Annotated in this window: 51 protein-coding genes (2 of these 51 cut by a window edge); 20 read left to right on the plus strand and 31 right to left on the minus strand. The window is 59.2% G+C overall.

Annotated features, from left to right (window positions below; translation table 11 throughout):
* From ACR0IP_RS15780 to ACR0IP_RS15790, 3 genes are all read left to right on the plus strand, one after another.
* Positions 1–1,271: the 3' portion of a peptide ABC transporter substrate-binding protein gene (locus tag ACR0IP_RS15780; RefSeq protein WP_170375081.1), read on the plus strand. Its footprint begins 436 nt before the window's first position; 1,271 of the gene's 1,707 nt are visible here — the last part of the coding sequence; the start codon falls outside the window, past its left edge; the stop codon is at positions 1,269–1,271.
* A gap of 96 nt (positions 1,272–1,367) precedes the next feature.
* A complete protein-coding gene (locus tag ACR0IP_RS15785; RefSeq protein ID WP_170375080.1) occupies positions 1,368–2,375 on the plus strand; it encodes an ABC transporter permease in 1,008 nt (335 codons plus the stop codon).
* A complete protein-coding gene (locus tag ACR0IP_RS15790) occupies positions 2,368–3,348 on the plus strand; it encodes an ABC transporter permease (RefSeq protein WP_170375078.1) in 981 nt (326 codons plus the stop codon). The genes ACR0IP_RS15785 and ACR0IP_RS15790 overlap by 8 nt, the downstream gene beginning before the upstream one ends.
* A gap of 6 nt (positions 3,349–3,354) precedes the next feature.
* Here the strand turns inward: ACR0IP_RS15790 and ACR0IP_RS15795 are convergent, their stop codons facing one another.
* From ACR0IP_RS15795 to ACR0IP_RS15820, 6 genes are all read right to left on the minus strand, one after another.
* Positions 3,355–4,491 carry an MFS transporter gene (locus ACR0IP_RS15795; protein WP_480526601.1) on the minus strand — a complete coding sequence of 379 codons (1,137 nt, stop codon included), beginning with the start codon at positions 4,489–4,491 and terminating at the stop codon, positions 3,355–3,357.
* Between the two features lie 72 nt (positions 4,492–4,563).
* On the minus strand, positions 4,564–5,841 hold the full coding sequence (locus ACR0IP_RS15800; protein ID WP_480526603.1) for a DUF3422 family protein: 1,278 nt from the start codon (positions 5,839–5,841) through the stop codon (positions 4,564–4,566).
* Positions 5,842–5,948: 107 nt separating this feature from the next.
* Complete coding sequence (locus tag ACR0IP_RS15805; RefSeq protein ID WP_419738317.1) at positions 5,949–6,305, minus strand: VOC family protein; 357 nt, start codon at positions 6,303–6,305, stop codon at positions 5,949–5,951.
* A 159-nt stretch (positions 6,306–6,464) separates the two neighbouring features.
* Complete coding sequence (locus tag ACR0IP_RS15810; RefSeq protein WP_170375069.1) at positions 6,465–7,916, minus strand: NAD(P)(+) transhydrogenase (Re/Si-specific) subunit beta; 1,452 nt, start codon at positions 7,914–7,916, stop codon at positions 6,465–6,467.
* A gap of 13 nt (positions 7,917–7,929) precedes the next feature.
* Positions 7,930–9,501, minus strand: coding sequence for a Re/Si-specific NAD(P)(+) transhydrogenase subunit alpha (locus tag ACR0IP_RS15815; protein WP_480526606.1), 1,572 nt, complete (start codon positions 9,499–9,501; stop codon positions 7,930–7,932).
* A gap of 130 nt (positions 9,502–9,631) precedes the next feature.
* Positions 9,632–10,081, minus strand: coding sequence for a methyltransferase family protein (locus tag ACR0IP_RS15820; RefSeq protein ID WP_170375065.1), 450 nt, complete (start codon positions 10,079–10,081; stop codon positions 9,632–9,634).
* Positions 10,082–10,274: 193 nt separating this feature from the next.
* Between ACR0IP_RS15820 and kynU the strand changes: the two genes are divergently transcribed.
* The gene (gene kynU, locus ACR0IP_RS15825) at positions 10,275–11,468 is read left to right on the plus strand and encodes a kynureninase (RefSeq protein ID WP_480526607.1); all 1,194 of its coding nucleotides are present in this window, start codon (positions 10,275–10,277) and stop codon (positions 11,466–11,468) included.
* Here kynU and ACR0IP_RS15830 read toward each other — a convergent pair.
* Positions 11,461–12,039: a TetR/AcrR family transcriptional regulator gene (locus tag ACR0IP_RS15830; RefSeq protein ID WP_480526609.1), complete on the minus strand. Its 579-nt coding sequence runs from the start codon at positions 12,037–12,039 to the stop codon at positions 11,461–11,463. The two genes, kynU and ACR0IP_RS15830, sit on opposite strands and share 8 nt — an antisense overlap.
* A 97-nt stretch (positions 12,040–12,136) precedes the next feature.
* On the opposite strand from ACR0IP_RS15830, the gene ACR0IP_RS15835 reads away from it, so the two are divergent.
* Both ACR0IP_RS15835 and ACR0IP_RS15840 read left to right on the plus strand, forming a co-directional pair.
* Positions 12,137–12,601: a (2Fe-2S)-binding protein gene (locus ACR0IP_RS15835; protein WP_170660676.1), complete on the plus strand. Its 465-nt coding sequence runs from the start codon at positions 12,137–12,139 to the stop codon at positions 12,599–12,601.
* A 3-nt stretch (positions 12,602–12,604) separates the two neighbouring features.
* Complete coding sequence (locus ACR0IP_RS15840; RefSeq protein ID WP_170660675.1) at positions 12,605–14,845, plus strand: molybdopterin cofactor-binding domain-containing protein; 2,241 nt, start codon at positions 12,605–12,607, stop codon at positions 14,843–14,845.
* A 50-nt stretch (positions 14,846–14,895) separates the two neighbouring features.
* On the opposite strand, the gene ACR0IP_RS15845 is transcribed toward ACR0IP_RS15840, so the two are convergent.
* From ACR0IP_RS15845 to ACR0IP_RS15855, 3 genes are all read right to left on the minus strand, one after another.
* The gene (locus ACR0IP_RS15845) at positions 14,896–15,675 is read right to left on the minus strand and encodes a gamma-glutamyl-gamma-aminobutyrate hydrolase family protein (protein ID WP_170375055.1); all 780 of its coding nucleotides are present in this window, start codon (positions 15,673–15,675) and stop codon (positions 14,896–14,898) included.
* 230 nt (positions 15,676–15,905) lie between these two features.
* On the minus strand, positions 15,906–16,331 hold the full coding sequence (locus ACR0IP_RS15850; RefSeq protein ID WP_170375053.1) for a heme-binding protein: 426 nt from the start codon (positions 16,329–16,331) through the stop codon (positions 15,906–15,908).
* Between the two features lie 82 nt (positions 16,332–16,413).
* Complete coding sequence (locus tag ACR0IP_RS15855; protein WP_170375051.1) at positions 16,414–18,549, minus strand: malate synthase G; 2,136 nt, start codon at positions 18,547–18,549, stop codon at positions 16,414–16,416.
* Positions 18,550–18,756: 207 nt separating this feature from the next.
* Between ACR0IP_RS15855 and pepN the strand changes: the two genes are divergently transcribed.
* The 7 genes from pepN to ACR0IP_RS15890 all read left to right on the plus strand — a co-directional run bounded on the left by pepN (position 18,757) and on the right by ACR0IP_RS15890 (position 27,560).
* Positions 18,757–21,309, plus strand: coding sequence for an aminopeptidase N (gene pepN, locus ACR0IP_RS15860; RefSeq protein ID WP_480526613.1), 2,553 nt, complete (start codon positions 18,757–18,759; stop codon positions 21,307–21,309).
* Positions 21,306–21,734: a hypothetical protein gene (locus ACR0IP_RS15865; protein WP_170375047.1), complete on the plus strand. Its 429-nt coding sequence runs from the start codon at positions 21,306–21,308 to the stop codon at positions 21,732–21,734. Before pepN ends, ACR0IP_RS15865 begins: the two co-directional genes overlap by 4 nt.
* 125 nt (positions 21,735–21,859) lie before the next feature.
* Positions 21,860–23,113 carry a hypothetical protein gene (locus tag ACR0IP_RS15870; protein ID WP_480526615.1) on the plus strand — a complete coding sequence of 418 codons (1,254 nt, stop codon included), beginning with the start codon at positions 21,860–21,862 and terminating at the stop codon, positions 23,111–23,113.
* Positions 23,114–23,182: 69 nt separating this feature from the next.
* Positions 23,183–24,694 (plus strand): Asp-tRNA(Asn)/Glu-tRNA(Gln) amidotransferase subunit GatB, encoded by a 1,512-nt coding sequence (gene gatB / locus ACR0IP_RS15875; RefSeq protein WP_170660668.1) that lies wholly within the window; start codon positions 23,183–23,185, stop codon positions 24,692–24,694.
* An 88-nt stretch (positions 24,695–24,782) separates the two neighbouring features.
* Positions 24,783–26,027 (plus strand): peptidase T, encoded by a 1,245-nt coding sequence (gene pepT, locus ACR0IP_RS15880; protein ID WP_480526617.1) that lies wholly within the window; start codon positions 24,783–24,785, stop codon positions 26,025–26,027.
* 80 nt (positions 26,028–26,107) lie between these two features.
* Positions 26,108–26,518, plus strand: a complete 411-nt coding sequence (locus ACR0IP_RS15885; protein WP_170660666.1) for a DUF4177 domain-containing protein — start codon at positions 26,108–26,110, stop codon at positions 26,516–26,518.
* A gap of 142 nt (positions 26,519–26,660) precedes the next feature.
* Positions 26,661–27,560, plus strand: coding sequence for a hypothetical protein (locus ACR0IP_RS15890; protein ID WP_480526619.1), 900 nt, complete (start codon positions 26,661–26,663; stop codon positions 27,558–27,560).
* 6 nt (positions 27,561–27,566) lie between these two features.
* On the opposite strand, the gene ACR0IP_RS15895 is transcribed toward ACR0IP_RS15890, so the two are convergent.
* Complete coding sequence (locus tag ACR0IP_RS15895) at positions 27,567–27,821, minus strand: BolA family protein (protein ID WP_170660665.1); 255 nt, start codon at positions 27,819–27,821, stop codon at positions 27,567–27,569.
* A gap of 107 nt (positions 27,822–27,928) precedes the next feature.
* Here ACR0IP_RS15895 and ACR0IP_RS15900 point away from each other — a divergent pair, with 107 nt between their 5' ends.
* Positions 27,929–28,555, plus strand: a complete 627-nt coding sequence (locus ACR0IP_RS15900; protein WP_170467975.1) for a J domain-containing protein — start codon at positions 27,929–27,931, stop codon at positions 28,553–28,555.
* Between the two features lie 7 nt (positions 28,556–28,562).
* Here ACR0IP_RS15900 and ACR0IP_RS15905 read toward each other — a convergent pair whose 3' ends face one another.
* A complete protein-coding gene (locus tag ACR0IP_RS15905) occupies positions 28,563–29,459 on the minus strand; it encodes a Hint domain-containing protein (RefSeq protein ID WP_480526621.1) in 897 nt (298 codons plus the stop codon).
* Between the two features lie 529 nt (positions 29,460–29,988).
* Between ACR0IP_RS15905 and cobS the strand changes: the two genes are divergently transcribed.
* The 4 genes from cobS to ACR0IP_RS15925 all read left to right on the plus strand — a co-directional run bounded on the left by cobS (position 29,989) and on the right by ACR0IP_RS15925 (position 35,249).
* The gene (gene cobS, locus ACR0IP_RS15910; RefSeq protein WP_170375030.1) at positions 29,989–30,975 is read left to right on the plus strand and encodes a cobaltochelatase subunit CobS; all 987 of its coding nucleotides are present in this window, start codon (positions 29,989–29,991) and stop codon (positions 30,973–30,975) included.
* A gap of 120 nt (positions 30,976–31,095) precedes the next feature.
* Positions 31,096–32,973, plus strand: coding sequence for a cobaltochelatase subunit CobT (cobT, locus tag ACR0IP_RS15915; protein ID WP_170643028.1), 1,878 nt, complete (start codon positions 31,096–31,098; stop codon positions 32,971–32,973).
* Positions 32,974–33,056: 83 nt separating this feature from the next.
* Complete coding sequence (locus ACR0IP_RS15920) at positions 33,057–34,847, plus strand: aminopeptidase P family protein (protein ID WP_480526624.1); 1,791 nt, start codon at positions 33,057–33,059, stop codon at positions 34,845–34,847.
* A gap of 60 nt (positions 34,848–34,907) precedes the next feature.
* Positions 34,908–35,249, plus strand: a complete 342-nt coding sequence (locus ACR0IP_RS15925; protein WP_170375024.1) for a DUF427 domain-containing protein — start codon at positions 34,908–34,910, stop codon at positions 35,247–35,249.
* A gap of 26 nt (positions 35,250–35,275) precedes the next feature.
* Here the strand turns inward: ACR0IP_RS15925 and ACR0IP_RS15930 are convergent, their stop codons facing one another.
* Positions 35,276–35,941, minus strand: a complete 666-nt coding sequence (locus tag ACR0IP_RS15930) for an outer membrane beta-barrel protein (RefSeq protein ID WP_170467984.1) — start codon at positions 35,939–35,941, stop codon at positions 35,276–35,278.
* A gap of 459 nt (positions 35,942–36,400) precedes the next feature.
* On the opposite strand from ACR0IP_RS15930, the gene ACR0IP_RS15935 reads away from it, so the two are divergent.
* The gene (locus tag ACR0IP_RS15935) at positions 36,401–37,768 is read left to right on the plus strand and encodes a DUF3179 domain-containing protein (protein ID WP_480526627.1); all 1,368 of its coding nucleotides are present in this window, start codon (positions 36,401–36,403) and stop codon (positions 37,766–37,768) included.
* On the opposite strand, the gene ACR0IP_RS15940 is transcribed toward ACR0IP_RS15935, so the two are convergent.
* The 16 genes from ACR0IP_RS15940 to ACR0IP_RS16015 form a co-directional block, all read right to left on the minus strand.
* The gene (locus ACR0IP_RS15940; protein WP_480526629.1) at positions 37,765–39,450 is read right to left on the minus strand and encodes a chloride channel protein; all 1,686 of its coding nucleotides are present in this window, start codon (positions 39,448–39,450) and stop codon (positions 37,765–37,767) included. The genes ACR0IP_RS15935 and ACR0IP_RS15940 overlap by 4 nt on opposite strands.
* Positions 39,451–39,550: 100 nt before the next feature.
* A complete protein-coding gene (gene recN, locus ACR0IP_RS15945) occupies positions 39,551–41,200 on the minus strand; it encodes a DNA repair protein RecN (protein ID WP_170691873.1) in 1,650 nt (549 codons plus the stop codon).
* A 36-nt stretch (positions 41,201–41,236) separates the two neighbouring features.
* The gene (locus ACR0IP_RS15950; RefSeq protein ID WP_170375015.1) at positions 41,237–42,100 is read right to left on the minus strand and encodes an outer membrane protein assembly factor BamD; all 864 of its coding nucleotides are present in this window, start codon (positions 42,098–42,100) and stop codon (positions 41,237–41,239) included.
* A gap of 126 nt (positions 42,101–42,226) precedes the next feature.
* Entirely contained in the window at positions 42,227–43,147 is a 921-nt protein-coding gene (gene lpxC / locus ACR0IP_RS15955; protein ID WP_170691871.1) for a UDP-3-O-acyl-N-acetylglucosamine deacetylase, read from the minus strand.
* Positions 43,148–43,360: 213 nt separating this feature from the next.
* A complete protein-coding gene (ftsZ, locus tag ACR0IP_RS15960; protein ID WP_419741327.1) occupies positions 43,361–44,962 on the minus strand; it encodes a cell division protein FtsZ in 1,602 nt (533 codons plus the stop codon).
* 349 nt (positions 44,963–45,311) lie between these two features.
* Positions 45,312–45,728, minus strand: coding sequence for a hypothetical protein (locus ACR0IP_RS15965; protein ID WP_480526631.1), 417 nt, complete (start codon positions 45,726–45,728; stop codon positions 45,312–45,314).
* Positions 45,715–47,049, minus strand: a complete 1,335-nt coding sequence (gene ftsA / locus ACR0IP_RS15970; protein WP_170375007.1) for a cell division protein FtsA — start codon at positions 47,047–47,049, stop codon at positions 45,715–45,717. Before ftsA ends, ACR0IP_RS15965 begins: the two co-directional genes overlap by 14 nt.
* An 8-nt stretch (positions 47,050–47,057) precedes the next feature.
* Complete coding sequence (locus ACR0IP_RS15975) at positions 47,058–48,065, minus strand: cell division protein FtsQ/DivIB (protein ID WP_480526633.1); 1,008 nt, start codon at positions 48,063–48,065, stop codon at positions 47,058–47,060.
* Positions 48,053–48,970: a D-alanine--D-alanine ligase gene (locus tag ACR0IP_RS15980; RefSeq protein WP_480526635.1), complete on the minus strand. Its 918-nt coding sequence runs from the start codon at positions 48,968–48,970 to the stop codon at positions 48,053–48,055. Before ACR0IP_RS15980 ends, ACR0IP_RS15975 begins: the two co-directional genes overlap by 13 nt.
* Before the next feature lie 108 nt (positions 48,971–49,078).
* Complete coding sequence (murB, locus tag ACR0IP_RS15985) at positions 49,079–50,005, minus strand: UDP-N-acetylmuramate dehydrogenase (protein WP_170375001.1); 927 nt, start codon at positions 50,003–50,005, stop codon at positions 49,079–49,081.
* 56 nt (positions 50,006–50,061) lie between these two features.
* Positions 50,062–50,304, minus strand: a complete 243-nt coding sequence (locus tag ACR0IP_RS15990; RefSeq protein ID WP_170374999.1) for a DUF2484 family protein — start codon at positions 50,302–50,304, stop codon at positions 50,062–50,064.
* A complete protein-coding gene (locus ACR0IP_RS15995) occupies positions 50,301–50,549 on the minus strand; it encodes a DUF2484 family protein (protein ID WP_480526638.1) in 249 nt (82 codons plus the stop codon). Before ACR0IP_RS15995 ends, ACR0IP_RS15990 begins: the two co-directional genes overlap by 4 nt.
* Before the next feature lie 72 nt (positions 50,550–50,621).
* On the minus strand, positions 50,622–52,031 hold the full coding sequence (gene murC, locus ACR0IP_RS16000) for a UDP-N-acetylmuramate--L-alanine ligase (protein WP_170374995.1): 1,410 nt from the start codon (positions 52,029–52,031) through the stop codon (positions 50,622–50,624).
* Entirely contained in the window at positions 52,028–53,125 is a 1,098-nt protein-coding gene (locus ACR0IP_RS16005) for a UDP-N-acetylglucosamine--N-acetylmuramyl-(pentapeptide) pyrophosphoryl-undecaprenol N-acetylglucosamine transferase (RefSeq protein ID WP_480526640.1), read from the minus strand. Before ACR0IP_RS16005 ends, murC begins: the two co-directional genes overlap by 4 nt.
* Complete coding sequence (gene ftsW / locus ACR0IP_RS16010; RefSeq protein WP_170374992.1) at positions 53,125–54,288, minus strand: putative lipid II flippase FtsW; 1,164 nt, start codon at positions 54,286–54,288, stop codon at positions 53,125–53,127. Before ftsW ends, ACR0IP_RS16005 begins: the two co-directional genes overlap by 1 nt.
* A 127-nt stretch (positions 54,289–54,415) precedes the next feature.
* Complete coding sequence (locus ACR0IP_RS16015; protein WP_480526642.1) at positions 54,416–55,489, minus strand: Hint domain-containing protein; 1,074 nt, start codon at positions 55,487–55,489, stop codon at positions 54,416–54,418.
* Positions 55,490–55,681: 192 nt separating this feature from the next.
* On the opposite strand from ACR0IP_RS16015, the gene ACR0IP_RS16020 reads away from it, so the two are divergent.
* Entirely contained in the window at positions 55,682–56,860 is a 1,179-nt protein-coding gene (locus ACR0IP_RS16020; protein ID WP_480526645.1) for a BaiN/RdsA family NAD(P)/FAD-dependent oxidoreductase, read from the plus strand.
* A 23-nt stretch (positions 56,861–56,883) separates the two neighbouring features.
* Here the strand turns inward: ACR0IP_RS16020 and ACR0IP_RS16025 are convergent, their stop codons facing one another.
* Both ACR0IP_RS16025 and murD read right to left on the minus strand, forming a co-directional pair.
* Positions 56,884–57,264: a glycine zipper family protein gene (locus ACR0IP_RS16025; protein ID WP_480526647.1), complete on the minus strand. Its 381-nt coding sequence runs from the start codon at positions 57,262–57,264 to the stop codon at positions 56,884–56,886.
* Between the two features lie 99 nt (positions 57,265–57,363).
* Positions 57,364–57,671, minus strand: the 3' portion of a protein-coding gene (murD, locus tag ACR0IP_RS16030) for a UDP-N-acetylmuramoyl-L-alanine--D-glutamate ligase (protein ID WP_480526648.1). The gene runs 1,093 nt beyond the window's last position; the window shows 308 of its 1,401 coding nt (coding positions 1,094–1,401); its start codon lies beyond the right edge, outside the window; the stop codon is at positions 57,364–57,366.

Genomic DNA, 57,671 nt, shown 5'->3' on the forward strand with positions numbered 1-57,671 from the left:
ACCTAACCGTTAAGGTAACGTTCGACGCACCGACCCCCTTCCCCTACGGACCGTTTGTGGGTGGTGAAAGCCCGATCATTCAGGCCGCTCAGTTCGCTGACTGCATGGGCGCAAAAGCCCCTGAATGTACAGATCAGAACTTTAACCCGATCGGCACTGGCCCGTTTGTTGTCACCGAGTTCAAGCCGAACGACGTGATCACGTTTGCCGCCAACGACAACTACCGTGACCCGGCAAAGCCGGCATTTGCCAGCGTGACCTTCAAAGGTGGCGGCGACGCAACTGCTGCTGGCCGTGCGGTTATGGAAACAGGCGAGTTTGACTATGCCTGGAACCTGCAGCTGGCCCCAGAGGTCATCGCGCAGATGCAGGAAGGTGGCAAAGGTACTCCGGTCGCAGGCTTTGGCCCGCTGGTCGAGCGTATCATGCTGAACCAGACCAACCCGTCGCCCGACCTGCCGGAAGGTGAGCGCTCGACAGCCGCGCATCCGCACCCATTCCTGCAGGACCCGGCGGTTTACAAAGCCATGTCCATGGCCATTGACCGCCCGCTACTGGTGGAAATCGGCTATGGCCAAGCTGGTAAGGTGACCTGTAACTGGGTTCCGGCCCCGGCTGCGTTTAGCTCGACCTCGATGAGCTGTGACACACAGGATATCGAAGGTGCTAAGAAGCTGCTGGATGACGCAGGCATCGTTGACACCGATGGCGACGGCATTCGTGAAAAAGACGGTGTGCCGCTGAAAATCGTCTACCAGACCTCGACCAACGCTGTGCGTCAGGACTTCCAGGCGCTGATCAAAGAATGGTGGAGCCAGATCGGAATCGAATCCGAACTGCGCAACATCAACGCATCGGTCTTCTTCGGTGGTGACCCGGGTTCGCCTGACACCTTCCAGAAGTTCTATGCCGACGTTGAGATGTACGCCAACACCTTCAACGGTACTGACCCTCAGTCCTATCTGGGCAACGGTCTGTGCGACAAGGCACCGAAGCCTGAGTCGCAGTGGCAGGGTGAGAACATCAGCCGCTTCTGCAACGAAGAGTTTGACGCCTTGCACGCCAAACTGGCTGAAACCGCAGGTCTGGAAGCCCGTGCGGAGATCGCCAAGCAGTTGAACGACATCATGGTTCAAAACGGCGGTATGATCCCGCTGGTGCACCGTGGCCGTCTGTCGGCGCATGCAAACACCCTGGGTGGTGTTGTCCTGAACGTTTGGGACAGCGAGCTGTGGAACATTGCGGACTGGTACCGCAAGACCGGTTCCTAAGCGTTAATCTTGCAATATCGCGCCCCGATCTTTATCGGGGCGCGGTCATTTGCAGACCACTCCAACAAAAAGACGCATCAACAAAGGCGCCTTTGAATGCTCAACTTTACCATCAGACGACTGGTGCTGGCCGTACCCACGCTGCTGTTCATCAGCCTCGTCATCTTCCTGCTGCTCGAGCTTGCCCCAGGCGACCCGATGGCACAGGTTCCCCTCACCGTCCCCCCCGAAGTCAAAGAGAAGATGCGCGAGGCGCTTGGCCTTGGCCAGCCGATGCATATCCGGTTCTGGAAATGGATCGTGCAGTTCTTCTGGATCGAACCGCAGGTTCTGATCGACCATATGTTTGGCACCACTTTCTCTGAAGGTGACCTGCGTGTGATTTCGTGGCAGACCCGCTCGCCTGTTATGGACATCGTCGTTCAGCGTATCCCGCAGACCTTGTGGGTTGTTGGCACAGCCTACGTGGTCGCCATCTTGATCGCCCTGCCCATCGGCATCTATTCCGCATACCGCCAGTATTCTTGGTTCGACCAGATGGGTACCTTCGTGTCGATGGTCGGCTTCTCGGTCCCGCCCTTCTTCTCGGGCGTGCTGGTGATCGTGATCTTCTCGGTCCAGCTGGGCTGGTTCCCATCGATCTATGACACAACTCACGTGGTGAATAGCTGGGATAGCTTCGTCGTACAGCTGAAGCAGATGATCATGCCGGTCATGGTGCTGGCGCTGCAGATCACGGCACAGTTGAGCCGCTTCATGCGCGCTTCAATGCTGGACAACCTCAACCAAGATTACGTTCGTACCGCCCGCGCCAAAGGGCTGAGCGAATACACGGTTGTGATGGTCCATGTCCTGCGCAACTCGATGATCCCGGTGGTTACCGTTATTGCGCTGGGTATTCCGGCCATCTTCGGCGGCGCAATCATCACCGAGCAGGTTTTCAAAGTGAACGGTATCGGCCAATTGCTGATCGGCGCGATTCAAGCCAACGACCTGCCGATGGTGCAGACGCTGACCTTCATCTTTGCCGTGTTGATCGTTCTGTTCAACCTGATTGCTGACGTGCTCTACGGCATTCTGGACCCGAGGATTCGCTATGACTGATACTGATAAATCAGACACGCTGGTCCCCGACGAAGGATTGGCCCCTGCCTCAACCGCATTGCCGACCGCGGGCGTGATGGACGACCTGGCCACCCCACCCCGCAGCCAATGGCGCGATGTCTGGGATCAGTTCAAAACGCACAAAGGCGCGATGATCGGGGCGATCCTGTTCATCTTCATCGTCGCCGGTGTGTATCTGGGGCCCTACCTCTGGAGCATCGATCCAACCCAGATCGACATCCGGTCGCGCAATCAGGGCCCCAGCTGGGCGCATCCGTTCGGCACCGATCAGCTGGGCCGGGATATTCTGGCGCGGATGATGTCGGGTGGTCAGACCTCGGTCTCGGTTGGCATCACCGCTATGTTGCTGGCGCTGTTTCTGGGATCGTTCATTGGTGTGATCGCAGGCTTCTTCAAACGCCTCGACGGACCGTTGATGCGACTGACCGACCTGTTCCTCGCACTCCCCCTGCTACCGCTGCTGCTGGTCATGATGCTGCTGTTCCGCGAGCCTCTGTCCGCCGCATTCGGGCTGGAGCGTGGGATTTTCATCCTGATCGTCTGCGCCATCGGCATCACCTCATGGATGCCCACGGCCCGGATCGTACGCGGCGACGTGCTGGCCATCAAAGAGCGTGAGTTCGTTCTCGCGGCACGCTCCATTGGCACCAGCAACAGACAGATCATCACGCGTCACATCCTGCCGAACGTCCTGTCTCCGATCATGGTGTCGGCAACGCTGGGGATTGCGACGGCGATCATCACCGAAAGCGCGCTGTCCTTCCTCGGGCTCGGCTTCCCGCCGGATTTCCCGACCTGGGGCCGCCTTCTGTTTGATGGCGTCGACTATCTGCAGCAATACCCCGAGCGTGTGTTCTGGCCCGGCCTTGCGATCTCGCTGACTGTACTCAGCGTGAACTATCTGGGCGATGGCTTGCGAGACGCGCTGGATCCGCGCATTCGCGGCCGGTGATAAACCTCAGTCGGCGCGCTTCAGCGCGCCGGCACAGACCACGATCAGCACCGCCAGCGGCAGCAAGACGCCAAACGCCATCCGCAGCGACAGCAATTCAGCCAGAAACCCGATCAGCGGCGGTCCGATCAACAGTCCCCCATATCCGAGCGTTGCGACACTGGCGATGGCCTGTCCCGGTGGGGTGTTTGGGTCGTTCGCTGCGCGGCTGAACGCCAAGGGCATGATCACCGCATAACCGACCCCCATAAGCGTGAACCCGACCAACGCCAATGGCGCGGCACCGGCGGACACCACGCAGAACACCCCTATCGCAGCAAAGACACCACCGCCCCTAGCTGCTGCGACCGGGCCGACGCGCGCGATGAGGAAGCCGCCAGCCAAACGACACACCACCATCGCGACCGAAAAAACCGCATAACCCAAGGCTGCGACACTCTCAGCGGCCCCAGTAACGTCGCGCAGGAAAAGGGCGCTCCAATCTGCGACCGCACCTTCCCCCAACGCACCACATAGCGCGGTGAAACCAACGAGGATCAACACCCCGGACGGGAATGCAAACACGGCACCTTGAGACTGTTCCGCGCGGCGCGACGTCCATTGTACCCAGGACATCGCCAAGGCCAGTGCCACCACAACGCCTCCCGCAACCAGAAAATGCTGCAGAACAGTCGCATCCCACTGAACAGCTATAAATCCACTGACCGCCCCAAGGCCGGCACCAAGGCTCCACATCGCATGAAACGAGGACATGAGCGGTTTGTCGAAGGCCTGCTCTACCTCGGATGCCCAAGCGTTCATCGCCACGTCCATCGAGCCATGAAAGGCACCGAACAGAAACAGGAACGCCGCAAGCATGGTGAAGCTGTCGGCCAGCGCCAGCAAAACCAGCGAAAAGGTGTACAGCACCGCGATGATCCGCGTGATCGATACGGCCCCAAACCGGTCGGTCAATCGCCCGGTCACCGGGAAGGAGCAGACGGCACCCGCTGCCATGAACAAAAGACCATAGCCAAGCTCTTCATGGCTGAGGTTCAGATGATCGCGCACCGCCGGGATGCGAGAGGCCCAGATTCCGAACAGGGCACCATTCAGCGCGAACATCGCGGTGACGGCGCGCCACGCAGCAACGACACTGATCATATTAAAGCTCCGCTTGTTTGATGCGCTTCGCCGGTTACTAGTACAACGCTACCAAACAGAGGCAAGCGCCGCTCACTCTAGCCGCCGCCGAATTCTGCGGACGCCCACCCAAACGGCCAGAATGACCGGAACAGTGACCAAAGCCGTCAACATTCCCTTGCTGATCCCCGCCGACGTCAGAGGATACAGCAGATAGCTGACCAGCGAGACGGCGTAGTAGCTGATGGCAACCACCGACAGCCCCTCGACCGTGCGCTGCAGCCGCAGGGCCTGATCAGCGCGGCGGTCCATGCTTTCCAGCAAGGCCTGGTTCTGCGCGCTGCGTTCCACGTCCACACGTGTTCGCAGTAGATCTCCGGCGCGGATGGCCCGGTCTGACAGGGCCTGTAGGCGCAATTCAGTCGACTTAACAGTCCGCATCGCAGGGTCATAGCGGCGCATCATGAAATCGGCAAAGCTCTGCCCCCCCATGAACCGCTCTTCCCGCAAAACCTTGACGCGCTGGTTAACGATGGCCTCGTAGGCGCCCGTGGCCCCAAACCGAAAGGTACAGCGTGCCGAGATCGTCTCCAACTCGGTTGAGGTTTTCAGCAGCTGCGGCAGCATGTCATCGGGATGTTTGCCGCCATCGGTCATCTCGCCCATCAGCGCGGTCAGCTTCTGATCCAACTCGCCAATGCGCGTTGTCAGAGATTTGACCCGCGCAAACCCCAGCATGGACATGGCCTTGTAGGTCTCGATTTCGCACAGGCGCTGGATGATCCGTCCAACCCGGCGCTCTCCAGTTCCGTCCGACACGAACAGCGCAAACCGCATGTGCCCTGCGGGGTCGATGCGAAAATCGCTGGCGCAGATCGCGGCATCGTCCAAAACGCGGGACACGGCAAGGCTTTCGGGTTCGAACCAATCCGGTAGCAAGTTCCGGACGACGTCATCCTCTGGGCGCGGAACAACTCGTAGCAAAGCCGACGTGATCCTCTGACCGGGACTGGCCATCATCCAATCTGGGGGGAAGACTTCGAAATCGGCGGGGTTGAACGCCCGCTCACTCACGTTCTGAGAGATCGCAGTAAAGGTTACGAACTCAGTGTGTTGCTCCCACTTGAGCCAATGGCGTCCGATCTGCCCCGCATAGTGGGTCGCGTCGGGTTGAGGGTGCGGCGCGCCGTGACGATCCAGCAGATTTATCAAATGCGCAATGTCGTCCTGCCGGTCCCCACTTTGCGACGTGCCGGGCTTTTTGATCGCCAGAAAGGCAACCGTGCATGGAACCTGCGCCACCGGAAAAGGTCGGGCGTGCAGTTCATTGGCAAGCCGATAGCGTAAAGGGTGGTCATCGATTGGCGTCATGCGGGGCTCCGATTCATCCGACACACTATACGGCACACCCAAAATACATCAATTCCCATTTTATTTCAGATACTTACAAGAATGCGACGGTATACATTCCAGCCAATTCATTGATTTGGCTGCCATAGCTCGATGGGATTGCCTTCGGGATCATGAATACGGGCGAATTTACCCACCTCGCTATCCCAATCCGGATTGGTTTCGACGGTGATCCCTGCGTCCTGTAGCTGGCGTGTCAAAGCGGCCAAATCATCAACCCTGAAATTGATCATCCACTGCTGCTCGCTTCGGCCAAAATACGCGGTATCCTGGGCGAAGGGTGCAAAGACCGTATAGCCTTCGGCCTGCTTCCAAGGGACCGGATCGTAGTGGTTTACCCCCAGGTGCTTTTCATACCATTCGCTCAGGGCCTTGGGGTTCTTCGCACGAAAAAAGACCCCGCCGATTCCGTTTACTTTCTCCATGACCTTGCTCCCACAAAGTACCCTTCAGACCTAAAATAGCATATCAAGCCTGCTTCATCTGGCTGCAATACTCTGGAGGCGCGAAGGCCAAGCCCGCTTCAAAGTAGAAAAGAAAAGGGCGCCCGCAGGCGCCCTTTGCAATTGAATCGTGCGTTTTGATCACTCGATCATCGGCAGTAGCTTGTCCAGCGACTGCTTGGCGTCGCCATAGAACATGCGCGTGTTCTCTTTGAAGAACAGCGGGTTTTCGATGCCCGAATAGCCAGTGCCCTGACCGCGCTTAGACACAAAGACCTGCTTGGCCTTCCAGCACTCCAGAACCGGCATACCGGCGATGGGGCTGTTGGGATCCTCCTGCGCCGCAGGGTTCACGATGTCGTTCGAGCCGATCACGATGGCCACATCCGTGTCCGGGAAATCATCATTGATCTCATCCATCTCCAGCACGATGTCATACGGCACTTTCGCCTCGGCCAGCAGAACGTTCATGTGGCCCGGCAAACGTCCGGCAACGGGGTGGATCGCAAAGCGCACCTCTTTGCCCTTGGCGCGCAGCTTGCGGACCAACTCGGACACCGACTGCTGTGCCTGCGCCACGGCCATGCCGTAGCCAGGGATGATGACAATGCTGTCCGCATCGTTCAGCGCAGCCGCCACACCGTCCGCCTCAATTGCGATCTGTTCGCCTTCGACAGCCATCTGCTCACCCTGCGGGCCACCGAAGCCGCCCAGGATCACGCTGACAAAGTGACGGTTCATCGCCTTACACATGATGTAGGACAGAATCGCACCAGACGATCCGACCAGAGCGCCGACCACAATCAGCAGGTCGTTGCCAAGGCTGAAGCCGATCGCCGCAGCTGCCCAACCTGAATACGAGTTCAGCATCGACACAACCACCGGCATGTCAGCACCACCGATGCCCATGATCAGGTGATAGCCGATGAACAACGCCGCCAGCGTCATCAGGAACAGCGGGAACAACCCACCCGAGCTGGTGTACCAGATCAAACAGATCAGCGAGAGACCCGCAGCCGCTGCGTTCAGCATATGCCCACCAGGCAGTTTGGTCGCCGCCGAGGTCACTTTTCCGGCCAGCTTGCCATAGGCCACGACAGAGCCGGTAAAGGTGATCGCACCGATGAAGATGCCCAGGAACAGCTCAACATGTAGGATCGCCAGTTCCGCCGGGGTCTTCTTGGCGATCAGCTTGGCGAATGCACCAAGGTCAGACAGGTCCGCTTGACCCGCGCTATCCTTGATCGCCATGACCTGAGCCACATTTCCGATCTCGAAATGTGCGTTGAAGCCGACGAACACAGCCGCCAGACCGACCAGCGAGTGCATCGCGGCGACCAGCTGCGGCATCTCGGTCATTTGGACGCGCTGCGCCACGTATTGACCGATCAGACCACCGCCGATGATCAGCAGAATGGACAGCAGCCATAGGCCCGAACCCGGACCGACAAGCGTGGCAAAAACCGCCAGCGCCATACCAACGATACCATACCAGACCGCGCGCTTGGCACTTTCCTGGTTCGAAAGGCCGCCGAGCGACAGGATGAAAAGGACAGCCGCAACAACATAGGCGGCAGAAGTGAAGCCAATCATATGCCCGACCTCCTTAGGATTTCTGGAACATGGCGAGCATGCGCCGGGTTACGAGGAAGCCGCCGAAGATATTGATCCCGGCCATGAAAACGGACAGTGCCGCCAGCAGAATAACCAGGAACGACCCGGACCCAATCTGCATCAAAGCCCCGACGATAATGATCGACGAGATCGCGTTGGTGATCGCCATAAGCGGTGTGTGTAAGCTGTGCGCAACGCCCCAGATCACCTGGAAGCCCACAAAAATCGCCAACACAAAGACGATGAAGTGCTGCATGAAGCTGGCCGGAGCGATCAGCCCCACCAACAGCATCAACGCACCACCGACACCCAGCAAGGTGAACTGCTGCTTGGTCTGCGCCTTGAAGGCTGCGATTTCCTGCGCTTTTTTCTCTTCCGGAGTCAGTTCCTTGACCTCGGGTTTCTTCTGCGCCGCAATCGCCTGCACCTTGGGCGGTGGCGGCGGGAAGGTGATCTCACCCTCATGGGTCACGGTTGCACCGCGGATCACGTCATCTTCCATGTCGTGGTTGATCTGACCGTCCTTGTCGGGCGTCAGGTCAGACATCATGTGACGGATGTTGGTCGCGTAGAGAGACGACGCCTGCGCTGCCATCCGGCTGGGGAAGTCGGTGTAGCCGATGATGGTCACGCCATTGTCGGTCACGATCTTCTCATCCGCGACGGTCAGCTTGCAGTTGCCGCCCTTCTCCGCCGCCAAATCCACGATGACCGAGCCCGGCTTCATCGCTTCGACCATATCCTTGGTCCAAAGCTCGGGCGCTTCGCGGTTCGGGATCAGCGCTGTGGTGATCACGATGTCCATCTCGGGCGCCAACTCACGGAACTTGGCCAACTGCGCCTCGCGGAATTCATCCGACTGGACGCTGGCATAGCCGCCGGTGGCCGCGCCGTCCTGCTGGTCTTCTTCAAAGTCCAGATAGACAAACTCGGCCCCCATCGATTCGACCTGCTCGGCCACTTCGGGGCGCACGTCGAAGGCGTAGGTGATCGCGCCCAGCGACGTGGACGTACCAATCGCAGCAAGACCAGCCACACCGGCCCCCACGATCAGCACCTTGGCAGGCGGCACCTTACCGGCGGCCGTCACCTGACCGGTGAAGAAACGGCCAAAGTTGTTGCCCGCCTCGATTACCGCGCGATACCCAGCGATGTTCGCCATTGAGGACAAGGCGTCCATCTTTTGCGCACGGGAAATACGCGGAACCATCTCCATCGCGATGACATTCGCGCCTTTGGACTTGGCAGCCTCCATCCCTTCTTCGTTCCCCGCCGGATTGAAGAAAGAGATCAGCGTTTTGCCTTTGGTCAGACGCTTGAGCTCGGTGTCATTCGGCTGGCGCACCTTGGCAACGATATCTGCAGCTTTCCAAAGCGACGCCGCGGTTTTCATAACCTCGACACCGGCCTCTTCGTAAGCCGCATCAGAAAAGCCCGCCGCAGCACCGGCACCCTTTTCGATCAGGCAGTCATAGCCCAGTTTTTGCAGCTGGCGCGCCGAGTCCGGCGTCATCGCCACCCGGTTCTCACCGTCAAAAACTTCTTTTGGCGTTCCTATCTTCAACGGAGAGCCTCCTTTACTTTCGATATGTTCGCGCGAGTTCTTTGCATCTTTTGTTCAATCCCCACCTACATTGCGAAAGATTATTTCGCAACTGCAGCATTCGTTACGTTGTGTCATTGGCAGCACACCTTCAAATCCAGCGTCGCGTCTGTTGCGCATAACGGGCGAAGTCAGCGCGAAACTTGCGGCGCAAGCGATCCTCTTCCGGCTCGATAAAACGGCGTTCTAGAATCCAGACGAAAATCGGCACCAGAACCAGCGACAGCACCGCATCGAAACGCAGGATCAAACCGGTCAGGATAAGGACGTCCCCCAGATAGATTGGGTTCCGGCTGCGTTTGAAAATTCCGCTTTGCACCATGCTGGATGGGGTCTGGTGTGGCAACACCGTCGTCTGATGGCGGCGGAATTCGACAACCGCCAGAACAGCCAAAACAATACCGCCCCCGATGAGCACGCCGCTGGCAAGATCAGTCAACCACCCTTGAAGGGACAGCCCAAAGGACAGGTGTTGCGCTTGAAACCACGAGAGGCAAGCCGCCCCCAGCAACCAGATCGGAGGGATGTCGATTTTCTGCATTCGCGCTGATTACCTGTCGATATCTCTCAAAGAAAGTGTCGTTTTCGACAGTTTGTCTACCGCTTTCCGACCTTAAGATCAAAACATCAAAAGGTCGCGGCGATTTATTTCGAAGATATGCATCGGTAGACAGCGCTTAGCGCATCCGATAGCCAACGGATATAACCAAAATAATCAACAGGGCCCAGCCGGAATGACCGACTTCAAAGCAACCAAAGCCATGTTCGAACTGCCCGAAGGCATTCTCTATCTTGACGGCAACTCTCTGGGTCCGTTGCCAAAGGCGGTTGACGCGCGTCTGTACCAGACGGCGACGCAGGAATGGGGACAGATGCTGATCACCGGCTGGAACAAGGCCGGATGGATGGGATTGCCCACGGGCTTGGGGGATCGGATCGGACGTCTGATCGGGGCCGAGGCAGGCAGCGTTGTGGTCGGCGACACTCTGTCGATCAAGGTCTACCAGGCCGTGGCTTCGGCGCTGGAGTTGAACCCGAACCGCAAGGTTGTGCTATCGGACAACGGCAATTTTCCGTCTGACCTGTACATGGCGGACGGGCTGCTGCGCTCGCTGGGCGCGGAGTACGAATTGCGCGTCGTCGCCCCGGAAGAGGTCGCCGAAAACATCACCGAAGAGGTCGCCGTTCTGATGCTGACCGAGGTCGACTTTCGCACCGGCCGTATGCACGACATGAAGGCCCTGACCGAATTGGCCCATGCCAACGGTGTGGTGACGGTTTGGGATCTGGCCCATTCCGCCGGTGCAATTCCGGTCGATCTGGCCGGGTGCAATGCCGATTTCGCGGTCGGGTGCACATACAAATACCTCAACGGCGGCCCAGGTGCGCCCGCGTTCATCTACGTTGCTCCGCGCCTGTCCGACCGCGTCCGCCCGGCGCTTTCGGGATGGCTGGGGCACGAAGCACCCTTTGCCTTCGATCTCGACTATCGTCCCGGTTCGGGGATTGAGAGGATGCGAGTCGGTACCCCTCCGGTCTTGCAAATGGTCGCGCTGTCTGCGGCGATGGATGTCTGGGACATGGCCGAGATGGCCGATGTCCGGGCGAAATCCATCGAACTGACCGAGTTGTTCATCGCAAGAGTCGAGGCCACCTGCCCCGGCCTAACCCTCGCCAGCCCACGCGATCCGGCGCAGCGCGGCAGTCAGGTCTCATTCCACTTTGCCGAAGGATATGCGGCCATGCAGGCGCTGATTGCTCGCGGCGTGATCGGAGATTTCCGCGCACCGGATATCATGCGCTTTGGCTTCACGCCGCTTTATGTTGACGAAAGCGACGTGGAACAGGCCGCAGAGATTCTAGCGCATATCATCACGAACGAACTGTGGGACCAGCCGGAATATAAAGTCCGCCAGCGGGTTACTTGACCTCGAGCCCGGCACCCAACAATTCAGCCAATTGCGAGATGCGCTGCTCGAATTCAGCTGCGTTGGTTGCAGTCATCTTTACGCCCATCAGGGTCGCAGTGATGGTCTTCGCCGTCTCGTCCGGGCCGTTGGGCAGACGAACGCGTCCCGCGCTTTCTTCACAGCGCAACCAGTCGGCATAAAGCGCGGTCATTTCCGCCTCACCCTCGGCCAGAATGTCCGAGGCGGTCGATTTGCTGGTATCCAGCATCTCGCGCCCGTGGGGAGAGGTCAGTATCTCAGCCAACCCCTTGATCTGGCCGTCAATCGCACGCGCCAAACGCTGGGACACGCTACCACTACCCGACAAGGCTCGCGATACGTTTGCGGTCTTCTCGGCGTAGTGCGCGCGCGTCAGGCTGCGCACGATCGCCTCTTTATTCTTGTAGTGCAAATAAACGGCCGGGCGCGACATACCCGCCCCTTTGGCGATATCGTCCATCGAGGTTTTGCGAAACCCATAGGCCGCAAATGCCTCAAGCGCCGACGCAAGAATGGCCTGTTGCCGCGGATCGTCCTGTTTTTCTGTCATGAAACCGATCTGACATTTTTCGTATAATTTGTCAATTGACACACTGACACTTTCAGGCAATTATGTCAGAAACCGCCACAGCTACGAGAGGTGTGCCATGGCAACCGCGCTGAAGATCAACGGCAAGCAACATCAGGTTGACCTGCCCGAAGACGTCCCCCTGCTTTGGGTCCTCCGGGATGAGGTCGGCCTGACCGGAACCAAATTCGGCTGCGGTGTGGCCGCCTGCGGCGCGTGCACCGTGCATATCGATGGTGAGGCCGTGCGATCGTGCCAGGTGTCGCTTTCGGATGTCTGGGGCGATGTGACTACGATCGAAGGCATCGGTTCGCCCGAAGCGATGGCCGTGATCCAGCAGGCCTGGGTGGATCATCAGGTAGCACAATGTGGTTATTGCCAGTCCGGTCAGATCATGCAGGCGGCGGCTTTGTTGGCCGAAAACCCCGCTCCAACGGATGCGGACATAGACGACGCGATGCAGGGCAACCTGTGCCGCTGTGGCACTTATCCCCGCATCCGCGCCGCGATCCAAGACGCCGCTGGCAAGTTGCAGGAGGCTTAAGAGATGGGAAAAGTTGGGAAAATTCTGCGCCGCACCTTCCTGATTGGCTCGGCTGCCATCGTCGGCGGTGTGGCCTTTGGGGGTTACTACGTTACCCGTCCCGCCCCGAACCCGCTGAAACCCGGCGAGGGAGAGGCTGCGCTGAACCCATTCATTCTGATCGACCAGAATGGCGTAACCCTGTTCGCCCCGCGTGCCGAAATGGGACAGGGCGTTAAGACGACCTGGGCTGCTTTGATCGCCGAGGAGTTGGACGTCGATCTTGACCAGATCAACGTGCTGCATGGCCCTGCTGCGGCGGCGTATTACAATTCCGCATTGGTTGGCGAAGGACTGCCGAACAAGGGCTACGACATCTCGAACTTCCAGCACAATCTGGGTGAGGCGCTGGGTGTCCTCGGCAAAGCGCTGAGCCTTCAGGTCACCGGTGGCTCGACCTCGATGAAAGACGGGTTCGAGCGGATGCGGCAGGCCGGCGCGTCGGCCCGCGAGACGCTGAAACGGGCCGCTGCCGACCGTCTGGGGGTTGACCCGTCGCAACTACAGACGGCCTCGGGGCATGTCATCGCACCCAATGGCGACAAGATCGCCTATACTGACCTCGCCATGGATGCGGCGGGTCTTGAGCCGGTCGAGGTACCTCTGCGTGACCCGTCCGAATGGCGGTATCTGGGCCAGACTCAACCGCGTCTGGACATGGTTGGCAAAGCGACAGGCACCGCTGAATTCGGCGTCGATGTCCGCCTGCCCGGTATGAAATTTGCAGCCGTGCGAATGAACCCCAAGCTGGGCGGCGCGATGAACGACTATGACGACAGCGCCGCAAAAGACATGCCGGGGGTCGAACAGATCGTTGATCTGGGCACTGGCGTTGCCGTCATCGCCAACAACACATGGCTTGCCAATCGAGCGGTGGAGGCGATCGACGTTGATTGGGGGGATGCCCCCTACCCGCCGGAAACCGACGGCATCTTCGCCAAGATCGCCGAAGCATTTGACGATGCCCCGAACTCGACCATGCGCGACGACGGCGACGTCAGCGTCACACCCGAGGGCGCAACCGAAATCACAGCCGAATACCGCCTGCCCTATCTGGCCCACGCTACGATGGAGCCGATGAACGCCACCGCGCTATACACCGGCAACGCGCTGGAACTGTGGTGCGGTAATCAGGCCCCCACTCTGATCCAATTCCGCGTGGCCAATACGGCCGGTCTGGATACGGATGCGGTGCAGATCCACACCACCTATCTGGGCGGCGGGTTTGGTCGCCGTGGAGAACTGGATTTCGGCGATATCGCCACCAAGGTCGCCATGGCGATGCCCGGCACTCCGGTCCAGACGACCTGGAGCCGCGAAGAAGACATGCGCCACGACTACTACCGCCCTGGCGCAATCGCTCGACTGCGCGGTGCTGTGAATGATGGCAAAGCGGTGCTGATCGACGGCGCGGTTGCCTCGCAATCCTGTACGCAGCAAGCGGTTGAGCGCTATACCGGAATGCCCGGTGCGGGCCCTGACAAAGTTCTGGTCGAGGGCTTCTTCAACCAACCTTATGCGGTTCCGAACTACCGGATGAACGGCCATATCGCGAAGCTCGACGTGCCTGTTGGCTTCTGGCGCTCGGTCGGCAATAGCCATAACGGCTTTTTCCATGAGACCTTCATGGACGAGATGGCCTACGCCGCAGGCCGCGACCCGCTGGAGTTCCGGCTGGAGTTGATGAAGACCGAGCACGCCCCGTCGGCAGGTTGCCTTGAGGCCGTGAAAGAGATGTCGGGCTGGACGGGTCAAACTCAGGCTGGCGTCGGTCGGGGTGTCGCCTTTACCTACAGCTTCGGCACTCCGGTCGCGCAGGTGATCGAGGTGGTCGACGAAGACGGCACGATCCGCATCAACAAGGCGTGGATCGCTTGTGACATGGGTCTCGCGTTGGATCCAGAAAACGTCAAGGCGCAGATGTTCGGCGGGATGATGTATGGCCTGAGCGCCGCTTGCTACGGCGAGATCACCTTTGCCGAGGGCGAAGTCGAGCAGTTCAACTTCCCCGACTATGACGCACTTCGCATGCACACGGCTCCGCAGGTCGAAGTGCGCGTTCTCGAGACCAACCGCCATATGGGCGGCGCAGGTGAGCCCGGTACACCCCCCTCGATGCCGGCCTTAGGTAATGCGCTGTTTGATCTGACCGGAGAACGCGCGCGAACCCTGCCGCTGATCAATCAGTTCGACCTACTGATTTGATCGCGACGCACCGGTCCGGCATCCCCTCCCGGCCGGACCGGTGCCAAAACTTAAGCTGTCTGTTGCAGGAACCGCGTGCTTGATCCAGCGGACCAGGCTTTGACGGCTGCGCCAAACGCCTCAAACAACGGGCGCGAGACCGGGTCATTTGCAGCATCCCACTCCGGGTGCCATTGGACTGAGAGGGTAAAGCCCGGCGCATCTTTGACATAAATCGCCTCGGGCGTGCCATCCGGTGCATGACCGTCGATCACAACATTCTGGCCTACGGCCTTGATCCCTTGACCGTGCAACGTATTGGTCATCACTTCGCGCGCACCAAACAGCCGATGGAACACGCCGCCGTCGTTCAGAGTTACGACATGGCGAAGAGCAAACTTCTCCTCAAGCGTTCCATCCGGTGGCATCCGGTGGTTCTGCCGCCCCGGAAGATCGCGGATCTCTGGATAGAGCGTCCCGCCCATCGCAACATTAACTTCTTGAAAACCTCTGCAAATTCCAAAGAACGGCTGGCCGCGCTCAACACAGGCGCGCACCAGCGGCAAGGTGATCGCATCGCGCGCCCGGTCGAAATCGCCATGCGCTTCAGTCGGCGGCTCACCGTATTCCTCGGGGTGAACATTGGGTCGACCGCCCGTAAGAAGAAACCCGTCGCACGCGTCCAGCAATTCCTCGACCGAGACGTAACGTGGATCAGCCGGGATCAGCAGCGGCAAACACCCTGAAACATTCGCAACGGCATCCGAGTTCATCGTGCCACCGGCATGCGTCGGGTAATTGTCATTCATCAAGTAAGAGTTGCCGATGATACCGACGACGGGTCGAGACATTCTGCTTTCCCAATTTGTTTCCTAAACGTGTGGAAAAGCTATCGGCAGGGACAACAGCGCGCAATAGCACAGGCCCTGTGTGTCAGCGCAAGTACGTGTTCAATGCCGCACATCTAATCAACCGACGGGACATTGTCACAATCGGACTACCATTGCCCGCTAAACGTGCAATGCAAAAAGTCCAATTTGGGCGAGAGAGCCCGCGCAGGCTCTCCCCTTCTTCAAGGAAATCAGCTTTCACCAACAAGGTTCGCGGCTTCGATCCCTGCCATCGCAGCAAGCACGTCATTGTCCGAGGTGTCGCCCGTCACGCCGACAGCACCGATCACGGCACCTTTCTTGTCGCGCAACAGCACACCGCCCGGCACCGGAACCACCTGCCCGCCATAGACGCCGTTCACCGCAGCCATAAAATAGGCCTGCGCTTCGGCCCGCTGCATCTGCGCCGTCCCGGCCATACCCAACATGACCGAGCCATAGGCCTTGCCCCGCGCAATTCCAAAACGTCCCGGGGCCGCGCCATCTTCGCGCTCGAACGCAATGACATGACCGCCCGCATCCAGCACAACGACCGAAAGCGGTTTCAATTCCAACCGGTGCCCCTCTTCCAGAGCTTTACGAATGATGGTACGCGCCTTGCGCAAGGAAATTGCCATCCCTGATCCCTTTCATCTGGCTAAAAATATCCTCGGGGAAGCGCGAGTGGGCAGACAGCCCCCTCGTTCCCACCCTATCCACTTAACCCAAGCTGGCTTTCAACTCCAAACGGCGGGCATGCAGAACCGGCTCGGTATAGCCCGACGGTTGAACGCGCCCCTTGAACACCAGATCGCATGCCGCCTGAAATGCGATGCCATCAAAGCCGGGCGCCATCGGATGATAGGAAGCGTCACCTTCGTTCTGACGGTCCACAACGGCCGCCATCTTCTGCATCGCCTCCATCACCTGTTCTTCGCTGACAACACCGTGGTGCAGCCAGTTGGCCAGCGCTTGGCTGGAAATCCGACAGGTCGCACGGTCTTCCATCAAACCAATGTCGTTCAGGTCCGGCACTTTCGAGCATCCAACACCCTGATCAACCCAACGCACGACGTATCCGAGAATACCCTGCGCGTTGTTCTCGACCTCACGAGTGATTTCATCATCACTGAGGTTGCGTCCACCCAGCAGCGGAACGGTCAGCAAATCCTCCAACGTGCCGCGTGCCCCACCTGCGGCCAGTTCATCCTGACGGGCCAGAACGTCGACCTTTTGATAGTGCGTGGCATGCAAAGTCGCAGCGGTTGGCGAGGGAACCCACGCGCAAGTGGCGCCTGATTGCGGATGGCCTATCTTGGCCTCCAGCATATCGCCCATGCGATCGGGCATGGCCCACATACCTTTGCCGATCTGCGCCTTGCCTTTCAGGCCGCAGGCCAGACCGATATCGACGTTGCGATCCTCGTAGGACGCAATCCACGGCGTGTTTTTGATGTCGCCCTTGGGCAGCATCGGGCCTGCCTCCATAGAAGTGTGGATCTCATCCCCAGTCCGATCAAGGAAGCCAGTGTTGATGAAGGCCACGCGCGATTTCGCGGCCCGGATACATTCCTTGAGGTTGGCCGAGGTGCGCCGTTCCTCATCCATGATACCCAGCTTCACGGTGTTGCGCGGCAGGCCGAGGATGTCTTCGACCATGTCGAAAATCTCGACCGAGAAGGCGACCTCTTCGGGTCCATGCATCTTTGGCTTCACCACATAGACCGACCCGGTGACTGAGTTGCCGCCGTCGCGCGCCAGATCATGCATGGCGATCAACGTCGTGCAGAGCGCATCCATGAGGCCCTCGCCGATCTCGTTGCCCTCGGCATCCAGAACGGCCGGGTTGGTCATCAGATGGCCCACATTGCGCACCAGCATCAGCGAGCGGCCTTTGAGGCGCCCCTCAGCGCCGTTCACGTCTGTGAAGTCAAGATCAGCCGCTAACCGGCGGGTAAATGTCTTGCCGGACTTGCTGACCTCTTCGGTCAGGTCACCCTTCATCAGACCCAGCCAGTTACCGTAGGCAACAACCTTGTCGGCTGCATCCACACAGGCCACGGAGTCCTCGCAATCCATGATCGTCGACAACGCGGACTCGAGCCGAAGGTCCGAGATGTTGGCCGGATCAGCAGCGCCGATCGCGCTGATTGGGTCGATCATGATCTGAATGTGAAGACCGTTGTTTTTCAACAGAACGAACTCGGGCTTGTCAGCCGCGCCGCCATGGCCCACAAAGCTCGAAGCATCCGCCAGAGCAGGAACCAAAGCACCTGCCTCAATGCTCAGCTTTGTGACGTCCGCCCAGGATCCACTGGCCAGTGGCACGGCATCGTCGAGAAACGCCTTGGCCCATGCAATGACACGCGCGCCGCGGGCAGCATCGTAGCCTCCACCCGCAGGCAAATCACCCATCGCATCCGTGCCATAGAGCGCGTCATACAAGCTGCCCCATCGGGCATTGGCGGCGTTCAGAGCAAAGCGCGCATTGGTGATTGGCACAACCAACTGAGGGCCGGGCGTTGCGGCGATCTCGGGGTCGACATTGGCGGTTTCGATCTGGAAGTCTTCGCCTTCTTCCACCAGATACCCGATCTCGTGCAGGAACGCTTGATAAGCCTCGGCGTCGTGGTCCTGGCCTTTGTGCTCCAGTTGCCACGCATCCAATTGGTCCTGAATCTCTTTTCGTTTGACAAGGAAGGCGCGGTTCTTGGGACCCAATTCGGATACCATGCGCGACAGGCCATTCCAGAAGGTCTCGGCGGTGGCACCGGTTCCGGGCAAAGCCTGACCTTCGATGAATGCGACCAGAACCGGATCGACCTGAAGTCCGCTGCGTGTCTGTCTGCTGGCCATTTTCTTCCTCTCCCACGAATGTACGCCACTGTATGCCGTCAGCATTTAGAGCGAAAGTTTCCGATAGGCAACGTATGCCGCTACGTTCTGGTAAGAAAATCTTACCAAAATGCGAAATCAACGCCGCAAACAGCGGATACAGGCGGCTTGCAGCCCTGCCGCGATGCCCCTAACGTCGCCCTCGACCCAACCTTTGCGAGGCCCCCGATGCGCGACGCCGCCCCCACCACAATCTATCTGAAAGACTACACCCCGTTCGGGTATCTGGTGGACAACGTGCATCTGACATTTGATCTGGCAGCAAATGCCACCCGCGTCACATCCCGCATCGCCTTTCGTCCGAATCCAGAGGCCAGCGATCGCACCTTTTTCCTGCATGGAGAGCAACTGAAGCTGATCCGCGCCTCCATCGACAGTGCCGACGTATCCCCCTCCCTCACGCCTGAGGGGCTGACGGTTGCCGCCCCCGACGCCCCCTTTGTCTGGGAGGCGGAGGTTGAGATCGACCCCGGCAATAACACAGCGCTTGAAGGGCTCTATATGTCGAACGGCATGTATTGCACCCAGTGCGAGGCCGAGGGATTCCGCAAGATAACCTACTACCCGGACCGCCCCGACGTGATGTCGACCTTCACGGTGCGTATCAATGGCGACCTTCCGGTGCTGCTGTCCAACGGCAACCCGTCCGGCAAGGGCGAAGGCTGGGCCGAGTGGACGGACCCATGGCCCAAACCCGCCTATCTGTTTGCTCTGGTCGCTGGAGACCTCATCGCTCATCCGGGCCAGTTCACTACCATGTCCGGTCGCGATGTCGAACTGAACCTATGGGTTCGCCCCGGCGATGAAGGCAAATGTGCCTTCGGGATGGAGGCGCTCAAGAAGTCCATGAAATGGGATGAGGACGTCTACGGCCGTGAATACGATCTGGACGTGTTCAACATCGTCGCCGTGGATGATTTCAACATGGGCGCGATGGAGAACAAGGGGCTGAACATCTTCAACTCTTCAGCCGTTCTGGCCAGCCCGGAAACCTCGACCGATGTGAATTTCGAACGGATCGAGGCGATCATTGCGCATGAATATTTCCACAACTGGACAGGCAACCGCATAACCTGCCGCGACTGGTTCCAGCTGTGCCTCAAAGAGGGGCTGACCGTTTTCCGCGATGCGCAGTTCACCTCGGATATGCGCTCGGCACCGGTCAAGCGCATCCACGACGCCATCGACCTGCGCGCACGGCAGTTCCCCGAGGACAATGGTCCGCTGTCACACCCCGTCCGGCCCGAGAGTTTTCAGGAAATCAACAACTTCTACACCTCAACCGTCTATGAGAAAGGTGCCGAGGTCATCGGCATGCTGAAACGCTTGGTCGGGGATGAGGCCTATGGAAAGGCGCTGGATCTGTATTTCGATCGCCATGACGGGCAAGCCTGTACGATCGAGGATTGGCTTCAAGTCTTTGAGGACACAACAGGCCGCGACCTGAGCCAGTTCAAACGCTGGTACAGCCAGTCCGGCACCCCGCGCGTATCCGTGGCGGAGGAATGGGCGGATGGTACCTACACGCTGACGCTGAGCCAACGCACCGACCCGACTCCGGGACAAGAGGATAAGCAGCCTCAGGTCATTCCCGTCGCAGTCGGCTTGCTGGGCCCGAACGGCGACGAGGTTCACGCAACCCAAGTGCTGGAGCTGACCGAGGCCGAGCAGAGCTTTTCCTTCGCCGGACTGGCGGCCAAACCCGTGCCCTCAATCCTACGCGATTTCTCGGCCCCTGTGATCCTTGAACATGACACTTCGAATGCTGAGCGCGCCTTTCTGCTGGCCCATGACACCGATCCGTTCAACCGCTGGCAGGCCGGGCGCTCGCTGGCCGAGGACAGTCTGCTGCGCATGATCACCGAAGAGGCGACGCCGGATTCCGACTATCTGGATGGCCTGCTGGCTGTGCTGCGCGATGAAACACTGGACCCGGCCTATCGGGCCTTGATGCTGGGCCTTCCGACCCAATCCGAACTGGCCGCCGCCCTGCATGACAAGGGCGTCACACCCGACCCGATGGCCATCTGGACCGCTGTCGAGACTCTCCGTCAAGCCACTGCGCAACACGTACAGGATCTTCTGCCCAAGCTGCACAGCGAAACACTTGTGGACGCGCAATACCAACCGGATGCGGCGCAATCCGGCAAACGTGCACTGGGCGGAGCGGCGCTGGCTCTTACCTCTCGTCTCGACGGCGGCAGCAAGGCAGCAGACGCGTACCAAACTGCCGACAATATGACACTGCAACTGACCGCCCTGTCCTGCGTGCTGCGCGCGGGCAAAGGTGAGGCGGAACTGAGCGCGTTCTATGACCAGTGGAAACATGACCGGCTGGTGGTCGACAAATGGTTTGGTCTGCAGGTCTCGATGGCCGCCCCTCAGAGAACAGTAGAGGCCGCGCGGACCCTGACAGAGCATCCCGATTTCAATTGGAAAAACCCCAACCGATTCCGCGCCTTGATGGGATCGCTGGCCATGAATCACGCGGGTTTCCATCAGGCAGACGGAGCGGGCTATGCCCTGCTTGCCGACTGGCTGATCCGGTTGGACCCGGTGAACCCGCAGACCACGGCGCGTATGTGTTCAGCGTTCCAGACGTGGAAACGATATGACGCCGACCGTCAGGCGCTGATGCGCGCGCAGCTGCAACGGATCGCCGACACGCCCGACCTGTCACGCGACACGACCGAGATGGTCTCGCGCATCCTCGGCGCATGACCTCGTTCAGCTTTACACGGCAAAACCGGAACCCACGTGTGGTGATCTTGCTGATCTGCATCTACGCGGTGCTGATCGGCCTGATCATTTTCCTGAACGCGGCCTGGTGGTTGATGGCGTTGCTCGCGCTGGCAACACTCCCGGCCGTCTGGGATATCGTAAAAGACACCAGCGCCGGGGTCGAACTGACCGGCGAGAAACTGCGCTGGTTCACCGGTCAACGCAGCGGCGGACTGGACCTGTCCGAGGTTGACCGGTTCCGATTTGACACCCGCTGGGATTTCTCGGTCCGCGTCTCGGCAGTGCTGAAATCAGACAAGCGCCTCCGCCTGCCGGATGAGTCGCTGCCCCCACACAAAGAGTTCGAAGACGTGTTGCAGCAGGCGGGATTTACCGTTGAGCGTCATCATTTTAGGGTTTTTTGAAACAATCCCAGGACCATAGGCTAATTGACCACACCTCGGACTAACGTGCGCAACGACTCCTTGAAATAGACACAGTTTTTGGCAAACTGAACGCGTTACACGTTTGTTACAGTTCGAGTTTTGCCATGTTTCGGTCTTTCAGGGCGGCTGCCGCCCGTATTTTCGGCTCTTCCAGTCCCACCTCTACGCCTTTGCCCGCGTCTGTTGCGGATGCAACCGCGTGGCTTGTCGCCTCGGGGCAGTTGAACATCCCTATCGCGGAAACAGATGACACCGCCGGTCATCAGGTTATTGAACGCGGACGCCATCTGGCGCGTCAGGATATGTGGGTCGAACTCTCAAAAGACATGCGGGCCGCGGATGACGCACGCGAAACAACACCCTGCGGCCAACCGGTTGCCGACCTGTTGGGGTTCGGGGCCCGGGCAGATGTTGTGCTGGCTGCGGAACATGCCCTGTCGGATGGCAGAACTCAGTCGGACTATGATTTTCTGGCGGGCATCTCTGAACTGGAGGGTGAAATTCAGAACCACCCCGATGATCCTATGATCGCCCTTGTGGTGGCATTGGCTCATATTGATTTGGCTTGGGCATGGCGTGGGACAGCAGACCCCAAAGACCTGCCTGCCCTGCATCAATCCCGGTGCGCCGCGCATTTCGACCGCGCTGCGGATTTGCTGAAGGACTGCCGCTCTGCCATGCCGAACAGCCCAGCAATTGCCGCTGCGGATTGTGCCCTTTTGTCGGGCCACATCAGCCCGCGCACCCGTGTAGCGGACAAATACGAAGCGCTGATCACTCTTGACCCGCAAAACCATCGCCACATGCGCGCAATGGGCAGCCATCTTTTGCCACGCAGGTTCGGGACCTACGACCAGCTAGAAGTTCAGGCCCTACGCAACGCCGCGCGCACTCAAAAAACATGGGGCGCAGGTGGCTATACCTGGGTTCAGTTCGATGCAATTGCACTGGATGACGAAGCCTGCGCGCGTGTGGATGTCGAGTATTTTCTGGAAGGTCTGCACGACATCGTTGAACGCCGCCCCGACCAGCAGACAATCAACCTGTTGGCGGCCTATTGTTCGGTCACGCTGCAAAACGGGATGGGCCGCAACCCTCAGGCCGACATCGCCCGCAAACAGATTTGCGAGGCTGCAAACTGGTTGATCCGCGATCACCTGACCGAGCTGCATCCCCTGATCTGGGCCCATGCGGCGAACGGGTTCAGCAACAGCCTGCGCGTCAACTCGACCGAGCGCTTCGCCGCACGTGGCCGCCGGGATGCGCTGCGCGCGATCGCCAATCAACTGCGCGAGGAACTGCGCAGTGGTCAAAGCGTGACCTTTACGCCGACGGGGTTGCAAGTCTCAGGGAACTAACCCCTTGCCCCTTTGGCGCGCCGGGCCTAATACGCAAGCCTAGACTTCTGCGGAAATTAGAGGCGCGCCATGCTCGACCTGACATACGAAATGCCGAAAATCAAAACCATTGCCGGGGCCAAGCACGATTGGGAGCTGGTGATCGGGATGGAGGTTCACGCTCAGGTCTCGTCCAATGCCAAGCTGTTTTCCGGCGCGTCGACCCAATTCGGAGCCGAGCCGAACTCGAACGTGGCTTTCGTTGACGCGGCGATGCCGGGCATGCTGCCGGTGATCAACGAATATTGCGTGGAACAGGCCGTGCGCACGGGTCTGGGCCTGAAGGCGGATATCAACCTGAAATCGGCTTTTGACCGCAAGAACTATTTCTACCCTGACCTGCCGCAGGGCTACCAGATTTCGCAGCTGTACCACCCCATCGTGGGCGAAGGTGAAGTGCTGGTTGAGATGGGCGACGGCACCGCGCGCATGGTTCGCATTGAACGCATCCACATGGAGCAGGACGCGGGCAAATCGATCCACGACATGGACCCGCATATGTCCTTCGTCGATCTGAACCGGACGGGCGTTTGCTTGATGGAGATCGTCTCGCGCCCCGACATCCGCGGCCCCGAAGAAGCCGCCGCCTATATCGCCAAGCTGCGTCAGATCATGCGCTATCTGGGCACCTGTGATGGCAACATGCAAAACGGCAACCTGCGCGCGGACGTGAACGTCTCGATCTGTTTGCCGGGTGCTTATGAGAAGTACCAGGAAACGCAGGACTTCTCGCATCTGGGCACCCGCTGCGAGATCAAGAACATGAACTCGATGCGCTTTATCCAGCAGGCGATTGAAGTCGAAGCCCGCCGTCAGATCGCCATCGTTGAAAGTGGTGGTGAGGTCGAGCAGGAAACCCGACTGTACGATCCGGACAAGGGCGAGACGCGGTCCATGCGGTCCAAGGAAGAAGCACATGATTACCGTTACTTCCCCGATCCCGATCTGCTGCCGCTGGAGATTGAACAGGCATGGGTCGATGACATTGCATCCAAACTGCCCGAACTGCCCGACGCTAAAAAGGCCCGGTTCATCGAAGCGTTCAGCCTGACCGACTATGACGCCTCGGTCCTGACCGCCGAGGTGGAATCGGCTGCGTATTTCGAAGAGGTCGCGCAAGGCCGCAACGGCAAACTGGCCGCGAACTGGGTAATCAACGAGCTGTTTGGCCGCCTCAAGAAAGAAGACCACGACATCACCGACTCGCCCGTATCTCCGGCGCAGTTGGGAGGGATCATCGACCTGATTTCCTCGGATGCCATCTCGGGCAAAATCGCCAAGGATCTGTTCGAGATCGTCTATACCGAAGGTGGTGACCCTGCGCAGATCGTCGAAGAGCGCGGCATGAAGCAGGTCACAGACACGGGCGCGATCGAGGCCGCTTTGGACGAGATCATTGCCACCAACCCGGCGCAAGTTGAAAAGGCCAAGGTAAACCCGAAGCTGGCAGGCTGGTTTGTCGGTCAGGTAATGAAAGCCACCGGCGGCAAAGCCAACCCCAAGGCCGTTAACGAGCTGGTTGCCCAAAAGCTGGGTTCGTAAGCCCGTTTTCACTGTTATGCGACGGAGTCAGGCCACCCGCTTGACTCCGTTTTCTTTTACGCCCTTTCTTCCGCGCAGGAGAGGTGCCATGACCAGAAAATTCGATCAGGAACTTGAAGACCGTCTGATGCGCTACGCGGCCATCGACAGCCAAAGCGATGAGACATCGCCTTCGACCCCGAGTACGCCCATTCAGTTCGACATGCTGAACCTGTTGCAGCAAGAGCTGACGGAAATAGGCGCGCAGGATGTCGAGATGACCGGCGACAGCGTCGTTGTGGCAACCATTCCTGGCACCGCCGAAGGGCCGACCGTGGGGTTCCTGGCCCATGTCGACACCGCCCCGCAATTCAACGCAACCGGTGTCAAACCACGCGTCATCAAAGGCTATAACGGCGGTGAGATCACCTTTCCTGACGATCCCGATCTGGTTCTGTCGCCAGGCGAGCACCGTTATCTGGCCGAAAAGATTGGACATGATCTGATCACCGCTTCTGGCACCACTCTGTTGGGCGCTGATGACAAGGCCGGCGTGTCCATCCTGATGACCATGGCGCGGCACCTGATCGAAAATCCAGACATTCCACACGGGCCCATCCGCATTGCTTTCACCCCGGACGAAGAAATCGGGCGCGGTGTGACCGAGCAACTACCCAAAGACCTCAAGGCCGATTTCGCTTATACACTAGACGGGCAAGAGGTGGGGGAGATCGAATATGAAAGCTTCTCGGCCGACCGCGCGGTGATTAAGATCACCGGCGTGTCGATCCATCCCGGTCTGGCCAAAGAAAAGATGGTCAATGCCACCCATCTGGCCGCAAAGATCGTACAGACCCTGCCGCAGGCCACACTGACCCCCGAGGTCACCGACGGGCGCGAAGGGTTCATCCATGTTACCGACATGAATGGCGGCTCGTCCGAGATGGAAATCAAGCTGATCCTTCGGGATTTCGAGATGGAAGGTCTTGAGGCCCAGCGCGACCTGGTGCGCAAGGTCTGCGACGCCGTTCAGGCCTCCGAGCCTCGCGCGACCATCACCTGCGACATCAGCCATCAATACCGCAACATGCGCTATTGGCTCGAGAATGACATGACCCCCGTCGATCTGGCGCGCGAAGCCTGTCAGGAACTGGGGATCGAACCTCTTTCGGTTCCGATCCGCGGCGGCACCGATGGCTCCCGCCTCACCGAATTCGGCACACCCTGCCCCAACCTGTTCACTGGAATGCAGTGCATTCATGGACCGTTGGAGTGGATTTCGGTCCAGGACATGGCGCTGGCGACCGAACTCTGCCTCTCGGTTGTGGTCAAGGCGGCGCAGAAGACCGGCTGATTTGCGCCACTTGCGCAACGTCTCTTTCACCCGGCGACCTGCGTGATAAGTTGTCGGCCAAAGGTACAAGGGAACAGTCGATGCCGCGCTACGAATACAAAGTCATTCCGGCCCCGCAAAAGGGCGCGAAGGCCAAAGGCGTCAAAACGCCAGAGGGCCGCTTTGCCACCTCGGTCGAGCAGGTGCTGAACGAAATGGGCCAACAGGGATGGGAATACCAGCGTGCCGAGTTGCTACCCAGCGAGGAACGCTCGGGCCTGACCGGATCAACCACAAATTGGCGCAACGTGCTGGTTTTTCGTCGGGTGATTGAGGCCGAGTCCACCGAGGTAGTGGCCCCTGTGGCCACACCATCGCCAACCGAAACGCCCGAAGGTGTGCCCTTGGCTCAGCCCGTTCCCGGGCCAGATGCGGTTCAAGCCCCGGAACCAATTTCAGCCGAAGTAGATGAGCCGCCGTTGACGTTGAAACCGAGCGAAGAGGCCAAGTAAAACGCATCCAGACCGCACGGACTAGAGGGTGTGGTTTAGATAACACGGATTGAGCCAACGAGACTCAGGCGGTCATCCGTTCCTGAGTTTTGCTCGTATCGTTCCAAAACATCCTTCGTCACAGAACAGGACCACGGTCGCGATGAAACCTTGCACCGCTCTTCTTTGTTTCCTCTCCGCATTCGCCTGCCAGATCGCGCTGCCTGCCGCCGCACAACAACGTCTGGGTTGGGTCAGCCAGATCGACGGGCTCGCCGCATATCAGGGCAGCGCCGATCTGGATCAGGGTGGAGACTTCAGCGCGACGCGATCGTTCCTGCGGGCCACCGGGCTGTACCGATTTGATAGCGAAACGTCACTTGGCATCTCGGTCAGCTACGGGCAGCTAGACTATGACTTCAGCGCGGCAGACAACCAGCCTTGGAACGACATTCGTGACATCCGAATATCAGCTCCTCTGCGGTTTCAGGCTGGACAGCGGGCCAGCGTGTTCGTGTCGCCTCAGGTCAGGTGGGACTATCAGAAAGGCGCCGCATCTTCAGATGGTCGTACCTATGGTGTTTTTGCGGGCGTTGCGTGGCAGATCAGCGAAAGCCTGACCATAGGACCGGCCTTTGGCGCCTTCACGCAATTGGAAGATAGTGGTGTCGATCTCTTTCCGGCGCTTTTGGTGGATTGGGACATCAATGATCGCTGGAACCTGAACACCGGTTCCGGAATCGGTGCGACTCGCGGGCCGGGTCTCACCCTCAGCTACGCGTTGAATGACGATTTCAGCCTCTCGCTGTCGGCCCGATCCGAAAAAATTCGCTTCCGGCTAGACGACGCGGGGTTGGCTCCGAGCGGGATCGGCGAAGACAAGAGCCTCCCCGTGGTTGCGTCGCTCAGCTATGCTCCGAATCCGGGCGTGTCTTTAACCGTCTTTGCTGGGGCCGAATTCGATGGCCGACTGACACTGGAGGACGAAAACGGCAACGAAATCAGCCGCCAGAGCTATGACACAGCGCCTTTGGTCGGCCTCGCTTTTCGACTCCGGTTTTAGACGAAATTAAACGCCAATATCCAACGCCAAAGCATGGATACGCGGTACAATGTCGCCCAGCGCTTTGTGAACGGCGCGATGCCGGGCCACGCGAGATTGGCCTTCGAATGCGGCGGCACGGATGCGAACGTTGAAATGGCTCTCGCCACCTTCCTGAAACCCTGCATGACCCCGGTGGCTTTCGCTGTCATCCACCACCTCAAGCTCACGCGGATCAAAGGCGGCCTGCAGTCGGGTTCGGATTTCGTCAGTCACAGTCATTTTTACGCTCAACGGCAAAAAACTTGCCGCCCCCCTCTTCTACTTTCGGCTGCTTAGACTAAACTGCTGCCTCCGAGTCGAGAAGATGCGTTCTTAAGGATCACAGCATGACGAAATCAGACCCTTTCGGATTCGATATGTCCGTCTCCAGCGCCAAGAAAAAGAACCCGCGCGGGCGTCGGGGCATGTCGGGTGCATCTGAGACCTCGGTGCGAATCTGTGATCATCCGGGTTGTGAAGAACCCGGCAAGTACCGCGCCCCCAAGGCCCCAGACGTTCTGGATGACTTCTACTGGTTCTGCCAGCAGCACGTGCGCGAGTACAATCAGAAGTGGAACTTCTTCGACGGCACGACCGAGGCTGAACTGAACGCACAACGCACGAAGGACAAAGTCTGGGAGCGTGAAACCAAGCCCATGGGCGACCCCGAGGCCCGTGCGTGGGCGCGTCTGGGTATCGAAGACCCACACCAGGTTTTGGGGGCAAACAGCACCCAGAACAAAGGCCGCACCTCGGGTGGCGGTGGCCGTCGCCTTCCGCCCACCGAACGGCGCGCCATCGAGATTCTGGAGGCCAATGACAGCTGGTCCAAAGCCGAAGTTCGCAAGGCCTACAAGAAGCTGATCAAGGTGCTGCACCCGGATATGAACGGCGGTGACCGGTCTCAGGAAGAGCAACTGCAAGAAGTCGTCTGGGCCTGGGATCAGATCAAGGACAGCCGGAACTTTAAGTAAAACGCTCTTACCCTGGCAACAAATCCCGCAATACTTCTGCTTCGGGTCGCTTCAGACAACGCAAGTGTGTCCGCTGTCGTTGCGCCGAAGCCGGATTACTAAGCTCGGGAAACAAGGCATGCAATTCCTCGACGTCTTCGCGTTGGAATGATTTCAACGCAAGATCACCAAGGAACAAGCTTTCGCTTTGCAAACCATGTGACGAAAGGACCACGTGCCGACTACAGGCAATGTGGAAGTAAGTTACTGGTGCTTCAGGCGGCATCTGACGGATCAAACCATCATTCACCAGATGTATTGCGGCACAAAAAACCCGGGGCTCACCAAAAAGAAGCTCGGCCCGCCAACCTTCCAGCACAATTCGATGCTGGGGGGAAACAAATAAGTCTTGGCTGGGCAGGTCATCACCCAAAGCGCCGCGCTGAATCCGGACGGGCCTGAACTTTGGATTTTTGCGCAACGCGTTCGCGCTGAGAGTTCTTTTGCCTATCCAGATGATCGGCAAGGTTTGCCCGCCTGCCACACAAACCCGATCCCCAGCCATCAAAGATTCAACAGGGCGTGGCCCGCTTTCTGTGTCAATCAGCGTTCCGGCTACAAAACAAGGCGGGTTGACCGGATCGAGGTCACTCACGGTGATCTCCCAATTCCCGGTGCTGAGAGACCCGGTCGGATCGACACTATTGAAAGCGTAAATCTGCCCACCTACTTGGATAAAATCCGCGGTTTCACTGGTCCCGCGATAGTTCCCCTGACCAAGGTAGGTGTAGGGCACGAAGGTCGTGCCGCCATCGAAAGAAACCGTTTGCCCTGAGATAATCGCAGGTGTCGTTGATCCCTGAACTATGAGGTTACCAGTGCCACCGGTCTCAGTCACCGTGTAGAGGATCGCGTCAAAAGGCATTCACTGCACCTTGCCGGTCGACAACAGGTAACAATTGAAGCCGCCCTGATTTAACAGAGGATATCGCGAACACCTTAACCCCCTACATAAAGCCCATTACACATGCGGACTTTGCTCATTTTACCCTTCAGTTAGGTCCATTCAAAGAAATATATAATTTCGTGAATTTTAATCCCAATCCGTCTCGGAGTGAGGCGTCCTCTTAACGATGATTGAATGAACGGGCCCTCAAACTTGTCCTTGAGCTGGAACTCAAGCCCGAGCCCAGACCGCGACTTGCCGTAGTTGCCACGCGAATAGAGACATCAGGTTTTCATAAGGTTGACGATTTATTGAAGAACCCAACCCAAGCCGCTTGCTCAAGGCTACTCTAAAACGACCCCGCCCTTCCGGCAGATAAGGCCAGTTGATAAGAAACATCCTGTCAGCGTTTTTAGCGCGCGGCTTTCCCTTGCCCTTGGTCGGAATATGTTGCACCACACACGGGTTCAAACCCGGCAAGACGGGCCTAAGGATAAGGACAAGACGAATGGCTGACGGATCGATTGATATCAACGCAAAACCCACCGAAGAGATCTCGGTCCGTGACGTGTTCGGCATTGATACCGACATGGCGGTCAAAGGTTTTGCGGAACGTAGCGACCGGGTGCCTGCGATTGACCCGACCTACAAGTTTGACCCGGAGACAACTCTGGCGATCCTGGCAGGTTTTGCGCATAACCGTCGCGTGATGATCCAGGGCTATCACGGCACAGGTAAGTCGACCCATATCGAACAGGTCGCCGCCCGCCTGAACTGGCCCGCCGTACGTGTGAACCTGGACAGCCACATCAGCCGGATCGACCTGATCGGCAAGGATGCGATCAAGCTGCGGGACGGCAAGCAGGTGACCGAGTTCCACGAAGGCATCCTGCCCTGGGCGCTGCGCAATCCCGTTGCCATCGTGTTCGACGAATACGATGCAGGCCGTGCGGACGTGATGTTCGTGATCCAACGCGTGCTGGAGCATGATGGTAAGCTGACCCTGCTGGACCAGAACGAAATCATCACGCCGAACCCCAACTTCCGCCTGTTCGCTACCGCGAACACTGTGGGTCTGGGTGATACCACCGGCCTGTACCACGGCACGCAGCAGATCAACCAGGCACAGATGGACCGCTGGTCTCTGGTCTCGACGCTGAACTACCTCAGCCACGATGCCGAGACGATGATCGTGCTGTCGAAAGCACCGCTGTACAACACGGCTGAGGGCCGTAAGACCGTCAGCCAGATGGTCACCGTTGCCGACCTCACCCGCACCGCTTTCATGAATGGCGACCTGTCGACCGTGATGAGCCCAAGGACCGTGATCAACTGGGCCCAAAACGCAGAGATTTTCCGCAATGTGGGCTATGCGTTCCGCCTGTCCTTCCTGAACAAATGTGATGAGCTTGAGCGCCAGACCGTGGCCGAGTTCTATCAGCGCTGCTTTGACGAAGAACTGCCGGAAAGCGCGGCGAGCGTGAGCTTGGGCTAACGCCGAATTGCGCCCGCCGCGGGCGCAATGCCTCCGGCGGAGGTATTTTTAGCCAGATGAAGGCGGATCCGGCTTCCTGTTTGGTGGAAATCGGGACGGCACTGTGAAAGGCTTGGGGACATGGCACAAAAGAACGACAACCCTGCTGATCCGTTCAAGAAAGCTCTCGCTGAGGCCACCAAAGTCATGGCCGATGATCCGGAGCTTTCCGTAAGTTACACCGTCGATCCCTCGGGCCTTTCTGGTGAGGCAATGCGGTTGCCTCAGGTGTCGCGCCGGATGACGCGCGAAGAGGTTTTGCTGGCGCGCGGAACTGCCGATGCCTTGGCCTTGCAGCGCCGCTATCACGATGACGCGACCCATATGCGCTATGCCCCGCCCGGAGATATGGCGCGGGACCTCTATGAAGCGATGGAAACCGCCCGGTGCGAGGCGATGGGCGCGCGGGATATGCCCGGTACGGCTTCCAACATTGATGTTAAGATTAGCCATGAGGCCCTACGGCGCGGCTATGACCAGTGCAAGCAGCCCGCCGATGCCCCTTTGTCGGTTGCTGCGGGCTATCTGATCCGGCATCTGGCCACCGGGCGTGACCTGCCGCCGGCGGCCAACAATGTCATGAACCTCTGGCGTGGATACATCGAGGAACAGGCCGGCGGTACGCTTGAGAAGCTCGACGAAATCCTCTCGGATCAGGCAGAGTTCGCCAAGTTCACTCGCCAGGTGATCAAGGATTTGGGCTATGGCGACCAGCTGGGCGATGATCCTGATGAGCTGGACGAAGAGCAGGAAGATCAGGCCGAGGAAAACGCCGAAGAGCAGCCCGACCCCGACAGTACCGGACAGGATGATCAGGAGGAACAGGATCCTGACGCCACGCCCGAGCAGTCGCAGGAAGAACAGCAGGATCAATCTCAGGCCCAAGTCTCGATGGACGAGATGGCCGAGGATGAGATGGGGGATGAGGCCGAGATGCCCGAGGGCGAGGCTCCGCTGGAGCCGCCTGCCCCTCCGCCTGCGTCCGAGGCTGATCCGGAGTACAAGGTCTATCTAAACACCCATGACGAGGAGATCGCTGCCGAGGATTTGGCAGAGCCTGCTGAACTGGAACGGTTGCGGGCCTATCTGGATCAACAACTTGAGCCGTTGAAGGGTGCGGTCAGCCGCTTGGCCAACAAGTTGCAGCGCCGTTTGCAGGCACAGCAGAACCGGTCGTGGGAGTTCGATCGCGAGGAAGGTATTCTGGACGCCGGTCGTTTGGCGCGCGTGGTTGCCAACCCGACTACACCTTTGAGCTTCAAGGTCGAGAAGGACACCGAGTTCCGCGATACCGTGGTGACCCTGCTTCTGGACAACTCGGGATCGATGCGCGGGCGTCCGATTTCGATTGCGGCCATCTGCGCGGATGTTCTGGCCCGGACGCTGGAACGTTGCAACGTGAAGGTTGAAATTCTGGGCTTTACGACCCGCGCTTGGAAAGGCGGTCAGGCCCGTGAGGCTTGGTTGAATGCAGGCCGCCCGCAGCAGCCGGGGCGTCTGAACGATCTGCGCCATATCATCTACAAAGGTGCCGATGCCCCATGGCGGCGGGCGCGACCCAATCTGGGCCTGATGATGAAAGAAGGGCTGTTGAAGGAAAACATTGACGGTGAGGCTCTGGAATGGGCCCATCGCCGGATGCTGGCGCGGCGCGAGGCGCGTAAAATCCTGATGGTAATTTCCGACGGTGCTCCGGTCGATGATTCCACGCTCAGTGTGAACCCGGCGAACTATCTGGAGAAACACCTGCGCGACGTGATCGCCATGGTCGAAAAGCGCAAGATGGTGGAATTGCTGGCCATCGGGATCGGGCATGACGTGACCCGGTACTATGACCGTGCAGTTACGATCACCGATGTGGAACAGCTGGCCGGTGCTATGACCGAACAGTTGGCGGCATTGTTCGACAGCGACCCGCGCGCGCGGGCCCGGGTGATGGGGATGAAAAGGGCCAGCTGAGGCTGGCCTTGCTTCCGCCGGGTATTTTTTCAAAAAGATAAAGAGGTGGCTTGAAACCACACTTTGGCTTGAGGGAGGCAGGTATGTTTCAGTCTTTTGAGGTGACAGCGCGACCCGAACAGGGACCTCCGCGATTGGCTGCTTTGCGGCAGGATCTAGAGCGCGAAGCTTTGGACGGTTTTCTGGTGCCGCGTGCGGATGCGCATCAGGGTGAGTATGTGGCCCCTCGGGACGAACGACTGGCGTGGCTGACCGGGTTCACTGGCTCGGCCGGGTTTTGCGCCGCGCTGCGGGACGTGGCCGGGGTGTTCATCGATGGGCGCTACCGGACGCAGGTCAAGGCGCAGGTTGCCGATGACTACACTCCGGTGCCCTGGCCCGATGTGAGCCTGAGCAGCTGGTTGAAACAGCAGTTGCCGAACGGGGGATCGGTCGGATTCGATCCATGGCTACATGCCGCCGGTCAGATCAAAGCCGCGCAAAAGGACCTTGAGGGAAGCGGGATTGAGTTGGTGCGCTGCGCCAATCTGGTGGACCGGATTTGGCAGGATCAGCCTGCTCCTCCGATGAACCCGGTCAAGGTACATCCGATTGAGTTTGCAGGGGAAACCGCTGAGAGCAAAATCACCCGACTAGCCGAACGCCTACTCGACGGTGGGCGAAGCGCAGCGGTGATCACCTTGACCGACTCGATCATGTGGTTGTTGAACATTCGCGGCTCGGACATTGCTTACAACCCGGTCGCCCATGGCTTTGCTATTCTGCATGCGGACGGGCGTGTTGATCTGTTCATGGCCTCCGCAAAACTAGGCGAACTGGGGGAGCATCTGGGCCCTCAGGTTTCGGTTCATGAGCCTGAGAGGTTTTTGGACGCCGTTGCTGCCCTAGAAGGTAAGGTTCAGGTCGATCCGGGCACAGTGCCTCAGATTGTTGCGGATGCGCTTGGGGACCAGATGGTTGACGGTGGCGACCCCTGCGCCCTGCCCAAAGCGCGCAAGAACCCGGCCGAGATTGCAGGCAGCGCCGAGGCACACCTTCGCGACGCCGTTGCCGTTGTCGAAACGCTGTTCTGGCTGGATCAGCAAACGCCAGGTCAGATAAGCGAAACGCAGGTCGTGACCCGTTTGGAAGAAGCCAGGCGTCGGGACAACGCACTGCAGGATATCTCATTCGACACGATCGCCGGAACCGGCCCGAACGGTGCGATCATGCATTACCGCGTGACCGAAGAAACCGACAGCACCTTGCAGAACGGTCATCTGTTGGTGCTGGACAGCGGCGGGCAGTATCTGGACGGCACCACTGACATTACGCGCACCATCGCGATCGGTGAGGTTGGTGAGACCGAGAAGGCCTGCTTTACCCGCGTGTTGAAAGGCATGATCGCCATGTCGATGCTGCGCTGGCCGATTGGACTGGCCGGGCGCGATATCGAATGCGTGGCGCGCGCGCCGCTATGGCAGGCGGGGCAGGACTTCAACCACGGGGTCGGGCACGGTGTTGGCGCGTATCTGAGCGTGCATGAAGGCCCGCAACGCCTGTCGCGTGTCAGCCATGTACCCTTTGAGCCCGGCATGATCCTATCTAACGAACCCGGCTACTACCGCGAGGGCGCGTTTGGCATCCGGATCGAAAACTTGATTGTCGTGGAGGAAGCACCGTCGCTGCCCGACGGCGATGCGGAACGGGCCATGTTGCAGTGGCGCACGTTGACCTATGTGCCCATAGACCGCCGCCTGATCCTGGTCGACATGCTGACCGCGCAGGAACGGGATTGGCTGAACAGTTATCACCGCGACGTTGCGGAAAAAATCAGGCCAAGGCTGGGCGAGGACGCTCAACTGTGGTTGGATGCCGCAACTGCGCCAGTTTGACATCAGACTGTCACATAAAATGGGCAAAGGAGAGGCCCTGACAAGAACGAGGGAAAAGACATGGTTGAAATCACGATCACCGAAGCACCCGGCAAATGGAGCGTCCGCTCTGGTGGGGCCATTCTGGGCGAAAGCTCGAACGCGCTAGAGCTGCGCGAAGGTGATCTGGAACCCGTGATCTACTTTCCCCGTTCTGACATCGCGATGGCCTTCCTGGACCGTACAGACAAGGTGATTCACTGCCCACACAAAGGCGATGCCACGCATTTCTCGATCGTGAACAAGTCCTCGGTCACCGAAAACGCGGCCTGGAGCTTTGAGGCCCCCGGCAAGGAGACGGCTGGCCTCAAAGACTATCTGGCTTTCTACCCGGTGGACTCGATCAAGGTCGAACAGATTTGAGGGCCGGAATTACTTAGTTACGTCTGTCAGAAACTGTAGCTGTACCCAAGAATGAGCGAGTGCGACGAGTAGCGGCCATCCGTGAGATCTGTCGGGATGAACACTTGGGTCGTGGTGAAATCAAGATCGCCGGTCGTCTTGTAACGGTACCCGATGTCGATGTTTCCGCGTTCCCCTACTTGGAAGCGGCCACCAAACCCCAATTGCCCTGCAATAGCGGTGTCACTGTCATCGACCAATGTGACGCCAGCACCGGACTGACCGTCGTGGGAAACCCGCGCAAACCCAAGTCCCCCGCCAATATAGGGCTTGAACCTGCCCTGCACCGGGATGTCATACCAGAGGTTTACCATCCCGAATGTCGCATCAAAGCTTCCGTCGTACTGGGTAAACGGGCGGCCGATTTCCTTTGTATCATTCGAGGCGTGTGAAAGTTCGAATTCGGCCCGCAGATTAGGCGCGACCTTCATTCCGACGGCCAGTCCGTAGGAGATTCCAGTGTCGGTTGTGATGGTGCCTTGACCGACCACGATTGAAGGAACCGTTTGAAAGAAATCAAAATCATAGTCGCCCATATCGGTAACACCGAGAAAGCCAGTGACATAGGGCGCCTCCTGCGCGCGAGATGGGGCAGCTCCAATCATCGAGATCGCAACCGCCGCTGTCAGCCAAGAAAATCGTTCGTAAGACATGCCCAAACCTCAATCAGAGTGACTTTCATGAGAAGTTCGTCAATCAGGCTAGGAGACACCGCACTTTCAGACAATGTGTTCAATTCAAAGAGAAGCCCATTGTGGCCCGCCCGCCACCAAAACCTCATGAGTGTTTGTCGGCCAGTGTCGACGCGAGCAAAGAGGTGCGATCAAAATCGTACGCATACCCAGGAAGTCCGACCCCAACACATAGAAAATGGGCAAAGCGGTGAACTGTGCGAGGGAGAGGCGCCCATGCCAGCCAGAGCGCGCGACGCGGCTAACTGCTAGGCATCGCATTGGTCATGGGAAATCTGCTCTGAAAATACCCTCTCTGTTTTTCAGACCTCTCCCCACAAATCAACGATCGCGGGTGATCACGCGCCAATCACGCAGCTGTTTCATGCAAGGCGGTGCATTTGCCCTCATACTAAGCGCGAAAAAGGATCGGAGGGTGCCATGCCTGTTTCTCGTCGCCAATTTGTTGGAATGGTCGGAGCCAGCGCGCTGGCGCCTGCCACAAGCTGGGCGCAGGAAGACCCTGTGCTGGACGCGCTGCACAGCACGTTGCGCGGCGGTCGTACGGATTTCGAAGCCAAGATGGCCTTTCTGGTAAAGCGTGGGAACCCGGATGTGGTTCCTGCGCTGTTGACCGCCATGCGTTTCACCGACCGGCGGCGGGACGATATCGTCGAGGTGATGGAAACTCTGACCGGCGAGCGACTCGGCACCGACTGGTTCGACTGGATGCTCTGGCAAGAGCAGAACCCTCAGATCGTCCCCCACCCCTCATTGATCCCGTTCAAGCGCGAGGTCCTGCTGCGGATCGACGATAATTTCGACCTGTTCCTGCGTCCCGAATACCTGCAGCGCGAGCGGATGAAGATCCGGCTGGAGGAGATCACCTGGGGCGGCGTGCGCAAGGATGGCATCCCTTCGCTGGACAATCCGAAGCTGATCTCGGCCGCGGACGCCGACTATCTGAAAGAGGATGATCTGGTCTTTGGGGTCTCGATCAACGGTGACGTGCGTGCTTACCCGCTTAGGATCATGGGTTGGCACGAGATGTTCAACGAGGTGATCGGCGGCGTGCCGGTGGCGCTGGCCTATTGCACCCTGTGCGGGTCGGGCATCTTGTTTGAGACGCAAGTGCCGGGGCGGCGGAAACCGTTTGTCTTCGGTTCCTCGGGGTTCCTGTATCGCTCGAACAAGCTGATGTTCGACCGCGAGACGCACTCGCTGTGGAACCAGTATACCGGCAAGCCCGTGGTCGGCCCGCTGGTCGACAGCGGGATCGAGTTGAAGCAGCGCCCCGTGGTGATCACGACCTGGGACAGTTGGAAAACCTCTCACCCGGACACGCGCGTTTTGTCACTCAGCACCGGGCATCGTCGCAACTATGGCTCGGGCGTGGTGTATCGCGAGTATTTCGCCTCGCCCGAGTTGATGTTCCCAGCTTTGGTGGATCAGTCCGAGCATCGCCAGAAAGACTACATTTTCACCATCCGCCAGTTCGGCGCCGCGCGGGCCTGGCCGCTGGACGCCTTCGACAGAACTCGTGTGATTAACGATGCAATCGCGGATCGACCTTTGGTTCTGATCGGCAACTCAGACCGCCGGACAGTGCGCGCCTACGAGCGTGCGGGCCACCGGTTCAAAGCATCAGGCGGAGGTCTGGTCGATGAGAGCGGTCGCAAATGGACCTTGTCTGAAGAGATGCTGATCGGACCGGATGGCACACAATTGCCGCGCGTGGCCGGGCATATCTCTTATTGGTTCGCGTGGGACAACTACCTGGGCGACGCGGCGAGCGTGTATAACCGCTAGGAGTGTTCCTCGGCCGCTGTCGCAGCCAGCGCCCGGTTATAGGCCTTTAGAACGTCGATGTGATAGAGCGCACCAACCGGCGTCTCTGTCCCGTTTTCGTCCATGACGATCACGGGGATACAAGGAATATCATCGCGATCAAAATAGGGCATCGCCGCCTCGAGTGTCGCGCTTGCCTTGACGCAGAGGCCTTTTTCGATCAGCGCTCGCGCTTCCTCCTTGGTGATCGAGCGCGCATCGCCAATCGGTCGCATTACCGCTCCAGCACGCAGCATCGCCAACAGATAGGCCTGTGGTCCCGCCGCCAGATGCACATTGCGACGTTCCAGCTGGGTAAGGAAGAACGACCGGTCCACAAGGCGCGAGGCCAAGGCGGTGGACATCGAGACAGATACCATCACCGCCAGACCGATCTGCCAGTCTCCGGTCAGCTCGAACACGATCAAAGTGGTCGAGATCGGCGCGCCCAGAACCGCAGCAGCCACGGCCCCCATTCCGGCAAAAGCGTAAAGGGTATGGGTTCCCGATACATCCGGAAGCAATCCGGTGGCGATCAGCCCAAAGGCCAGCCCGGTCAGCGCTCCGATCATCAGAGAAGGCGAAAACACGCCTCCGCCCATGCGCCCGCCCATGGTAATTGCAACCGCCACTGTCTTGAGGATCGCAAACAGGATTGCCGTAGTCAGCACCAGATCACCGGCCAGGGCGCGGATCGTCGTTTCATACCCAACGCCAATGATATGCGGGAACCAGATCGCCAGAAGGCCCAGCATCGCGCCCGAAACCGCCGGGCGCAGCCATCCGGGTAGGGAAAGTCGGGCTTGAACATGATTGCCGAAATCCTCGGCGAAAAAGATCGAACGCATAAGAAGCAAGGATACCAACCCGCAGATCAGCCCGAGGATAAGGAAGGCAGGCAGTTCGACGTAGAATTGCAATGAACCGGGTGTATCCAGCGTGAACTCGGTGACGTCGCCATATTCCAGACGGTTGATCACCGTCCCTGCGACCGAGGCAATAACGATAGGTGCAAAAGCGTGGACAGCGAAGTGACGTAGAACGACCTCAAGCGCGAACAGCGCGCCCGCTATGGGCGCGTTAAAGCTGGCCGAGACTGCCGCGGCCACAGCGCAGCCCAGTAGGTCGCGTCCAGTGATTCCGTCCGCATGGATGCGGTCGCTGACCCAGGTCGAGATGACCCCGGCCATATGGACCACCGGCCCTTCCCGCCCTGTGGAGCCGCCTGTACTGAGTGTGATCAGCGAGGCGAACAATGAAGCGACGCCAGCCTTGGTCTCGACACGTCCATCGCTGACCGCTGCCCCTTCGATCACATCCGCGACCGAACGGACACGGCCATCGTCGGTAAAACGCGTGAGGATTAGCCCCACGATCACCCCGCCGATGATCGGAATGATCAGCACGATGAACCAAGGCAGCTTCTCAGCGTGGCTGTGCAGCAGCAGGATATCCTCGGTATCGTAGATATAAGCCTGCAGCCCCCGGATCGCCTTGCGGAACCCAAGCGCCATGAACCCTGCCGCAATCCCAATCGCCAGAGCGATAAACCAAAACTGAATCTGGCTTGGCCCCCGGCGACGCATCACCCGCAACGCGTCCTTGATCGCGGCCAGAGCCTGATTGAGCTGGTTGCGCAGAACGGTGCGGGTTGATTGGGTCATTGGCTCTCGGGGATCATATCTTAACCCTTAGTAAGCCACGGCGAGGTCTGAGAAAAGTAAGATAGCGACGGTCAGGCCAGCAGATTGCGCCAAAGACGCATTAAGCCTCTAACAAAGCGCGAGCCGCCGCGCGCGCTTCTTCTGTAATCGTATCGCCCGAGACCATGCGGGCAATTTCATCCACGCGATCTATTTCGGCCAGCGGCACTACGGTCGAAAGCGTCTGGCCATCGGTGACCTGCTTCTGCACACGCCAGTGATGGGCTGCGCGCGCTGCGACCTGAGGGGAGTGCGTGACGACCAGAACCTGCCCGCCCTGTGCAAGAGACGCCAGCCTGCGCCCCACCGCATCGGCCGTCGCACCGCCCACACCCCGGTCGATCTCATCAAAAATCATGGTCCGGGCACTGTCATCGCCGGACAGGCAAACCTTCAATGCCAGCAGAAAACGGCTGAGTTCTCCGCCTGAGGCGATCTTGTTCAACGGCCCCGATGGTGCGCCGGGATTGGTGGCGACGGTAAAGGCCACCGCGTCGGTGCCCTCGGGTCCAGGATCGGACGTGGTAACTTCTGTCCGAAAAACCGCGCGTTCCATTTTAAGCGGTGCAAGCTCCGCCATGACGGCCTGATCCAATTGTCCAGCCGCAGCTAGACGCGCAGCGCTAAGATCTGCCGCAGCCGCATCATAGGTCGCCTGGGCCGCCTCAACCGCAGCACGTTGGTCGGCCAGATCGGCGTCGCCCGCATCCAGCTTACCCAAGCGATCACGCAGAGTATCGGCAAAGGTGCCCAAATCATCCGGGGCCACATCATGTTTACGGGCCAGTGCTCGGATGGCGAACAAACGCTCCTCGGCGGCTTCTAGGTCGGCGGGATTGAAGTCCAGCGCCTGAAGGCAGGCGTTCACACCGTCCTGCGCCTCACCCAATTCGATCATGGCCCGGCCAAGCGCTGCAATCGGCTCCTCCAACTGGCCACCTGCAGAGTCCGACACGCCTTCGAGCCAACGTGTCGCATCCGAAATCGCGCCTTCGGCCCCGTCACCACCCAGCAGATCAAATGCGCGGGCGACATCGTCGCGGATACGCTCTGCCCCTTGCATCATGCGGCGGCGGGCATCGAGATCAGCGTCTTCTCCGGGTTGCGGATCGAGCTTGTCCAACTCGGCCACGGAATGGCGCAGGAATTCCTCTTCAGCGCGCATGGCTGCCAAAGCGGCCTCGGTCTCGGCCAGCGCTTTGCGGCTGCGCGACATCTCCGACCACGCCTGACGGACCTTGGCCAATAGTTCCGAGACCTGAGCGTAGTCATCCAGCAGAACACGGTGCCCACGAGGGTTCAACAATCCCCGGTCATCATGCTGCCCATGCAATTCGATCAGTGTTTCCGACAAAGCGCGGAGGACTTCACCTGAACAGCGGCGATCATTGACCCAAGCGGTTTTTCGGCCCTCTGCCGTGTTGACGCGGCGCAGGATCAATTCTTCACCACCCGGCAAACCGGCCTCAGACAGAACAGCATGGGCGGGATGCCCTTCGGGCAATTCGAACTCGGCTACGACCTCGCCCTGTGCAGCGCCTTGGCGGACCAGCTCAGCCCGTCCACGCCATCCAAGGACGAAGCCCAGCGAGTCCAGAAGGATCGACTTGCCCGCGCCGGTTTCACCGGTCAACGCGTTCAAGCCCGGCTGAAAACTCAGTTCCAGCCGGTCAATGATCAGCATGTCGCGAATATCGAGGGCGCGCAGCATCGGGTCTTTAGCGTCCCAAGCCTGATGACATGGCGATTACAACCACTCACCTTTGATCGTCTGGCGATAGATCGTGCTGAGCCAGTTGTTACCACGGCTCTTCAGATCCAACCCACGCGAGGTCAGCAGCTTGTACCCGTCATCATACCATTCCGAGGATTGGTAGTTGTAGCCCAGGATCGCGCCCGCCGTCTGCGCCTCATCAAACAGGCCGAGGGACAGATACGCCTCGATCAGGCGATAAAGCGCCTCTGCGGTGTGAGAGGTGGTCTGGAAATCCTCGACCACGACACGGAACCGGTTGATGGCCGCGACGTAGTGATCCTGACGTAGGTAATAGCGCCCGATCTCCATCTCCTTGCCCGCCAGATGGTCAAAGGCTAGATCGAATTTCAGCACGGCCGAGGTGGTGTATTCGCTGTCCGGATAAACCTCGATCACGGTGCGCAGCGCTTGCAGGGCCTGAAAAGTCAGCCCCTGATCGCGGCCAACTTCGTCAATCTGGTCATAATAGCTGAGCGCCAGAAGATACTGCGCATAAGCCGCATCTTCGTCGGTTGGGTAAAAATCGATATAGCGCTGTGCCGCAGCACGGCTTTCCTCGTAATTCTTGTCGGCGTGGAACGAAAACGCCTGCATGATCAGCGCGCGTTTGGCCCAATCAGAATATGGATACAGACGCTCAACTTCCGAGAAATACCACGCCGCGTCGTCCGAGCGATTCTGCGACAGCTCATATTCACCGCGCGTATAGATTTGTTCCGGTGTGAACCCTTCAAGGTTCTGATCCCGATCCGCGCCTTTGCTACCGAACAGGCCTCCCCCGTTGCCGCAGGCGCTCAAAACTGCTGCCAGAAGAATCGCACTTGCGAGTCTGACTGCCGCTTTGTTGCCAACCATACCGCTCATCCTTAGTCGTCTTACTTACAGGATCCAAACCGGATCGAGCCTCGGTCTAGCACAGAAAATTCTGGTGCAAAACGCATTATCCACTTCCTGGCGGAAATGTCGTCAGAGTTGATCAGATTAGGCGACAGCAGGGATTTCGGCGGCAATAAGGCCCTGACCGGGCAGACGGGCGGCCTGCTCGGGGGTACAAAGGATCGGACGAACCGCGCCAGGTGTTTCGAACAATGTGCGCAACAGCGTGTTGGTCATGGAATGGCCCGACTTGTCGCCGATGAAGTGACCCAGAATCGGGCCACCAGCCAGATACAAATCACCCAGCGCATCCAGCATCTTGTGGCGCACAGCTTCATCCGCGTGGCGGAAACCGCCCGGTGTCAGAATCTCGCTGCCCTGAACGACCACAGCGTTTTCCAGCGTCCCGCCCAAAGCCAAGCCGTTCTCACGCATGGTTTCGACGTCGATCCTGCGGCAGAACGTGCGGCTATCGCTGAGTTCGCGCACGAAGGACCCGTTGCGCATGTCCAGCGTTTTCGTTTGGCTTCCGATGGCCGCGTCCTCGAAATCGATGTGGAAGTCGATGATCAGCCCGTCCGCAGGCTTGATCGAGGCACTAGCCCCTTCACGAGACGCCGTTACAGGCTTCAGCACTTCGTAGGCCAGAACCGGGCTGGCCTGACGGCGAACGCCTTTCGCCATGATGCCACGCACAAAGTCGATCGAGGAACCATCCATGATCGGAACTTCAGGCCCGTCAATTTCGATCAGAGCGTTGTGAACTCCGCACCCGGCAAGCGCTGCCATGATATGTTCAATAGTCGAGACTGAAACACCGGCGTCATTCACCAGGCGGGTGCAGAGCGGTGTACGCTCGACCATGTCGTAGACTGCAGGTATCAACGCATTGCCCAGCTCAATATCCGTCCGTTTGAACCAGATTCCGTGACCGGCGGCTGCCGGTTTCAGAACCATGATTGCAGGCTGACCGCCATGCAGTCCAACGCCGTTAAACGTAACCGGAGATTTGAGCGTATGTTGCAAAATGGGCCTCAGAGCGTGGTGTCCAGCCTATACGGGCTGTGTTGGACACTGAGTTAAGGAAGAGGCCCCTCAGGCTCAACTCACTCTTTGCAACTGAATGAAACATGAATGTGACAGATCGGCAAAACCCTGCTCAGGGCTATTTAAGATCCTGTAAATCATGAATAAAGGGCCGCCTTTTGGCGACCCTTTGCAATGATTTTGTTACCGCGATCAGTTGGCTTGACGGCGCAGGAAGGCCGGAATTTCGATGCGATCCTGATCCGGATCAGCCTCTTCCTGGACAGGTGCCGTAGCGTCAGCCTGGCGCATTTGCGGCTGATGACGCGGCGGTTGCGCGGGCGTATCTGCCGCGTGGCCGGTCATCCGGTCGATCAGACGATTGAACCCGAAGCGGGGGCGCTCTTCGTGTTCTGCCTGCGGCTGAGGGGCTGGTTCCTGAGGCCGAGTAGCCGTCAGGCGTTGCGCCGCTGAGGGGACATTCTGAACGGCGGCCTGAAGGCGCTGCAACGCCTCGGGCGAGGGGGTGCCGGCAGAATGCTGATGTGGCGCGGTATAGGTTTCGGGGGTCTCTTCAACCGGTTCCGGCTGCGGCTCGAACTCGGCCACGCGCGGTTGGTAGGCGGGGGGCGGAAGACCATCATCATCCTGCTCAACTTGCGGCTGGAACTGGCTCGGGGCCGGCTCTTCTGCCGCTTCGAACAGTGATGGTTCACGGTTTTCGGTCTGAACCGGCGTGGCCTCCGCTGCGACGGGTGCCTCTTCCTGCACCGGCTCTTCAGCAGAAACGGTGCGCGTCAAAGGCTCGGACATCGAACGGCGCGCGACCGGAACTTCCGAGGTCTTCTCGCTGGCGTCGATGCCGGTTGCGACGACCGAAACGCGCATGCCGCCTTCCATTGCGGTATCCAGCGTCGAGCCAACGATAATGTTCGCCTCGGGGTCCACTTCTTCGCGAATGCGGTTGGCGGCTTCGTCCAGTTCGAACAGCGTCAGGTCGTGCGATCCGGTGATGTTGATCAGCACACCCTTCGCGCCTTTGAGGCTGATTTCGTCCAGCAGCGGGTTGGCAATCGCCTTCTCGGCCGCCTGAATGGCGCGATCTTCGCCAGTGGCCTCACCGGTACCCATCATCGCCTTGCCCATCTCATCCATCACGGCGCGAACGTCCGCGAAGTCAAGGTTGATCAGACCCGGACGGACCATCAGGTCGGTCACACCCTTAACGCCCTGATACAGAACGTCGTCCGCCATCGAGAACGCCTCGGTGAAGGTCGTCTTTTCATTGGCCAAACGGAACAGGTTTTGGTTTGGGATGATGATCAGCGTGTCGACGACCTTTTGCAGCGACTCAACGCCGTCTTCGGCCTGACGCATGCGCTTGGCCCCTTCAAACTGGAAGGGTTTGGTAACGACACCGACTGTCAGCACGCCCAGCTCACGCGCGGCCTGCGCGATGATCGGAGCAGCACCTGTACCGGTGCCACCGCCCATACCGGCAGTGATGAAGCACATGTGCGCGCCCGCCAGATGGTCGACAATCTGTTCAATGCTTTCTTCTGCGGCAGCGGCCCCAACGGTCGGACGGGCCCCTGCCCCCAGACCTTCGGTGACCTTCACGCCCAGCTGCACCCGCGCCGAGGACTGGCTTTGCTGCAGCGCCTGCGCGTCGGTGTTCGCGACGACGAAATCCACGCCGTCCAGCTGCTTTTCAATCATGTTGTTGACCGCGTTACCGCCCGCGCCGCCAACGCCAAATACTGTAATCCGAGGCTTCAGTTCGTCGTGCCCGGGCATCGAAAGATTCAATGTCATGCTCTGTCCGCCTGTATTTTTGTTCCGCCAAAGCGGTGTTTTTCTTTACCTATCCATCTTCGATTCTAGCGATGTGATGCGTAAAGGTCACGTCAAAAATCACGCGATTCCACAAAATATGGACGAAATAAGGCAGCAACCGGCGGCATTTCGCAGGCTTTGCCAAATATAGCGGAAACAACGCGGACCACTACAAGACACAGAGCATCCGAGCAGTGAACGACCTATGCGTCACGCCTCGGATTCGAACCAAAACTACTGCGGAAAACTGCTCAATGTCCTGCCGCAAGACCTCTGACGGGTCCTGTGGATATCTTGAGGGATAAATCAGGCCTCCGCAAGGTGTTTTTCAACTGATTGGGGCACTTGGACAATTCAGGCTGTAATTGGTCATACTGCGCACCTCCTGGATTTCACCATTGCCCAGCTCTGCCAGCCGAACCATCAAACGGCCCTGATATTCGAATGGCCACCAGCAGACGGGAATGCCGTCTGTATCATCATCATAGAGAAAACAGATCTGCCCATTCGGAGTTGTGATCTGACCGTAGACGCATCCCCCACCTTCGACCCGCCAGACCGAGGTCTTGCGGTTCAGGAATTGTTCGGTTCCCACCAGATCACCGCTGCGGATTTCGTGGAATTGCACCGTTTTGCCCAGCACAGCATCCAGAAATGTCTCAGGTGAGATGACAGACTGCGCCGAAGCGAGGCCGGGAGCAAGCGCCACGCACAAGGCGCGGCGCAGTGCTCTACCAATTGTCACGGAACCACCGAACGGCGCGCTTGAACGGGCGCGCTGCATAGGTGTCGACGGGGATTTCGAAATCCCACCACTCGTCTTGTGGATGCGCCGCGAACAGGCTGAGACCAACTGCCGAGGAAAAACCAGGACCGGTCGCGGATTGCGGCAGGCCGTGAACGCGCAGCGGACGGCCCAGACGGACACGCTGGCCAAGGATACGGGTCGCGAGGCCGTCGAGCCCCATGATTTGACTACCTCCACCGGTCAGCACGATCTGCTGGCTGGGCATATGTTCGAACCCGGCGGCATCCAGGCGGACGCGCACCTCTTCCAGAATCTCTTCGACACGAGGGCGCATGATCCCGATCAGCTCGGCCCGGCTGACGGTGCGACGATCATGTTCCCAGTCGCCGGTATCGCCGCCGATATCGATCAGATCGCGATCGTCGGCTCCGGTCGCATGGACACCGCCATTGAATGTCTTGATCCGCTCGGCCACGGCGGTCGGCACGCCAAGGCCCATCGAGATATCCTGTGTGACGTGATCACCGCCCATGCGCACGCAATCGGCGTAGATCATGTGCTTCTTCATAAAGATCGACACGCTAGTGGTGCCACCGCCCATGTCGATACAGGCCGCGCCCAGCTCCTGCTCATCCTCAACCAATGCCGAGATTCCCGAGACGTAGGCTGAATTCGCAATCCCTGCGAGCTCCAGATCGCACCGCTTGATGCAGCGGACGATGTTCTGGATCGCAATTGCGTCGACGGTCAGCATATGCATGTCGACGGCCAGAGATTGCCCCATCTGCCCACGCGGGTCGATCAGGCCCGAGCGGTTGTCCAATGCGAAATTCACCGGTTGGGCATGCAGAACCTCACGCCCTGCCCCGTAATCCGGGACATCGCAGGCGTTCAGAACACGGCCAACCTCGGCCTCGGTCACAAGCTGACCTTCCAGATCGACCTGAGCGTCCAGACCGTAGGAACGCGGGTTCGCACCCGAGAAACAGGCAATGACGTGGTCAACCCGGATATCGGCCATCTTCTGCGCGGCTTGAAGAGCGGTGCGAATGGCGCGCTCGGTTTCCTGCATGGCTGTGACTTCGCCGAACTGCACCCCGCGCGAACGCGTGGTCGCTGCGCCAATGACCCGGAACCCGGTCTGCCCGGCCATCGAGCCGATGGTGTTATCCTCGCTCAGTCGCCCGGTGCCATCAAACCGCAACACGAGGCACGAGATTTTCGAGCTACCTACATCCAGAATGGCGATAACGCCCCGCTGCATCGCTTGTCTGCGCATTTGCCGCATTGCACGTTGGGACTGATAAAGATCGGTCATCATGGTCGTTACTGCCCGTTACCCACTGTCACTTTGGTATTCCACCAGTCTTCGCTGGCGGCTTTGGTCATTCTGATTGTTGGCCGCTGTCCGAGGCGCATATCCACTACGGCCACGTCACGCTCTAACAGGTCCTGTACTTCGTTCACAGCCAGCACCCGTTCGAGCGCGCGCACTGGGCGATCCGTCGGCAGCATGATGCGCTGGCCGCGATCCAGCACCAGATCCCAGCGCCGCTCACCAATGCGCACAAGACCCCGAACACGGCTGCCAAGGCTGCGTGAGGTGCGGAAAATCTCAAGCGCTTCGGCGACATGCTCATCCGCGCCCTTGCCCGCGATCAAAGGCAGATCGATGTGATCCTTGCGCGACGCGATCAGGTCCACATGAACGCCGGTCTCATCCAAAAGCTCGATAGACTCTCGGGTGCGCCACACGATGACAGGCTGACGCTCGACAACGTCCACCTGAAGGATGCCACCGGGCCGAATGCGCACTGTGGCCGATTTCACCGGATTAAGCCCGGTAATCGTGTCGCGCATCTGTTCGACATCCAGATCCCAAGAACTGATTGGGAAATCCAAAGGCACCACTTCGCGAATGTCATCCGACAGGCCGGGACCTGCACCATCAATGGCCATCAGATTGACCATGAACTCAGGACGCTCCTGAATCGAGGTGCGTATGTCGGCGATATAGGTATTAAGCGCCTCGCGTCGTTCCTCAGACGCAAAGTAAAGACCAACGGCAGCCGCAACAGCGCAGACGGGCAGCCCCAGCTTGACGCCCATGCGAATGCCCGGTGTCAGCATCCAACGCTGGAACCGGTAGCTGAGGCGCGACGGTGCCGGATCAGACCGACGCGCGGTGCGGTTGAACAGCTTCAGCCCGCCCAAACGCAGAACAGGCTGCGTTTCATGGGATTCGGTATCAGCGGATTCGAAATCAGCATCCGGCCCGGCCAGAGGTTTGGCCCGATGGATCACTGGCGCGCGGGAGGCTCTTAGCGGTCGCATGAGGCGTCCTCCACCATCCAGGCGCAGAGCTGGCCGAAATTCATCCCGCAATGTTCCGCCTGTTCCGGCACCAGCGAGGTCGGCGTCATCCCGGGCTGGGTGTTGGTTTCCAGAAGGAACAAACCATCCGCGCCCATAGTGTCGTCCCACCGGTAGTCGGTGCGGGTCACGCCGCGACAGCCCAAAGCGTTATGCGCTTTCAAAGCGTAGTCCATGCAGCGGTCAAAGATTTCCTGCGGGATGTCCGCGGGCAGCACATGCCACGAGCCGCCGGGCTTGTACTTGGCATCGTAGTCGTACCAACCGCCATCCGTCATGATCTCGGTCACGGTCAGGGCGCGATCACCCATAACGGTCACAGTCAACTCGCGACCCGCGACGTATTTTTCGACCATGATGTGATCGGGCATATCCTCCGACAATTGCGGAGGACCATTCGACCCTTCGTGCACGATGTAGATGCCGACGCTCGACCCTTCATTGTTGGGCTTGGCGACGTAAGGCGGCTCCATCACGTGAACCTCAACCACCTCGACCTTGGGCACGATCACGCTGGGAACAATGGGCAGTCCTTCGGCCTGATAGACCTCCTTGCTACGCTGCTTGTCCATTGCAAGCGCCGAGGCCAAAACACCCGAATGGGTGTAGGGAATGCGCATCCACTCAAGCAGGCCCTGTACGCAGCCATCCTCGCCCCAGCGGCCATGCAGAGCGTTGAAAACCACGTCCGGCTTGATATCCAAAAGGCGCGCGTAGAGGTCGGGACCTGCGTCCAGCTCAACCACTTCAAAGCCTTCTCCCACAAGGGCGGCTGCGCATTCGCGCCCAGAGCTGAGAGACACCTCGCGTTCCGCCGAGGGGCCGCCCATCAATACCGCCACTTTGGGGTTTGTCCTGCTCGACATACCCAACGTGCGCCTCAATGTCCCCGGACCTTATGTGGTGGTCCGTACTGCGTTTATGCCTTTGATCCGTCGCCGTTAATTGCCTGTTATGGTCTGACGGTTGGGGCTTTATTCTTTCAGCGGATCACCGACCCGCATGATTTCCCACTCTAGCGTGATGCCGCTTGTTTCGTAAACCTTTTTTCGCACCTCTTCACCCAGACCTTCGAGGTCTGCGGCGGTCGCCTCGCCCGTATTGATCAGGAAATTCGAGTGCTTGGGGCTCATCTGCGCGCCACCTTTCGTGGCCCCGCGCATGCCCGCATCGTCGATGACCTTCCAAGCCTTGAGGTCATGCACATCATCCGTCTTCCCCGTCGAGGAGAACCCGGCCGGATTGCGGAAGGTCGAACCGGCGCTGCGGTCTTTGGTGGGCTGGGTCTCGTCGCGCTTTTGCAACTGCGCCGCCATTCGGGCATGAAGCGCTTCGGGTTCACCTTTGGGACCTTCGAAACTTGCCGAGATCAGCACTGCGCCGTCAGGCAGGTCGGATTGACGGTAGCGAAAGTTCAGATCCTCTGCGCCAAGGTCCATCACCTCACCCTGTCGTGTGACGATAGTGGCCTTTGTCAAAACATCCGCCGTGTAGCTGCCATAACAGCCTGCGTTCATCCGAACGGCACCACCGATTGACCCCGGAATCGTGCGCAAAAAGGTCAGATCCACACCGGCATCCGCCGCTTTACGCGCCACATGTGCATCCAAAGCCGCAGCACCTGCGGTGACCGTAGTGCCCTCGATCTCTATCCCATTGAAGCCCCGCCCCAGCCGGATCACCACGGCGCGCAAACCGCCATCGCGCACGATGAGGTTCGACCCGACGCCCATCGGGAAAATCACGACATCATCGGGAAGTTCGCGCAAAAAGCCTTGCAGATCTTCAACATCCGCAGGTTGGAACAAATAGTCAGCCGGGCCGCCGACACGCAGCCATGTCAGGTCGCTGAGGCTTCGGTTTTCGGACAGTTTGCCACGAGGCACAGGAAGAACAGTCATAGCTGCTAACTCGCGGATTCAGAGGGAGTTGGCAACCTGTATCCGCAGCGAAACGGTCAAATCCGCCTACGCAGCCACCGCCCCAGATAGATCACCGGCCAGCGCAAGATCGACATACCCATCACGAGGACTATCAGCCCTATCCACGGGCCGTTCTCATAGGTGACATATCCAAGCAGAGGGATCCCGACTGCAATCAGGATGTAGGCGCGGGTCCAGTGGTTGTCCTTGCTGGGGATCATCGCCAGAAGGTTCGCAACAAGGCCCCAAAGGGCCGCGAGGGCAAGAGAGAAGGTCATTCCATCACCTCTCCGCGCACCCATTTGCGCCAGTAATAGCGGATCGGGTCGCGGAACATCGAGACGAAACCTCCGAAGGCCAGAACCGACCAGACCCATCCATGGTCATAACCCAGCCAGATGATCATCACCGGCGCGCAGAGCAACAGGACAATACCCGGAGGGAATTGCAGCCGCATCGGCAACAAGGCCACGATAGTGGCGCTGATCGCCCAAAGGGCGGCAAAGATGGTCGAATAGTCCATTGTCCCCTCCTGGGACGCGGTCTTGGCAATAGGTCACACGCCCTCAGGTTGTGCAGTAAATAAGATCAGCCGTCAAACAGCCTGTTTTCGTTGCAACCGCTCCGGCAACCCGTTCGCCCATGCGCTGATGGTCCCTGCCCCAAGGCAGACGACCATGTCGCCCGGGCGAGCTTGTTCTCGGACCAGACGCTCCAGATCGTTTTCGTCCAGCAAGGCCCGCGCATGGCGGTGGCCGTGACGGATGAGGCCCTGCACCAGATCATCGCGCGAGGCGCCCTCGATCGGGTCTTCTCCGGCGGCGAAGATATCGGCGATGGCAACCACGTCGGCGTCGTTGAAGCAGGTGCAGAAATCATCGAACAGGTTGGAGAGGCGCGAATAGCGGTGCGGTTGGTGGACGGCGATCACGCGGCCCTCGGTGGCTTGGCGAGCGGCTTTTAGGACGGCGGCGATTTCGACCGGGTGGTGGCCGTAATCGTCGATGATGGTGACACCGTCGATCTCTCCGACCTTGGTGAAGCGGCGGTTGACGCCGCCGAAATTCGCCAATGCCTCGCGGATTTCGGATGCCTTCATGCCCAGATGGCGCGCCACAGCGACAGCCGACAACGCGTTCGAGACGTTGTGATCACCCGGCATCGGCAGAGTACAGCCTTCGATCACCTTGTCTTCGTATTGCAGGTGGATGTCGAAATGCGCGACGCCGGCTTTGTAGGTCAGGTTTTCGGCCCGCACATCGGCCTGCGCGTTGAAGCCATAAGTGCGCACGCGGCGGTCGGTGATGCGCCCAACCAGAGCCTGCACCTCGGCGTGATCCGTACAGCACACCGCCAGACCGTAGAAGGGCAGGTTCGACACGAACTCATAGAACCCGTCGCGCAGCTTATCGAAATCGCCCCAGTGTTCCATATGTTCGGGGTCGATATTGGTGACGATGGCGATCGTTGCGGGCAAACGGTTGAACGAGCCATCGGATTCGTCGGCCTCGACCACCATCCATTCGCCCTGCCCCATGCGCGCGTTCGAACCATAGGCGTGGATGATACCGCCATTGATGACGGTAGGATCGAAGTCTCCGGCCACCATCAGTTCAGCCATCATCGTGGTCGTGGTGGTTTTGCCATGCGTCCCGGCGATGGCAATGTTCGAGCGCAGGCGCATCAATTCGGCCAGCATATCGGCGCGGCGAACGACGGGCAGTCCTTGGGCGCGCGCCTCATCCAGTTCCGGGTTACCCGGCTTGATCGCGGTCGAGGTGACGACCACGGCGGCGTTTCGTAAGTTTTCGGCCTTCTGTCCCACGAAAATCTCGGCCCCCAGAGACGCCAACCGATCCGTGATTTTCGAGGCTTTCAGGTCCGACCCCTGTACCCGGTAGCCGAGGTTCAGCAACACCTCGGCGATGCCCGACATCCCGATCCCGCCGATCCCAACGAAATGGATCGGTCCTACGTCCTGCGGCAGTTTGGTTGCGGGATTCATGCGGTCTCCTTCTGCGCCAGTTGCTCGACAAGGGCGACCAGACGCTCAGTAGCGTCGGGGGCACCTGTCGAGAGGGCGGCATGGGCCATTTTCTGTGCGGCTTCGGGGTTGGTCAAAACTGTGGTCATTTGCTCGGTCAGTGAGGGAACGTCAAGCGCCTTTTCCGGGATCATGATCGCCCCGCCTGCCTGCACCAGCCCTCGGGCATTGGCGGTTTGGTGATCGCCTGCGGCGGCGGCGAATGGGATCAGGATCGAAGGGCGACCGATGACCGAGATATCGGCCACGCTCGACGCGCCCGAACGGCTGATGACAAGCTGCGCATCCGACATGCGTCGCGGTACGTCGTCAAAAAACGGCTGCACATCTGCGCGGATATCGTGATCTGCGTAAAAGGCCGTGACCCTCTCTCCATCCTCGTCGCGGGCTTGATGCGAGACGCGGATGAACCCGCGCAGGAATTCGGGCAAAGCGGCAATTGCCTCAGGCACCACATCGCTGAGGATACGCGCACCCTGACTGCCACCCATCACAAGAACCGACATCGGATATTCGCCGGGCGGAATGTAGGGCGCAGCGGCACGCTCCAGCACCGAGGCCCGGACCGGATTACCAGTGTGAATGCCGCTGGACCCTTCGGGCAGATCGGTAGGCCAAACACCGCAGGCCACTTGGGCCACGCGTGTGGCGAAGAGCTGGTTCACACGCCCCAAAACGCCGTTCTGTTCATGGATCATACGCGGCAGTTTCAGCAGCGTTGCCGCGCCCAGCGCCGGGATCGACGGGTAGCCGCCAAAGCCTACAACCACATCCGGACGGTCGCGCAGCATTTGCATGGCCATGCTTGTCACACCGCCCGCAATCTTCGGCCCCACCAGCGCTTTTGCGGCCAGACCGCCGCGTGCGAAGGTTGCCGAGGACGCCTCGACAATCTCGGTCGTGTGCGGGAAGCCTCCGGTATAGCGGGCGCCACGCGGGTCGGTCGACAGACGCACGCGCCAGCCTTTTTGCAACATCGCTTCGGCCAGAGCCTGCGCCGGGAACATGTGGCCCCCGGTGCCGCCAGCCGCAATCAACAGGTAAGGTTTGCCCATCAGCCTCGTCCGCGCAGAATATCACCAAGCTCACCCTGTGGGCGTGAGCGTGTGAAGGCCAGCAACATGCCAACCGCAATACCACCCGCGATCAGCGATGAGCCGCCATAACTGACAAAGGGCAGCGTCATGCCCTTTGCGGGCAACAGGCGCACGGCCACACCCATATTGATCATCGCCTGTACGCCAAACATGCAGGCCAGCCCGGTGCCAGCCAGACGTATGAACATATCCCGCTCACGCATCAGGCGCATCAGCGAGCGCACAACGATGATCGAGTAAAGCGCGATGATGATCAGCACCAGGATCAGCCCGTACTCCTCGGCCGCCACGGCGATAATGAAATCCGTATGCGCATCGGGCAGAGACCACTTGACCTGCCCCTCCCCCACGCCGACACCAAACAATCCGCCCTCGCGAATGGCATTGGTCGCGTAGCCCAGCTGAGTGGTCGGATCGACCTCTTGGTTCAGAAAACCGTCGATGCGGCGCGCAAAGTGGTCCGAGTTGGAATAGGCGAACATCCCGCCCAGAACGACCACTCCGGCCATGCCGACCAGCAAAAGCATCGGCGCTCCGGCCACGAAATACATCACGCCCCAGCCGAACAGGATCAGGCAGGCTTGCCCGAAGTCAGGCTGCATCACCAGCATGCCGACAATCGCCATACACAGCGCAAAGGACCACAACCGCCCCGGAGGGCCATTAATCTCTTGTGAGGCGGCCAGCAACCACGCCGCAACGACCACAAATCCAGGTTTTAGAAACTCGGACGGTTGCAATGAGGCGAACCCCAGCGAGTACCAGCGCACCGCACCTTTTCCGAAATCCGTCCCGAAGACCGGCAGGAACGCCAGCGCCACGAAGGCCCCCAGAAAGCCCAGCACCGCCAAACGCCGCACCAATGTCGGCGACATCATCGAGGTCAGCAGCATCGCGATCAGCGCCAATCCGCCGAAGAGCGCCTGTCGTTCGACATAGTGGAACGGATCAAACCCGTTGCGCCCGGCCAGAGGCGGCGATGAGGCCAGCCCCAGCAACAATCCGATGACAAACAGAATCAGCACGCAGGACATCGTCCAGCGATCAATTGTCCGCCACCACTTTGGTAGAATCGGTTCCCCGCGCTGGTCCTGGACCGCGCCATACACCATCTCAGTCATGAGATACCGCCACTTACTGCCTCACTCGCGTCCCGTTTTCGGGATCTGTTTGAGAGTCTACAGTGAAATTGGCGTCTGGGCTAGGGAAATGAGCCGCGCAAACGAAAAACGGCGCCTCAAAGAGATGTCATCCGCCCCTGTTGGCCTGAGCCTTTCTTTGAACCACTGGCTTGCCGTTTTTCACGTGACGCTGAACGAGATTGCGCATTTGCCTCCCCCTCCTCGGGACCAGTCGCGCGTGTTCAGGCTCGTGGGTGTCTAAAAACAACTGCGGAAAAATTTGCCGCAATTCTTTGACCGCATCCTTTCCAATCGCCCTAAGCGCTTCGGGCCCCGTGAACAAGCTTTCCGTCGGCGCGCCCTCGGCAAAGATGACCTCGTGGCGGTCAAGGAGAAGGTGGATATACGTAACCGTCGCGCCTCCCGTCTGCACTGAAACGCCAGGCAGATCGAGCAATTTGCAGGCCGGGACAAAGACCTCATCTTTGGCGAACATGCGCTCAGCAATGGCTGACCTGACCAGCATGCGGTGTTGTGGCGAGACACACAGATCACGCGCGGGAACGCCCTGTCCCAAAGCACCCTGCGCGATATGGATTGGCCTTAGCTTGGGTTTCAGCGTCAGGGCGATTTTGTCGAGTTCTTGCCTGCCAATCCAACGGATCGGTTGAGCGCCATTATCCTGCGTGAGAACCAAATCGCTTGGGTTCAGATCGTCAATCAATCGTGGGCCATCAGGTGTATCGATCAAGGTGCCAGACGTGAAACAAGGCACCACAGTGTCGATGTCGATGTTCGGGCCGTTGTCGATGATTGCGGTGATCGTCAAAGTGGTGTTCAGCGGCGGTACGGTACCGCCAATAAATGCCATAAAGAACCCGTCTTCACTGTCGACCCCGATTGAGTTTCCGTCGCCGTTGATGTCATAGTCAAACAGGCCGATCTGATAGGTGTTAGTGCCATCCGTCACCGAAACTGTAAAATCCCAGAAGATCGTATTGCCATTAAATGTTTGTGTCAGATCGTTCGCGGTCTCGTTCGACTGATCGTCTCCATCAAAGATCGTATCGTCCGCCCCATCTTCGATGGTGATCTGGCTGTAGGCAGAGATTGTGAAAGTGGAGTTTACAACGGCGCTGGATGCGCCCGCATCGCTCAAGGTGGTATCGGAGCGAAAAGCACCAAAAATCGTTGAGGGCATAAAACCAAAACTCCGCCTACAATTGCAAACGCATAAATTTTCGCCGGCACTCTGGAAAATTGGTATGGCTTCGCGTCTAGGGGGTCAAGTTCAGCCGCCTTGTTTTCCTATTACTGTGGTTCCGCTACATCTTTGCCAGCTGCTGATTGTGCCGCTATTGCGTTTGCTGACAAACCAAGCCATGCGCAGCGCATGACCTTCGACACGATCATCCTCGGGGCCGGTGCTGCCGGCATGATGTGCGCGGCGCATTGCGGCGGGCGGGTTCTGGTGATCGACCACGCGAAAGCGCCCGGCGAGAAGATCCGTATCTCGGGCGGCGGGCGTTGCAACTTCACCAACATGTATTCGGGGCCTGCCAATTTCCTGTCGCAAAACCCCCATTTCTGCAAATCCGCGTTGGCACGCTATACGCAATGGGATTTCATCGATCTGGTCGGGCGTCACGACATCGCCTGGCATGAGAAAACGCTGGGGCAGTTGTTCTGTGACGACTCCTCGAAACAGATCGTTCAGATGCTGCTGGATGAGATGAACCACGCCGGGGCTGACTTATGGCTACGGACCGAGGTCAAAGCGCTGCGCAAGACCGAAGCCGGGTTCGCGCTGGAGGTCGATCGCGAAGGTGCCCGGCACAGCCTGACCTGCCGCAATCTTGTGCTGGCAACAGGCGGCAAGTCGATCCCCAAAATGGGTGCGACAGGTCTCGCCTATGACATCGCGCAGCAATTCAATCTGCGCGTCACCGATACCCGCGCCGCGCTTGTCCCATTCACCTTCTCGGACGGGAGGTTCAAGGAGCTGTCTGGCGTCTCTCTGCCTGCGCGCCTGTCCAACGACCGCACCAGTTTTGACGAAGCACTCCTGTTCACCCATCGCGGCCTCAGTGGGCCGTCGGTGTTGCAACTCTCGTCATATTGGCATGAGGGAGAAGCGATCCGCGTCAATCTGATCCCGGACTTGCCCTTGTTCGATCTTTTGCGCGATCAGCGACAAGCCGGAGGGCGCAAGGCCCTGACCACCGAACTCGCCCGGCACTTGCCATCGCGGTTGGTAGATCACCTATCCCAGCATATCCCACTGAAGGGCAACCTTGCCGATCAGTCGGACACGGCGCTGAACGATCTTATCTCGGCGCTGTCCGAATGGCAGCTGACCCCCTCAGGCACCGAAGGCTACCGCACCGCTGAGGTCACTCTGGGTGGGATCAACACAGATGACCTGTCGTCAAAAACGATGGAGGCCAGGGATGTCCCCGGCCTCTATGCGATTGGTGAAGCTGTAGATGTCACCGGTTGGCTTGGCGGCTATAACTTCCAGTGGGCGTGGTCCTCGGGCCATGCCGCCGGAAAGGCCATTTCCGCGCGTTAGCCGATACGACTAACTGCGCTGCCTTAGCCGACGACGTTATAGCCGCGTCCGCGCATGCAGTTGCGCACGATGACTTCCTTATTCTGGTTCTTCGCGATCACGTCAGCTCCGGCCCCGATCAGAGCCCCCGCCGCAGCAGCGCGACCCAGATTGTCGCTGCTGTCCTGAATGATCGCCGTAGTCGCCGCAGCACCGGCCGCACCAATCGCCGCGTTACCCGCCGTCGATCCATCGACCGCCGCCTGAGACGCCGCCAGTTGCTGACATTGCAGCAGGTCCGACTGGTAGTTGGGGCCAACCGGGCCATCAATAACGGGCACGTAGTTTGCGCCTGTATTCGTGCAAGCCCCAACCAGCAGCAGAGCCGGGACGATCAGAAGGGATTTCGGGTTAGGCATATTCATGACCTCTTTTTGAATTTCCGAGCAGAAAAGCAAATTCTTAAACGGCTTCAAGCCGGTACCCGCAAACTGTCGCCCAATCGGCAAGGAATTGCAAACGGGCTAGGCGTTAAGGTGCTTTTGAACCTGCGCCGTGAAGTCATCCCCGCGCCGCTCGAAATTGTCATATTGGTCAAAACTGGCGGCTGCAGGGGCCAGCAAGACGGTCTCCCCAGCCTCGCTGTCGGCTATGGCCTGCTCAACGGCAGCGGCCATTGTGGTGCAGACCTGCGCCTCGACCTTTAGCTGCATGGCAAAACCCGCAGCTTCGCGCCCAACCACATAGGCCTTGATCACCTGATCCGAGACACCGTTCAGGGCGTCAATACCGCCTTCTTTCTCCAACCCACCGCAAATCCAGCGAATCTTCT

Source organism: Ruegeria sp. AL11 (genome assembly GCF_056540865.1).

Bases quoted from the DNA above. Each gene is read 5' to 3' on its own strand.
- ACR0IP_RS15925 (WP_170375024.1), top strand. From the start codon at position 34,908: ATGGTTGAAATCACGATCACCGAAGCACCCGGCAAATGGAGCGTCCGC.
- ACR0IP_RS15995 (WP_480526638.1), bottom strand. From the start codon at position 50,549: ATGGACTATTCGACCATCTTTGCCGCCCTTTGGGCGATCAGCGCCACT.
- ACR0IP_RS15785 (WP_170375080.1), top strand. From the start codon at position 1,368: ATGCTCAACTTTACCATCAGACGACTGGTGCTGGCCGTACCCACGCTG.
- ACR0IP_RS15950 (WP_170375015.1), bottom strand. From the start codon at position 42,100: ATGGTTGGCAACAAAGCGGCAGTCAGACTCGCAAGTGCGATTCTTCTG.
- ACR0IP_RS15940 (WP_480526629.1), bottom strand. From the start codon at position 39,450: ATGACCCAATCAACCCGCACCGTTCTGCGCAACCAGCTCAATCAGGCT.
- ACR0IP_RS15990 (WP_170374999.1), bottom strand. From the start codon at position 50,304: ATGACCTTCTCTCTTGCCCTCGCGGCCCTTTGGGGCCTTGTTGCGAAC.
- gatB (WP_170660668.1), top strand. From the start codon at position 23,183: ATGCTCGACCTGACATACGAAATGCCGAAAATCAAAACCATTGCCGGG.
- pepN (WP_480526613.1), top strand. From the start codon at position 18,757: ATGCGCGACGCCGCCCCCACCACAATCTATCTGAAAGACTACACCCCG.
- ftsA (WP_170375007.1), bottom strand. From the start codon at position 47,049: ATGACCGATCTTTATCAGTCCCAACGTGCAATGCGGCAAATGCGCAGA.
- kynU (WP_480526607.1), top strand. From the start codon at position 10,275: ATGACCGACTTCAAAGCAACCAAAGCCATGTTCGAACTGCCCGAAGGC.
- ACR0IP_RS15790 (WP_170375078.1), top strand. From the start codon at position 2,368: ATGACTGATACTGATAAATCAGACACGCTGGTCCCCGACGAAGGATTG.
- ACR0IP_RS15900 (WP_170467975.1), top strand. From the start codon at position 27,929: ATGACGAAATCAGACCCTTTCGGATTCGATATGTCCGTCTCCAGCGCC.
- ACR0IP_RS15895 (WP_170660665.1), bottom strand. From the start codon at position 27,821: ATGACTGTGACTGACGAAATCCGAACCCGACTGCAGGCCGCCTTTGAT.
- ACR0IP_RS15830 (WP_480526609.1), bottom strand. From the start codon at position 12,039: ATGACAGAAAAACAGGACGATCCGCGGCAACAGGCCATTCTTGCGTCG.
- ACR0IP_RS15810 (WP_170375069.1), bottom strand. From the start codon at position 7,916: ATGATTGGCTTCACTTCTGCCGCCTATGTTGTTGCGGCTGTCCTTTTC.
- ACR0IP_RS15805 (WP_419738317.1), bottom strand. From the start codon at position 6,305: ATGGAGAAAGTAAACGGAATCGGCGGGGTCTTTTTTCGTGCGAAGAAC.
- ftsW (WP_170374992.1), bottom strand. From the start codon at position 54,288: ATGACTGAGATGGTGTATGGCGCGGTCCAGGACCAGCGCGGGGAACCG.
- ACR0IP_RS15870 (WP_480526615.1), top strand. From the start codon at position 21,860: ATGTTTCGGTCTTTCAGGGCGGCTGCCGCCCGTATTTTCGGCTCTTCC.
- ACR0IP_RS16005 (WP_480526640.1), bottom strand. From the start codon at position 53,125: ATGGGCAAACCTTACCTGTTGATTGCGGCTGGCGGCACCGGGGGCCAC.
- ACR0IP_RS15800 (WP_480526603.1), bottom strand. From the start codon at position 5,841: ATGACGCCAATCGATGACCACCCTTTACGCTATCGGCTTGCCAATGAA.
- ACR0IP_RS15845 (WP_170375055.1), bottom strand. From the start codon at position 15,675: ATGTCTCGACCCGTCGTCGGTATCATCGGCAACTCTTACTTGATGAAT.
- cobT (WP_170643028.1), top strand. From the start codon at position 31,096: ATGGCACAAAAGAACGACAACCCTGCTGATCCGTTCAAGAAAGCTCTC.
- ACR0IP_RS15890 (WP_480526619.1), top strand. From the start codon at position 26,661: ATGAAACCTTGCACCGCTCTTCTTTGTTTCCTCTCCGCATTCGCCTGC.
- ACR0IP_RS15885 (WP_170660666.1), top strand. From the start codon at position 26,108: ATGCCGCGCTACGAATACAAAGTCATTCCGGCCCCGCAAAAGGGCGCG.
- recN (WP_170691873.1), bottom strand. From the start codon at position 41,200: ATGCTGCGCGCCCTCGATATTCGCGACATGCTGATCATTGACCGGCTG.
- ACR0IP_RS16020 (WP_480526645.1), top strand. From the start codon at position 55,682: ATGACCTTCGACACGATCATCCTCGGGGCCGGTGCTGCCGGCATGATG.
- murC (WP_170374995.1), bottom strand. From the start codon at position 52,031: ATGAATCCCGCAACCAAACTGCCGCAGGACGTAGGACCGATCCATTTC.
- ACR0IP_RS15855 (WP_170375051.1), bottom strand. From the start codon at position 18,549: ATGGCCAGCAGACAGACACGCAGCGGACTTCAGGTCGATCCGGTTCTG.
- ACR0IP_RS15930 (WP_170467984.1), bottom strand. From the start codon at position 35,941: ATGTCTTACGAACGATTTTCTTGGCTGACAGCGGCGGTTGCGATCTCG.
- ACR0IP_RS15980 (WP_480526635.1), bottom strand. From the start codon at position 48,970: ATGTCGAGCAGGACAAACCCCAAAGTGGCGGTATTGATGGGCGGCCCC.
- cobS (WP_170375030.1), top strand. From the start codon at position 29,989: ATGGCTGACGGATCGATTGATATCAACGCAAAACCCACCGAAGAGATC.
- murB (WP_170375001.1), bottom strand. From the start codon at position 50,005: ATGACTGTTCTTCCTGTGCCTCGTGGCAAACTGTCCGAAAACCGAAGC.
- ACR0IP_RS15840 (WP_170660675.1), top strand. From the start codon at position 12,605: ATGGGAAAAGTTGGGAAAATTCTGCGCCGCACCTTCCTGATTGGCTCG.
- ACR0IP_RS15865 (WP_170375047.1), top strand. From the start codon at position 21,306: ATGACCTCGTTCAGCTTTACACGGCAAAACCGGAACCCACGTGTGGTG.
- ftsZ (WP_419741327.1), bottom strand. From the start codon at position 44,962: ATGACATTGAATCTTTCGATGCCCGGGCACGACGAACTGAAGCCTCGG.
- ACR0IP_RS15935 (WP_480526627.1), top strand. From the start codon at position 36,401: ATGCCTGTTTCTCGTCGCCAATTTGTTGGAATGGTCGGAGCCAGCGCG.
- ACR0IP_RS16015 (WP_480526642.1), bottom strand. From the start codon at position 55,489: ATGCCCTCAACGATTTTTGGTGCTTTTCGCTCCGATACCACCTTGAGC.
- pepT (WP_480526617.1), top strand. From the start codon at position 24,783: ATGACCAGAAAATTCGATCAGGAACTTGAAGACCGTCTGATGCGCTAC.
- ACR0IP_RS15820 (WP_170375065.1), bottom strand. From the start codon at position 10,081: ATGCAGAAAATCGACATCCCTCCGATCTGGTTGCTGGGGGCGGCTTGC.
- ACR0IP_RS15795 (WP_480526601.1), bottom strand. From the start codon at position 4,491: ATGATCAGTGTCGTTGCTGCGTGGCGCGCCGTCACCGCGATGTTCGCG.
- ACR0IP_RS15920 (WP_480526624.1), top strand. From the start codon at position 33,057: ATGTTTCAGTCTTTTGAGGTGACAGCGCGACCCGAACAGGGACCTCCG.
- ACR0IP_RS15850 (WP_170375053.1), bottom strand. From the start codon at position 16,331: ATGGCAATTTCCTTGCGCAAGGCGCGTACCATCATTCGTAAAGCTCTG.
- ACR0IP_RS16025 (WP_480526647.1), bottom strand. From the start codon at position 57,264: ATGAATATGCCTAACCCGAAATCCCTTCTGATCGTCCCGGCTCTGCTG.
- ACR0IP_RS15905 (WP_480526621.1), bottom strand. From the start codon at position 29,459: ATGCCTTTTGACGCGATCCTCTACACGGTGACTGAGACCGGTGGCACT.
- ACR0IP_RS15835 (WP_170660676.1), top strand. From the start codon at position 12,137: ATGGCAACCGCGCTGAAGATCAACGGCAAGCAACATCAGGTTGACCTG.
- ACR0IP_RS15975 (WP_480526633.1), bottom strand. From the start codon at position 48,065: ATGCGACCGCTAAGAGCCTCCCGCGCGCCAGTGATCCATCGGGCCAAA.